We start from the raw sequence: 55,739 nt of genomic DNA on the forward strand, positions 1-55,739 counted from the left end.
GGCGTGGGCACCTCGGCTCATCTTTGTTCAGAGTTGCTGTTCAAGCGCGCCGGCGTTCCGTGCACGCATGTTCCTTTCCGGAGCGCCGCCCAGGTGATCCCAGCCATGCTGTCGGGCGATGTGGATTTCGCCATCGACAACCTGGCCTCCTATGCAGGGATCATCCAGCAGGGGCAGATGACGGCGCTTGGCATGACAACGGCCCAGCGCTGGCCCACCATGCCGCAGATCCCCACAATGGCAGAGGCAGGCGTTCCGGACTTCGTGGTGACGGCCTGGTCGGCCCTGATCGGCCCGGCCGGACTTCCGGAGCCCATCCAGGAACGGCTCGTCGCAGCGATGAAGGGCGTCGCCCAGGATGAGGCCGTTCGCCAGCGGTTCCTGACCGCTGGTGGACAGGCATTGGCCACCACGCCCGCCGAAGCACGCGCGCGCATGGACCGGGAACGGCCGATGTGGAAGGAGATGGTGGAGCTTTCCGGCGCCCGGATGGAGTAACCGGACGGTTCTTGCCGATCCAGGGCCCAATCGCGGGGCTCCCCGGAAGCTTCACAGGAAGCGGATTCTCTGACCCCTGTTGCTTTCGGCTTGATCCGGCCAGTGCCCGCTGCCGCCCACGCCCATCGGAGTGAGCGCGGCGGAGCAGACGGGAGGATCGTCATACGGGCAAGCTTGCAGCCTGCCCGCCTTCCCTTGGCTTCAGGATGATGGTGGGCTTGCCTGGGCCATGACAGCCGTGATGTCGGCGGCATCGTGCCTTTCGCGGAGCTGGCGGGTGGGATCGCCGCTGACACGGTTCACCAGGGCGCCACGTTGCACTGCCGGCCTGGACCCCACCTGCGCCGTCCAGCGCTGGAGGTTGCGGTATTCCTGCACCTGCAGGAACTCCCCGGCGCCATAAAGCTCTCCCTTGGCGAGCAGGCCATACCAGGGCCAGATGGCCATATCGGCCACCGTGAACTCCGGGCCCGCGATGTATTCGCTGACAGCCAGCCGCTGATCAAGAACATCAAGCTGCCGCTTGGCTTCCATGGCGAAGCGGTTGATCGGGTATTCAAGCTTCTCGGGCGCGTAGACATAGAAATGCCCGAAGCCGCCGCCCAGGAAAGGACCACTTCCCACCTGCCAGAACAGCCAGGACAGGCACTCCGCCCGGGCCGCGCCCTCCTGCGGGAGGAAGGCGCCGAACTTCTCCGCCAGGTAGACCAGGATGGCGCCCGATTCAAAGATCCGCACCGGCTCCAGGCCGCTGCGGTCCATGAGCGCCGGGATCTTGGAGTTGGGGTTCACCTCCACGAAGCCGCTGCCGAACTGGTCGCCCTTGCCGATCTCGATCAGCCAGGCATCGTACTCGGCACCGCCATGACCCGCCGCCAGCAGCTCCTCAAGCATGATGGTGACCTTCACGCCGTTCGGCGTGCCCAGGGAATAGAGCTGCAGCGGGTGCCGCCCGACCGGCAGGGCCTTCTCATGCCGCGCGCCGGCCGTGGGGCGGTTGATGCTGGCGAAAGCCCCGCCGTTCTTTTCGTCCCAGGTCCAGACCTTGGGCGGGGAATAGCCGGAGATGTCATCCATCCTGTTTCTCCAATCATCCTGTTGACCTGTGTCAGATAGGGAGCGGGTGGGATGGACAAACCCACCCCCCTTTCATCTTGAGAAACCACCGTGGCACCGGATCGCCAGAACCTGGGCCGCGTTGTCGAAGGCGGAATCCGGTAGCCGGGCGCTCCCCAGAGGACAAGGTCTTGGCGCGGGCGGTTTGACGGGCAACGGCAACCGGCGCTACCGACCTTTCAGGGGAGCGGGCACGCCAGTAGCGGGCTTGGGCAAGGAGGAATGGCTGTGGGCTTGCACATCGACTACTTCGTTTCGCTGAACTCGCCCTGGACTCACCTGGGCGCCGCACGGCTGGAAGCGATGGTGGCACGCCATGGCGCCACGCTAAGGATCTATCCGGTAGAGTTTGGCACCATCTTCTCCGCCTCGGGCGGGCTGCCGCTACCTAAGAGGTCGCCCCAGCGCCAGGCCTACCGTATGCAGGAGCTGGGCCGATGGCGGGACCATCTGGGCATTCCCATCCACCTCCAGCCTCGTTTCTTCCCAGCCGACGAGAAACTCGCCGCCCGGTGCGTCATTGCCGCCCGCGAGACCATCGGAGACGGTCCGGCCGTCGCCCTCGCACATCGCGTGCTGACAGCCCTTTGGGAACAGGAGCGCGATACCGGCGACCGGGAAGTCCTGGCAACGCTTATCGGCGAGGTGGGCCTCGACGCCACCTCCCTGCTCACATTGGCTGCGCAAGAACGGTGGGCGGAGCTGCGCGCCTCTGACACGCAAGCGGCGCTCGCACGGGGTGTGTTCGGCGCCCCAAGCTACGTGATCGGCGAGGAAATCTTCTGGGGGCAGGATCGCCTGGAATTCCTGGACCGCCGTTTGGCGAAAGGATGAATGGCACGCCGGGGGCGGAGAGATGCTGGGCGCCTGGTAACGTCCCAGCAACAAATATGAACAGATCATAAATCGTAAGCTGTGTTATCACGGGCTGTTTACTACTAACGCGTGCATAAGCAGCATTTGGTGCAAGCATTGATCAGGGCTGTTCTGTAGATCTCGGCACAGAGCGTTCCTTCTGTACCGAGAGAAACCAGGCCATGCCGATCGTCTACGGTTCTGCCAAAGCGGACAACATCAACCTTTCCACGCGCACCGCGGACTACACAATCTATGGCGACGGCCTGCATGACTATTCGGCGCAGCCAGCCAACAACACGATCCGTTCCGGCTCCGGCCATGACACGATCTATGCCGGCTATGGCAGCGACTTCGTGCAAAGCGGCGGCGGCAACGATACCATCTTCGGCTATGGCGCCGATGGCCTGACGGGCGGCGCCAGCTCCGCCTATGCTGAGCATGACGGCGACGATCTGCTGGATGGCGGGGCCGGCAATGACACCATCTTTGGCGGCGGCGGCAACGACCAGCTGCTGGGCGGCGCCGGCGACGATGTTCTGCACGGCGAGTTTGGCACCGATGGCATCAATGGCGGTGACGGCAACGACATCATCTCGGGTGGCTATGGCACCGATTACCTGCGCGGCGGTGCCGGCAGCGATATCTTCGCCTACGCCTACAGCTACAACGGCGCCGCCTCGGACGCGAATGGTGGCCGCGACGTTATTCGCGATTTCCAGTCCGGCACCGACAAGATCGACCTCAGCGGCTATTTCATCGCTCCGGCCGACCTGACCTTCACCCAGACCGCCAGGGGCCTGCTGCTGAGCTTCCCGGCCGTCTATGAAACCGGCGAGATCCTGCTCGAAGGCGTGAGCGGCGTGCGCGCGGGCGATATCGTCTTTGGCTGAACCTCGCCAGGCCTTCACCCGCCTGCCTTGGCGGCGGGAAGCAGCCTCGAACGGCCCCTTCGAGCGGGCCTGGTGGCTGCCACGCGCCCTTTCAGCAGCTTTGGGCAGGTCCTTGACCTGTCCGAGCGCGAACTTCCCGCGACGATCCTGAACATGCAAGCCATGCCTGGGTCAAAGCCGTGCCGCGCAGTCCGGCTGCCACAGTCCGGGCTCCTGATCCTGTTGCCTAATCGCGCCGTTGCGCGATGGAGGTGTAGAAGTTGCTGGCCTAAAGAAGCGGCTCTCGGCTGAAGCGCGCTCCAGGCTGTCGTTGAAGGCTCCAGCCTTGGTTTCGGACATCGCACTGGCCTTTGGCAGCAATACCCGGAATGAAGTGATCCCCGGCGCCCAGAAATCCATGCGCCCGATATCGGCAACCAGGTAGCCGCGCGACCAGACAAGATCGAACCCGATCCCGGCTAGTGAGCGGGGTATGGTCCGCATCATGCGGGAATTCGCCACAATCGTCCGGTGCATCAGGGCGTCCGAGGCTGCACCGCCATCCGTGGCCTCGGTGGCAAAGGTGAGGAGAGCATAGTCCCCGTCGAACACGATGAGATGCCCGCCGGAGCGTAGAATCCGGCGGCCTGATCGGCGACGTGGCTGATCAGGGTGAGCATCACCACCAGATCGCGGCGGTGCCTCATCGGCGGATGACATCGCTGTGGCGCTCCTAACCCGGGCACGCCGATATCCAGGCTCGTCCAGGGCTCGCCGGATCAGGCGCCGAAGCCACCATCGATGGTGTGCATCGCTCCGGTCACGAAGCCTGCTTCCGGCCCCGCCAGCCAGGCCACCATCGCTGCCACCTCCTCAGGCCGCCCATGGCGCTTGATAGCCATGACGGCGTGCTGGATATCCTTCATCGGCCCGTCCGCCGGGTTCAGCTCCGTGTCGATGGGACCTGGCTGCACAACGTTCACCGTGATTCCGCGCGGCCCGAAATCCCGCGCCAGCCCCCGCGCCATTCCCTGCAATGCGGCTTTGCTCATCGCGTAGGCCGCCAGGCCGGGGAAGGGGATCCGGTCCCCGTTGACAGAGCCGATCACGATGATCCGCCCACCTTCCGGCATCCGCCGCGCCGCTTCCACCGCCGCATGGTAGGGCGCGTTCACATTGATGCGGATCAGCCGGTCCACCGCGTCCGGGTCCTGCTCCAGCGGATCACCGAAGGCCCCAACTCCGGCATTCACCACCAGCACATCCAGTGGTCCGCTTTCCCGCACCCGCGCGATCATCGCATCCCGGTCCGCGCTGTCCGCCTGCACCGCCATGCTTCCCGTCTCGGTTGCCAGCCGCTCAGCCGCATCGCGGGAGCCCGCATAGGTGAAGCTTACCGCAGCGCCCTCTCCCGCGAAGCGCCGCACGATCGCCGCCCCGATCCCCCGGCTGCCACCGAGCACGAGAACGGACTTGCCCTGAAATCCAGCCATACGGTCCTCCTTGAGATTTAATGTAGTGGTTGCTACATCGAACTCCTGGAGAGCCCTGTCAAGGTATTTTGTAACATTGACTACAAATAGACCGCGCCCACGTGGCCGCCCTCGTCGCTTCGATCCGGAAGAGGCTGTGGCCATCGCTCAGCGCCTTTTTCACGCCCGCGGCTACGATGCGGTCAGCGTCGCCGATCTGACCGAGGCGCTCGGCATCAATCCGCCCAGCTTCTACGCCGCCTTCGGCAGCAAGGCCGGCCTCTACATCCGCGCTGTCGAGCATTACAACGAGACCGGGGCCGTTCCCTTGCCCGAGATCCTGCGCCCTGATCGTCCTGTGGCCGAATGCCTCGCCTTGCTGCTCGAGGAGGCTGCCCGTAACTACGCCGCCAACCCTGCCGCCACGGGCTGCCTTGTGCTCGAAGGCACCCGCTCCAACGATCCCGAAGCGCGCGAAGCCGCCCGCGCCGCGAACCTGGCCGCGGAGGAGGTGATCCGCCGCTACATCGCTGCCCGCCACCCTGAGGAAGCGGAACGTATGGCGGATTTCGTCAGCACCATCATGTCAGGCCTTTCCGCCAAAGCCCGCGACGGGCATGGCCTGGACCGCCTCCTTGCCACCGCCCGCCTCGCTGGTCTGGCCCTCGCACAGGCCCTTCCTGTCCGCAGTTCAGCCCGAGGCTGAGAACCGGGTCAGGCTATCCGCCAGGTTCACGCCTTCCTTTCATCCATTGGCTGCACCATCATCCTCCTCTGGATCAACGGATTTCCGGCCCAACACCTTTGTTGATCCGCGCGGCCAGACAGGCCGGCGCCGGACTGCCGTGACACGAAATCCGCGTGCCACAGGGCCAATTTCATGGGCCGGCGGCATGAAGTTGCTTGGTGGGATGATCCGAGTAGAAAGCCGTCCCCAGGGCCTGCGTATAGGTGGCGGCAGCGGACCAGCGCAGATGGATCGCGTCGAAGAAGGCGCCACTCTCCACCACCTGGGCCGCGTCGCCATCCCAGAAGCGCGCCGCCGGATCCTCCGCCAGCGCGGCCCGGATGCGGCTGTTGAACTCCGCCAGGAGTGGGGCGGCTGCATCATCCGCCTTCCAATCAGGATGCAACGGCGTGGTGGCCACCAGCAGGCGGCGCCCCTCCGCCCTCAACCGGTGCGCCAGCGCCTGCACCGCATCAAAGCATTCCTGATCCAGCGACTTCACCATCCCATAGAGCAGCGTCTCGCGGTTTCGGCTGGTATCCAGCGGCCCGCTGCCATAGCGGTCGAACACCAGGGGATCGACGAAATCTGCGCCACTGCGCTGCGCTGCGATGCTGCTGGCATTTCGCGCCAGGGAGAACGGGTCGAAATAGCGCATGTAGTAGGCCCAGGGAGAGGCCTTGGCCGAGACGTAGTCGGTCGCATCCTTGTGGTCGAAGATGGCGGTCCGGTTGGTGGTGCAGTTTTCGAAATCCTGCGGCGACGTGATCATCATCACGTCGCGGATGCTGGGCGTGCGGTCCAGGAACCAGTTGGCGGCGTAAACACTCTGATTCGCGGCCAACCCACAGAACGCGCCGTTCAGCGGCTTCACCTGCGGCACATCCTGCACCAGTTGTGCGCCATCGAAGTGCCGCCATGCGACGGAAGATCCGATCACCAGAAGATCCGGCTGTTCCGCGGCGTTGTTGCGATGAAAGGCCAGCTTCTCGTCAACGCAAAGGGAGTTCGAGAAGGCGGGCGGCGGCAGGTTGCCGGTGGCCCCCAACACCCCGAGCGTGGCATAGAACAGGGCCAACGCTGCGGCGGCGCTGCCCAGCAGCGTGGCAAGGTAGAGGGGGCGTACCGGCGGAAGCGGCGGAGCCTCCGTCTTGCCGCGTTTGGGTGCTTCAGCCATGGCCCACCGCCTCGCGCTTCGCCTCGATCAGCGCAACGAAATCTCCGACATTGTGCAGCGTTTCCAGATCCGCAGTGCGGAAGCGCACGCCAAACTGGCTTTCCGCGGCGACAACCAGACTCACATGCGCCTGGCTGTCCCAGCCCTCGATGTCATCGGCGGTGGTCTCCGGCGTGAGGACAATGCTGTCATCGTCGAAAACCTCCTGGAACACCTCGGTAAGGGCGATATAGATCTCGGACTGGCTCATGCGGCTTCCACCTCGATAAAATGTTTCGGGATTTGCACGTCACTGATGTCGCAGCGCCAGAAGGCCGCTCCGGGCTCCGCGCCAGCCGGGGGCTTCATGTGCCGGAAGCCCAGCTTCTCGTAATGTCCGGCGACCATGGTGTTTTTCGCGGTGGGCCGGTATTCGCCAATCAGCGCGGTCGCGCCGCGTAACCTGGCCTGTCCGGCCAGGATGCCGAGCGTCGCTTCCTCCACCTGCCGGCCCAGCACGCGGCAGGACATCAGCCAGGTATCGATCAGCATCTCGCCCGGCGGCAGCGCGGCATCCGGCCGCGCGATGATGACGCTGATCAGCCCGTTGTCGCCAAAGCGATCCCGCAGCCGGAGCGACAGCATCACCGCGGCGGGGTCGGCCGCGAGACGCTCCGCTTCTGCCGCGGTATAGCGGCGCGTGGTCAGGTTGAATTGGTTGGTCTTGTTGATCAGCTGCGTCGCGCGCGGCAGTTCGGCCGGGCCCACCGGCTTGGCCGTCATGGTCATTTCGAGGCTTCTGAGATAGCCGGGCAAGTCTGTCGCCTGCTCCAACGCTGCGGCGCGCTCGGCATTCAGCGCATAGGCGCGGCTCCGCACGGCATCGTCAGCGGTGAAGGAGGCCGTTTCGAAATAGGCCGCCGCCGCGATGACCTCGGGGTAGTTCGCCACATCCTCCGGCAGTTCCGGCACTGCCACATCGGGTAGCTCGCGGCGGATGATCTCGCGCTCGGCCGGGTTGTCATCCACGAAGACCAGGCTGTCGAGCCCGATGTTCAGCGTCCTGGCGATGTGGCGCAGATTGCCGGCCTTGTCGTTCCAGTTGGCGACGAAGCAGGCGATGTCGCTGCGCTTCAGCGCCATCTCGGGATGGTGGGCGAAAGCGTCCTCGGCGACCTCCGCCGTGTTCTTGCTGCACACCGCCAGGATGACGCCACGCCGCCCCAGCGCCGCCGCATAGCGCTGCATGGCAAGGAAGGCCTCGCCCGTCGCATTTCCCTGGCCAAGCCGGATGCCCTCCAGCCCGTCGTCACCGATGACGCCGCCCCACAGGGTATTGTCCAGATCCAGCACCAGGCATTTGCGCGACGTGCCCGCGACCGCGCCGCAGATGGCCGCCAGCGCCTCCCCGTAGGACGGAGCGAGGAGGGGGCTCACAAGCTGCTTCGCCTGGTGCCAGCGCACCGGATCGGCGAAGCCCGCCGCCAGCCCCGAGCGCGCCGCCTGCCAAGCGAGGTCGAGCAGCAGCACGCCCTCCTCCCGCGCGGCGCTGCGGATGGCGGCATTCAGACGCTCCGTCACCGCATAAGGGGCAGCGGGCACCAGGGCCTCGAAGCTTCCAAAGAGTAGCGGCTCGGCAGGCACCAATGTCTGCTGCACCACCTGTGCGCCATAGCGTGCCCTGGCGCGGCGCCAGAGCCTGCGCAACTCCTCGGTGCGCAGGGCCACTGCGGCGGCAACATCGGCCTCGCTGGCATCCGGCGAAAGCTCGATGCGCGCATCCTCCGCGTCCAGCGCCAGCAGGATGAGGTGCGGCGCGAAGCCTGCCAGCGCCGCGTCCTCGCCCAGCAGCACCTGCCGGTACATGCCATAGGGCGCCACATGCACATTCAATGCGAGGCGCCGCCCCAGGCCACCCACGCGGAGCGCGGGCACCAGATGATCCACCGTGTGCGAAGCCAGGATCGCCAGCCGCAGGGTGGTCAGCCCTGCGCCGGCGCCCTCCTGCCGGGCGAGTTGAGCCAGCTTGTCAATCCGCCCCGTGGCAGTGAAGTCGCGGCGGAAGCCAGCGAGGCGGATCGCCTCCGCCAGCCGCTCGCCGGCATCGGGTAGCTTGCGCGCCGCGCCGATGGCGGCGCCGAGTTCGGGATGCGCAGGCAACCAAGCGAGCTGTTCCATGGTCCTTGCCTCAGAACTGGAAATAAAGGAATTCGGTCGGCGCGGCGGACATCGCCTTGGCCATGGCGAAGAAGCCGAGCACACCGATGGCCACGGCAAATCCGACACCCGGCTTCCAGGTGGCGAAGGGCAGGGCGCGCTGCGCCCAGGCCATGCTTGGCCGCCAGCCCAGGGCGGTGCGGTAATGCCCCATGAATTGCTGCGTGTTCGGAAGAAGCCAGCAGAATGCCAGCAACAGCGCAATTTGCAGGCCCAGCACCGGGCGGAAGAATGGTCCTGGCTCCAAGGCGATACCCAGCAATCCGGCCATCGGCTCCACGCCCGGAATCCGGGCAAAGGAAGTCGGCAGCATCACGCCGTTCAGTCCCGCCATTCCCTGCAGCATGGTGAAGGCGGCTTCCAGGCTTGGCGCACGGAAGAACACAGCGCCGATCACCACGCAGAAGAAGGTGAGCGCGACGGCCGGCACCTTGTGGATGGCCTTTTCGCTATCGAGCTTCCATCCCCACTGGGCCTTCAATGCCCGCCAACCATGCGCGACGACGAGATAGAAGCCATGCAGCAGACCGAAGGCAACGAATTGCCAGCCGGCACCGTGCCACACGCCGGATATGAACATGGTCAGCAATGTCGGATAGGCGACAAGGGCGAGGAAGGTACCAGGGTCCATCCGGCCGCGCTTGGGCAAAGGCCTGCCTGCCGCCACCCGCCGGCGTGTCACACCCAGAACGATCGGATTGTATACATAAGCCGTCAGGAAGCGCGTCAACGTCATGTGCCAGCGCGACCAGTAATCGATGACGTTGTGCGCCTTGTAAGGGCTGTTGAAATTTGACGGCAGGCTGATGCCGAACAGCAGCCCCAGCCCGATCGCCATGTCGGTGTAGCCGGAAAAATCGAAGTAAAGCTGTAGCGCATAGGCCAGGGCACCGCCCCAGGCATCCAGGAAGGGCAGCGCGGCCCCTGCCTGCGCTGCGGCGAAAACCGGCGCTGCCTCGACGCCCATCGGGTCGGCGAAAACCACCTTCTTGAACAGGCCGAGCACGAAAAGCGTGACGCCGACGGAAATGTTGTCGGACCGGGGCCGGAAGTTTTCCGGATCGCCGAACTGGGACAGCATCTCGCGATGATGGGTGATCGGCCCCGCTATCAGATGCGGAAAGAAGGTGATGAACAGGCAGTAATTGAGAAAGTCATGCTCCACCACCGCGCCATCATGCGCATCCGAAAGATAGGCGATCTGCTGAAAGGTGAAGAAGGAGATGGCCAAGGGCAGGACGATGCTCGGCGCTTCCCAGCCCAGCCCGAAGGCATCCTCCGCTGCGCCGATCAGGAAGCCGGTGTACTTGTAGAAACCCAGCAGCAGCAGGTTGGCAGCGATGCCGAGGCCCAGAACCAGCCGTGACGGGCGCTTCAGCAGGTATCCGCCCAGCAGATAGTTGAAGGCGATGCTGCCCAACAGGAGCGGCAGGTACTGGGGATCCCACCAGCCATAGAAGACCAGGGACGCCAGGGTCAGCCACAGCCCGGCCAGCCTTTGCCGTCCGTTGCCGGCGAACAGAAAAAATCCGAGGAGCACTATGGGCAGGAAGCCGGTGATGAAGATGGCAGAATTGAACAGCATACTGGAGACGTCCTATCGTCCAGACATCTGCTGTGACTTTGGCAGGCCCTGAAGCTGTGTCGGCAGCCTCAGAAATGGTCCCGGGCAGCCGCGTCTCGCCTTTCCAGCAAAGACGCTTGCCTCAAGCCCCTGGCTTCAACGATCAGCACATCCCGATTGCAGAGAATGCCGATGATGAAGCGCGCCAGAAATTCCTTTCTGTACAACACAACGGAAATCTCGGGCGAACCGGGCAGGAGACCGGGACGACTTCAAATCAGGTCAACCACAGTCACGCATGGCATACTGCATTCACGTGTTGCAGTAGAGCTCCATGTCTCAGGCGTTGTCCGGCGGATCGGCGGCCGGAAGAGCCACCCGGGTTTTCACCGGGTCCGGGGTGCGTACCAAAATGTCTAAAAGATGTTTCAGGTTGAAGCAATCATGCAGAACTTCACATGGATGAGATTGATATTTTTAATTATCTGTAATCTCGCCGATGGCGCCCCTGTCTGAAGTTCAAGCAGTAAAACAGCTGGCGCGAAGTCTCCCCCTTTGTTCGTTGGGTTTCGGGACCGACAGGGCGCGGCAGCTGGCATCGTTGCCGTTCCACCTGTTGCCTGGCGCATCCGGCGCACAGGCCCACCATCATACCGACTGGCTGGACAGCCGCGCCCTGCTGGATCTATTTGCGGCCCGAACAATCCGAGATGGTGAAGCGGCCTGGCTTTGCGACAACCGCAACACGACCTGGGCCAGGAGGCAAACTTCTTGAGCAACTGCAAGGCAAGCCCGTGAAGATGCGGGCGCCCGTTTGGCTACGTGGCTTCTGGCCCACGCCGATGACCGTCAGCATAACGGAAAGGCTGCGCGGCTGTTTGGGAGCTGTGAGCGGCCTTCTGCTGACCGGCCTTGCCTCAGCCGCCATCAACGGAAACTGGTCCACACCGTCCATGCTCATTGCTCCGCTGGGCGCATCGGCCGTCCTGCTGTTCGCGGTGCCGGCCAGTCCGCTCGCGCAACCCTGGTCCATTGTTGGCGGCAACACCGTTTCTGCGCTGATCGGGGTGACTTGCGCACAGCTGATAGGCGATCCGCTTTTCGCCGCCCCTCTCGCAGTGTCCCTCGCGATCGGTGCAATGTTCGCCCTGCGGTGCCTGCACCCACCGGGAGGAGCCATTGCCTTGACCGCCGTTCTTGGCGGGCCGGCGGTGACCTCGGCCGGGTACGAGTTCGTTCTTCTTCCCGTGGGGCTTGGCTCATTGCTGCTGATGGCGACGGCGCTGGTCTTCAACAATGCGACCCGGCGGCCTTATCCGCATTCTCACCAGGCCCGTCCCTCTCATTCACACCTCACCACGGACGGAAAGCCCACGGAGCGCCTCGGCGTCAGTGCGGAGGATCTGGATGCTGCCCTGCGGCAGCATGATGAATTCCTAGACATCAGCCGCGACGATCTTGGAGAACTGGTGCAGGAAGCGGAGATGCGGGCTTACCGCCGCCGCTTCGGCCAGATCACCTGCGCAGACATCATGTCGCGCGATGTTGTCACCGCGCGACCCGACATGCCCCTGCGGGAAGCCTGGGCGCTGTTGCGCCGGCATGACATCAGGGCCCTTCCCGTGATTGACGCGGATCAGCGGGTGACCGGCATGATTTCCGAAGCTGACCTTCTGGCCGTAGTGGAAAACGGCAAGCTTGAGGGAAGGGAGGCCTGGTTTCTCCGCCTGGTCCGGCCCGGGAAGTTCTCCGCGGGACCGCCGCGGGTCGTGGGGCAGGTCATGCCACGTGGCATCCCCACCGTGACGGAAGGCATGCATGCCGTGGAGTTGGTGCCGTTGATGGCCGATAAGGGGCTGCGTCATGTTGTGGTTGTCGACCAACAACAACGGCTGGCGGGGATCATTTCCCAGGCGGATCTTATCGCCGCGCTTTACCGCGGCCGCCTTGAGGAACAAGGCGCGGGGGCAGGCAGGCAGGCAGCCTAGGCGGCGGGTTGTTCGGGGCGCCTATCGGTCGTTCAGCTTCACCATCCGGATCTGGGGCGAGGTGGCCTGGACCGCGATCCGCCAGTGATCGGTCTGGATCACCTTGAGGACATTCCGGGGCCGGTGGGCAACGATGTTGACGCCGCCCCGGTGCCGCACGCTGTCATAGATGATGCCTGCTCCACCGGAGGCGCGGATATGCTCCCCCAGGGCCTGGGACGCCACATAGCTGCCGGGATGGTAGATATCGGCCCGGTCATCCTGTCGGCGGCGGATGTCGAGATAGGAACCCGCGAGTTCCGCCGTGTAGGTGCGATAGTCGCGCGCCAGGACGGCCCTGCCGGTCGCCACGGCCTCGCGGCGCAGATGGTGGGCGACCTCGAAGGCAGCCGTGCGCAGGGCGGCCGCGGCGTACCAGGCACCCAGATCCGGCCCGTTGAAGCGCGCGCCCGCAGGCGGAGCATGCAGAAACGTTGCCATCACGACGCTGGAATTCGGTCGTCCGTAGACCCACTCCTTCTCGGGGAGCCGCCGTAGCCGCTCCTCCACCAGCCGATCATTGGTCCATCCGACAAGCTCCATGACAGCCGCGACATCGGCGGCGGTCGCCACGCTGTCAAAAAGGCCGATCGGCGGGAATTTGGAAGGGATGAGCCGGTAGGTCGGCGCCGGTGCCGCCGAGAACATGTCACTCAAGAGATGACGAGGTCCTCGTCCCGGTATGGCTGGAAATCCCCGTCCAGCGCCGCCATCGATTCCATGTAGATGCCGCCGCGCGCCGCATCGAGGAAGCGCCGGACCGCCATCAGCCCATCCTGGGTGCCGCTCGTCACCAGATCGAGTGGCCGGTGCCCTCCGAAGATGGTGGCATGATGGGGTGTCTTGAGCCAGGCGATCCCTTCCCGCTCGCTGCCATGCAGAAGAACGAGAGCCTGGTGGATGCCGAGCAGGGCTGAGATGCGGGTCAGGATGTCCACATCCAGGGTCAGCTCACCATGCTCCCGGGCGGTCTTGGCCCATTTGTGGAAGGTCGAGCGAGCAGGGCAGCCCAGGATCAGGAGCCGCTGGCCTTCATCGAGGCCCCACAGGTCGGCGATAGCTAGGAAGGTGCGCATCCCGGGCGCGCTCAGACGCTTCCGGTTCCCTGGCAGGAACCTGCCCCGGTCAAGGCGGGCAAGCCCCTCGGCGGCAGGCTGGCCCACGACACGCGAAGCTTCGGACATTGTGGCCCCCCCATTCGTCTTGAAATGGATTATGTCCCGAACGAGACTTTGTCAACCGATCAAAGGTGGCTGGGTTGCGTAAGGCAGTGCGAAGCCTTGTTGTGAACCCCGGCATGAAGGTGCCATCTGCCTCCGGTCTTCCCGAAACCGGCAACCGGCCTGTAGGGTTCCATCCAGCGAGGGTGGTTCCAGAAGCCCGGCCGTTTCTGTGAAGTTCGGCCTGGCTGCCCGAAGCCCGTAGATCGATAGGATCCTGTCGCCGATGAGCACACGTCTGCCGGCCTGCCTGTTGGGCCTGACGCTGTTGCAAGGATCGGGCGTGGCTCCGTTGTTGCCGGCGACACTGGTTTTGTCGGCCGCCACTGCCGCGTTCAGCACCCCGGCGGAGGCACGTCCCCGCTCCAGCGGCGGGTATTCGCGTCCGGGCGGTTCCTATCGGACGCCATCCGTTGGCGGGTCAGGCGGTTATTCGAGGCCGCGCACCCCTTCTTCCGGCGGCTATGCCTTGCCCCGCTCCGGCGGGGCAAACATGCCTCATGGTGGCGGAGCGTCGGCCGGGGATCGCAGCTACAATCGTTCCCAGGCTGCGGACGCCCTGCGCCGGATGCGGGAAAGCCAGGCAGCGACCGAGCGCGCGGCACGCCCGGCACCGGCCCCGGTTCCATCCAGGGGAGGCGGCTCCTATGGCGGGGGGTACAGCACGGCCCCGGGCACCAGCTACGGCGGATGGTACCGGGACCGGGGCTGGAGCGTTCCAGGCCCGGTTCTCACCGGCCCACGCAACTTTGGCGTCTGGGATGCGGCCTTCCTGTGGTTCCTGTTCAGCACGCTGAACCGCCCCGGCCATTCCGACTTCTTCCGCAACCATCAGGATGACCCCGGCTACCGGGAATGGCGGCAGGAAGCCGAGCGCCGCGCCCAGAACGATGCCGAGACCCGCGCCCGGCTCGAGGAACTGGACCGCCGGATCGCCGAAGGCGGCGATCAGCCTCGCGATCCCGATTACCTGCCCCCTGGCATCCCGGCCGAGATCGCCACGGGCAGCGAGGGAGCGGGCCTGCCCGATCGCCGCACTCCCAGCTTGGCCGAAGCGGGGCGGGCGGGTGGCGATGGCGGGCTGGCCACGGTTGGCGGCGTGGTGTTGATCGGCGGCGGCCTCCTGGCCGTGCTGGCCTGGCGCCGCCGTGGCGGGGGGCGGGGCGGGGCAGCAGGAGGCGCAGGCGGGATGGGAACAGGTGGCACACTCGCCAGCGCGGCCGGCATGCTGCGCCACAAGGCATCTGGTCAGGGCTACGCGCCTTCCCGCTTCCGGGTCGGCATGACCCTTACACTGGATCCGGCGCCATTCCTGCTGGCGGCCGGGTCCACCCATGTTTCCAATCCCCCTGGCGCCGGAGGCACGGTCAGCGTCGAGGAGGTCGGCCGGATCGGCGGCGATGTTCCGGGCGGGATGGTGCGCCTCTACCTCCCGGGAAGCAGGGCCATGCTGCAGCTTCACCTTGGCCATCATAATGAACCGGATGAGTGCCGTTATTTCGCGCCGCTGGACGAGGTGACCCCGGCCGATGAGGCGGAATGGGGCGCGTGGCTGGACCCGCGGGAGGGCATGATCGGCTGGCCTGAGTTCCAGACGCGGGACGGCAGGCTTTATGCCCGCGCCTGGTCGCCCGGCCAGTCCCGCATCCAGCCGCGCCAACTGACGGAGGAAGTCGAATCCACCTCGGGGCGCCGGACTGTCAGCAGCCAGGCCATGCTCTACGCCGCCCCCACAGGCCTGGCTGCCCCCGCGCCGCAAACGGAATACATCATTGTCTCCGCCATCGAGGATGGCGGGCAGGCCTGGGTCGAGATCCGCGCCGGTCTCGACATCAACCCGGCCTCCCTGTCACTGGCCTGAACCACCCGCAGCGCGAAGGACGAAGCGACAATCATGGATTTGATCCTCGGCACCTTGCAGGCGGGCCTGCCCGTTCTCGTCACGCAACTCGCATTGACACTGGGCCTGTTCGCCCTGGGCGTGGCGGCCTACATGGCCATCACGCCCTTTCACGAGATGCGGCTGATCCGCGCCGGCAACCCTGCCGCCGGCATCGTGCTGGCGGGCAGCATGGTGGCGCTGGCCATCCCGCTGGCGGCCACCCTCGCGACCAGCCGCTTCACGCTCGACATCCTGATCTGGGGCCTGGTCGCGCTGGTGCTGCAACTGCTTACCTTCGTGATTGCCACGCTGCTGATCCGGGGCCTGCGCGCCATGATCGAGGCCGGCAATGTTGCCGCCGCCTGGTTGCTGATGGGCGTGCAGATCGCCGTGGCGCTGCTCAATGCCGGCGCCATGGCCGGCTAGCGGAACAACGGAAAGGGAGATGACCATGCTCGCCTTCATTCGCAACCTTGTCGGCGTGAAGACCGATCAGGCTGTCAACAACGCTGTCGAGGCCATTGTCCGGTGGGATCCGAAATCCGCGACCGAGGCGGAGCTGCGGACCATGGAGCAGCACCTGGACCAGCTTGGCCTGCAGGTCGCCGAAGCGCGGCAAGCCTATGAGCGCGAGAAGCGCGAGGCCGACACCATCCAGGCCCTGTCGCAACAGCGCCTCGCCGCTGCCGAGCAGTTGCAGCGCCGGGCGGAGGCCGCGACAGATCCCGCCCAGAAGAGCGAGCTGGAACGCTCCCTTGGGACGCTTCTCACGATGCTTGAGGAGATGGCCCCCGAGGTGGAGCGGGAAAAGCAGGATGCCGTCGATGCGCAGGATTTCCTGAATACCTTGCAGCAGACCTATGAGCAGGCGGGCAGCAAGCTGAAATCCGCCCGCTCGGAGCTGGCGCGCGCGCAACGGGACATGACGCGCGCGGAAGCGCAGCGCGATGCCGCGGAACGCCGGGCCGAGGCCGCCCGGCAGGCCGCCGGGCTGACCGGAGCCACCAGCGGACTGAGCGTCGCGCTGAAAACGATGCAGGAGGCGGCCGCTCGGGACCTGGCGCAGGCCGAGGCCGCCAATGCCAAGGCCAAGCTGCTGACGCCAACCCAGCCGGAGAAAGACGACCCGAACATCGCCGCGGCCATGGATGCGGCGGCGGGCCGGCTGCCGGCGCCGGTCAATCTCGGCGACCGGCTGGCCGCGATCCGCCAGAAGCAGGGCGCGCAGCGGCTCATCTCCGGATAATGGCTGAAAAGCTGAGCGGCGGGGAACGTCCTGGCTGTTTGCCGGGATGAGCCCGCTTCAGGAGGGCCGCTTCTCCACCTGACCTTCAGGCATGGCCGGGTTGCCTCCGCGCTATCAGGGCTCCGAAAGGCCAACAATGCCTGGCAGCGCCGCGCCGGCTTCCGGGAGCCGCGCTGCCAATGATTGCCGCGGCGGCATCCGGAAGACTATCGGCCCGAGGAAGGATGCCGCTCCGCCGCCGGGGCCGGAATCCGCGCATGACCGGCATCCATCCTGAGCGCGCGGAACCTGCCTGCCGCCTTAGTTCACGACAACCCGGGCCTCCTTGACGACGCGCCCCCATTTGGCGTTCTCGGCATGCAGGAAAGTCGCGAACTCCTCTGGCGTGGAGCCCAGCGGCTCACTGCCTTCGGCGGCCAGCTTGGTGGCGACAGTGGGATGGCGCAGCACTTGGCGGATCGCCTTGTTCAGGGCCAGGATGGTCTCGGGCGGCGTGCCGGCGGGCACGACCACCCCGGTCCAGTTCACCGCCTCATAGCCAGGGAAACCCAGCTCGGCCACGGTCGGCACCTCCGGCATTGCCTTCATGCGCTGCGGCGATGTCACCGCCAATGCCCGCACCGCCCCGGACTCCAGAACACCCCTGGCCGCCAGCGGATTGGCGAAGAACAAATCGATGCGGCCGGCCAGCAGGTCGGTCAGCACGGGTGCCGCGCCGACATAGGGCACCACCACCATCTCGATCCCCGCCTGCACGGCGAACATCTCGCCGGACAGATGCCCAGTGGTGCCGGCGCCGGAATGGCCGACATTCAGCACCCCCGGCTGCTTCCGCGCATCGGCGACCAGCGCGTCCAGGTCCTTCCAGGGCGCATCCTTGCGGACCACAAGCAGGTTCGGCTGCTGCGCCACGGTGGAAACAGGGGAAAGATCCCGCAGCGGATCGAAGGGCATGGAAGGATAGAGGCTGGGATTGATAGCCAGGTTGGCTGTCTGTCCCATGCCGATGGTATAGCCATCCGGCTGCGACTTGGCGACAAGGTCCAGCCCGACATTGCCACCCGCGCCGGGGCGGTTCTCCGCCACAACCGTCCAGCCGGCGACTTCCGCCAGGCGATGCGCGACCTCCCGCGAGATGACATCGGTCCCACCCGCGGGTGGATAGGGGACGATCAGGCGGATCGGCCGCAGCGGCCAGGCCGCCGCCGATGCCCGTCCCACCAGGAACGGCGCCGCTAGCCCCAGCCCCGCGCCAAGCAGGCCACGGCGCCTGAGAGTGATGTTCATCGAATGCTTCTCCCTTTGCCCGCCGAGCCATGTCCGGCGGGTCGTTCGATCCTGTTGCAGCCGGCCGCCTTATTCCGCCGCGCGCGGCACAGGCCGGAACGGGCCGAGAATGTCTTCCGTCTGTGCCCCTGCCGCCGGCGGATCGCTGCGCCGCCCAAGCCGCTTGGCGCCGAACTGGATGGGGAGGGCGGGCGCCGCCGTTTCCGTTCCATCCGGCAGGCGAAGTGGCACCATGCCTCCGGCATGATTGAGGTGCGGGTCGTCATAAAGATCCCAGGGCCGGGTGATGCGCGCGAAGGGCAGGCCGGCGGCCTCGCACATCGCCTCAAGCTCCGCGATGGAATGCCTGCGCAGGAGGCGGGCAACCAGCGGGATCAGCTCGCCCCGCCCCTGGGACCGCAGCGTGTTCGTGGCCCAGCGGGAATCACGCAGTTCCGGCGCGTCCAGCCGGGCGGTGAAGATCTGCCATTGCCGGTCCGTCACCACGCCGATGAAAAGCTGCGCCCCATCGCTTGATTCGAAAACGTCATACACCCCCCAGGCCCGCTTGCCCGCAGGCATCGGAGGCGGCTCCTGGCCCGAGATCGCCTGTTGCAGCATGTGCGTGGACACAAGATAGGCCGAGGTCTCGAACAGGCCGGATTGCACATGCTGCCCCTGGCCCGTCATCTCCCGCTGCCGCAGCGCGGCCATGATGGCGACGGCGCCGAACAGGCCACCCATCATGTCATTGACCGGGGCGCCCGCCCGCAGCGGCCGCCCCTGCGGCCCTGTCATATAGGCAAGGCCGGTCATCATCTGTACCACCTCGTCCAGCGCGGTCCGGTTCTCGTAAGGCCCGGAAAGAAAGCCCTTCAAGGAACAATAGACGAGGCGTGGATTGCGCGCGGAAAGGGCGGCATAGCCCAGCCCCTGGGCCTCCAGCCCGCCGGGGCGGAAGTTCTCGATCAGCACATCGGCCGTGTCGATCAGCCGCAGCAGCGCCGCCAGCTCCTCCGGGTCCTTGATGTCCACCTGCACGCTTTTCTTGTTGCGCGAGAAGGCGGCGAAGAAGCCGGTGCCGGAGCTGGTCAGGACCCGCGTGCGGTCCCCCGTGCCGGGCGGCTCCACCTTGATGACCTCGGCGCCCAGATCGGCCAGCACCAGACCGCAGCTCGGCCCCATCACCATGTGGGAGAATTCGACAACGCGGATGCCGTCAAGGGGCAGGGGTTGTTGCACCGCGCTCATGCCGCCCGCGCCTTTGCCCGATAGGAGCCGAGCCCGCCGCCGCGCAGCATGGCGCTGGGCAGGCGGTGGCCGACGATCTCCTCGGCCAGGGCCGAGGCCGCGAGCAGCGCCTCCACATCGACGCCGGTGGGGACGCCCAGTTCCTCGCAGAGGAAGACCAGTTCCTCGGTCGCGATGTTGCCGGGGGCGCCGGGATGCGCCGCGAAGGGGCAGCCGCCCAGGCCGCCCACCGCCGCATCGAACTCGCGCACGCCGAGCCTGAGGCCTGCATAAGCGCAGGCGACCGCCATTCCGCGCGTGTCGTGCAGGTGCAAGCCGATGCGCTGCGCCGGGTATCGCTCCCGCACCGCGCCCACCAGCCGCTCCACATGGGCGGCATTGGCCCAGCCCATGGAATCGGCGATGGAGATCTTCTCGATGGCGCAGCCGGTTTCATCGGCCAGCGCCATGGCATCCGCCAGCGCCGAAAGCGCCTGCGGCACGGTGACATCGCCCGAGAAATTGCAGCCAAAGGAGGCCATCAGGCTGATTCGGGTGACCGGAACCCCTTCCGCCTGATGCACCGCCACATGCTTGCGCATGGCTTCCAGCTGTCCGGCATGGTCGCGATTGAGGTTGCGCTGCGAGAAAGCTTCCGAGGCGCTGACGGTGATGGAGCCTTTCACCGTCAGGCGGTCACGGAAGGCCAGGGTGCGCCTCAGCCCGGCCGGATTGAACCAAAGGGCGATGTATTCGACGCCAGGACGCGGGGTGAAGCCGGCCACCACATCCTCCGCATCGGCCCAGCCGGGTACCATCTTCGGATTGACGAAGGAGGCCACTTGGATGCGCCTGAGCCCGGTTTCCGAAAGCGCGTGGATCAGCGCGACCTTGCGTTCCGTCGGGATTGGGCCTGGCTCGATCTGGAAGCCTTCCCGGGGGCCTTCCTCGGTGATGTCGACGCTCTTGGGCAGGTCGCTCATGCTGAATGCTCTCCCGAGGTTGCGGCGGGATGGTCCCACGCCGCCTGCAGAATGGTTCCCGTGGTGGAATCCGTGATGACAACACCGCCTTCAGGGCGGAACGCGACATTGGTGGTGAAGCTGCCGCGGCAGGAACGCAGCGCGGCAACCAGTTGCCCCTGCGCGCCCAGCACCAGAACATGCCCGAGCCCCGCATGCGCGACGAGCAGGTTGCCCCTCGCGTCCACCGCCATGCCATCCGGCCCGGTCGCGCCATGGAAGCTGGCGAAGCGGTGCACCTTGGCGGTGCCGCCCTGCGGCAGCAGCGGCACGCGCCAGACGGCGTTGTCGCGCGTCATGGCGACAAACAGCACATCCTCCTCCGGCGAGAGGGCCAGGCCATTGGGGCTTGGCCCATTGGCGATGAGGCAATCGAGCCGCCCGTTACGTGTCAGGCGGAACACCCGACCGGTCGGATCATGCAGCCCGGTCTGGCCCTGGTCGGTGAAGTAGAGGTCGCCGTTGCGGGCGAAGGTGAGGTCGTTGACGCCCTTGAAGCGCTCGCTGTTGCAGCGGGCCAGCACCGGCTCGATGTAGCCGGATTCCGTATCCAGGGCCAGGATGCCGTTCTTGTAGTCGGTGATGAAGAGGCGGCCATCCGGCGCCAGGGCCAGCCCGTTCGGTTCGCCATCGTAATCCGCGACACAGTGCCATTCGTCACCTTCCACGCGGAACACACGGCCATGCGGGATGTCGGTGACAAAGAGCCGACCATGAGAATCGTGGCACGGGCCTTCGATGAAGCTGTCCACCACCTGGCCGCGCTTGTTGGCGCGCGACCATTCGGTGACGACCGGGCGGCGAAGTTCCGCCGGCATCTCGCTGAACACGCTGGTGAGGGTGATAACCGGCGGCGGAAAGAGGCCCATCATTGCGGGGCGATCCCGGCTTCGCGCAGGACGGATTCCCAGCGCGCGATCTCCCCGGCAACGTAGCTCTGCGCCGCGGCGGGATCGTTGCCGACGATGCGGTCAACGCCCAGCCTGGTGAGCTGCTGGCGCACCGCCTCATCTCCCAGGACGGCGGCAGCCTCCTTCTGCAAGGTCGCGATCACGCCCGGAGGCGTGCCACGCGGCGCCATCAGCACCTGCCAGACACTGAAGGTGGCATCGGGGAAGCCGGCCTCGGCCACGGTGGGCACGTCCGGCATCACCGGGCTGCGCGCCGGCGCGGAAACCGCCAGGGCCCGGCCCTGGCCACCCTGCGCCGTGGCGAAGCCGGTGATCCCGGCATCATACAACATGTCGATGCGCCCGGCGGCGAGGTCCAGAACGGCGGGCGCGCTGCCGCGATAGGCGACCTCTTCCATCTTCAGCCCGGCCGCCTTCAGGAACAACAGGCTGACCAGTTGCAGCGCGCCGCCATTGCCGGCGCTGGCGTAGCGCAGCCGCCCTGGTTCCCGCCGCGCCCGCGCCACAAGGTCAGCGACGCTGCGGTCGGGCGAGGAAGGCGGGACCAGGAGCACCATGGGGCTTTCCGCGACCACCGTCACCGGCACCAGATCCTTGACCGGATCATAGTCCAGCTTGGCGTAAAGCGCCCGGTTCACCGCATGGCTGGTGTTGGTGAACAGCAGCGTCGTGCCATCCGGTTCGGCATGCGCCACGGCGGAGGCGGCGATGTTGCCGCCCGCGCCGGTCCGGTTCTCCACAACGAAGCGTTGAGGCAGCCGCTTGCTCAATCCGTCCGCGAGCAACCGCGCCACCAGATCGGTTGGCCCCCCCGCCGAGGCGATAACCAGCATCTTCACCGGCTTGTTCGGCAATTCCGCCGCCCCGGCCAGGGCCGGAGCCGCCGCCATGCCAGCCGCGGCCAGCATCAACGCCAATCGGCGCGAAAGCGCCGTGCGCCACCACATCATCTTGTTTCCTCCTTCTGGCTGCCATCCTCTCATCGGGATGGCTGGCCGGTATCCTGGCTGGCCGTCCTACTTGGCCAGCGCGCCTTCCGTTCCGGCCGGCTGGCACACCGCGCCGCGATGCGCCCTGCCGGTGCCTTCCGCCGCGGCTCCGCGCGCGGCATAGTGGAATCCTTTTTCCACGCCCACATCCGGCAGGTGGCCGTAGAGCGGCTCGCCCGGCAGGCCTTCTGCCAGCACATGCCGTGCCTGGGCCAGCCGGTCCAGATCGATGCCGGTATCAAGGCCCATCGCTTCCAGCATCCAGACCAGATCCTCGGTGACGATGTTGCCCGTGGCCCCCGGCGAATAAGGGCAGCCACCGATGCCGCCCTGGGATGAGTCGAAGGTCCTGACGCCGGCTTCCAGCGCTGCGACCACATTCGCCAATCCCTGCCCGCGCGTATTGTGCAGATGCGCGCCGCCGGCGCGATCGCCGAGCTCTGCCCGGAGCCTAGTGAACATGCGCTTCACCTGCGCGGGATTGGCGTAGCCGACACCATCCGACAAGCCGATGCTGTCCGCTCCGGCGCGCGCCAGGCGCTCCGCCATGATGAACACCCAGCCCTCATCGACCACACCCTGGATGGTGCAGCCGAAGGCGGTGGAAATGCCGATCTCGATCTGCGGCCGCTTCGCCACGGGCAGGGTGTCGCGCCAGGCGCAAACCTTGGCGACCTCGGCAATCGCCTCGTCACAACTCATGCGGATGTTGGCCAGGCTGTGCGCGTGAGAGGCCGAGACGGGCATGGTGATCTTTGGCGTTCCGGCCTCCACCGCGCGCATGACGCCTTTCATGTTCGGCGCCAGCGCCAGCACCGTCAGGCCGTCGATGGAGAGTGCATCGCGCACCACGTCGGCCGCATCGGCCATCTGCGGCAGCAGCTTCGGATGAACAAAGGAGCCCACCTCGATCTCCCGCAGCCCGGCAGCGGCCAGCGTCCGGATCCATCGCTGCTTGGCGGGCGTCGGCATGGTCCGGCCGATGCTTTGCAGGCCATCCCGGGGCCCCACCTCGCTCACCAGAACATCCATCCGCTATCGTTCCTCGCAGTTCTATTGTGCAGAATTTTATTCTATTATATGGAACCAACTGCTACTGTGCTTGTCAACGGGAATTGACCCGGGAGGTCGCCTCTTGCCCCGCTACAAGACCCGTCCATTGTCCGAGGCCGCGGCCGATGGCGGCGTTGCCGCTGTTGACCGAGCATTGCTGCTGCTCCGCGCTTTTCGCCAGGGAGACAAAACACTGACCTTGACGGTCCTCGCCGAACGCGCAGGACTGGTCAAAAGCACCGCCCTGCGCCTGTTGGCCTCCCTGGTCCATGCGGGCCTGCTGCAACGCCGGGAGGATGGCTATGCGCTCGGCAGCGAAATCAGCCGCCTTCAGGCGGTACACGCCGCATCCTTCAATCTCGGCGAGGCGGTCATCCCGGTGTTGAGGCAGCTTGCCGAGGCAACCCGCGAAAGCGCCGCCTTCCATGTTCGGCAGGGTGACCAGCGACTTTGCCTTTACCGTGTCGATTCACCGCAGCCATTGCGCGACCACGGCCGGGAGGGCGACCTGTTCCCCCTCGAGAAAGGGTCAGGAGGCCGCGTGTTGCTGGCTTTCAGCGGTGCAGAAGGCGATATCTATGACCGGATCCGCCGCGAAAAGGTCGCCGTGCTGAGCGCCGACCGGGTGCCGGATCTCGCCGGCGTGTCCTCGCCGGTCTTCGATGCGGCAGGCCACCTGCTCGGCGCGCTGACGCTCATCATGCCGCTGTCCCGCAGCCATCCATCGCATCGTGAGGTGGTTCGGAAAGCGGCGCTGGACCTCACGCTCCACCTCGGAGGCTCGGGCCACCTGTTTGCGTGACGTTCGAGAAGCCGGTGAAGGGAGGGCGGAACAGGCTTCTTCGCACTCTGCGACCTTCGGCAAAGGAAGGCTTCAAGCGCTGGTCGAGAGCATTGGGATCGGCCGGTTCCAAGGTGATCGCAAAGCCTCACACCCCCTGATCCTGCCCTTGAGATCAGGTGATTTTCCGGATCGGGGGAGGGCTGGGATGGAGCACGGTATGAGTGTCCTCCACGTCGACCCGCGCCTCTGGATAAGCAGCCACCGCCTCGGCGAGGGAGGCGAGGAAGCGCGGCTTGAACTGGAAAAGCTTCTTGTAACTGCCGCCGAATTGCTGATGCAGGTCCCGTCAGCCGATCGGGGCCCGCTTGTCGAGATGGTGCAGCCTGTATGTCAGCCAGACATAGATATCGAGCGCCGCGGGCCATGGCGATGCGTGTCGCGAGGCTTCAATCCGACGCGGCTTCAAGCGTGGGCCGCCTTGCGCCATGCGGCAGCACCGCCTGCAGCGATGTGCGGATGACGGCAACAAGCGGCCCCGGTGCGCGCAGCGCCGCCTCCAGCGCCGGCAGCCCCGCCTCCGTGTCCACCCGCAGCAGCGGAGCTCCGAAGGCAGCGCACCAGGCGCCGAGATCAGGATTGGCGAGAGTGGTGCCGGAAACGCGGCTCGGATGCTGCCGCTCCTGGTGGATGCGGATGGAGGCGTAGCTGCCATTGTCGGACAGCAGCAGCTTGATCGGCAGGCGGCGCGCCATGCCGACGGCCAGTTCGTTGCCGGTCATCAGCGCGCCGCCATCGCCAACCGCGCAGATCACAGCGCGCTCCGGGTGGCGCAGCGCCGCGGCCACCGCCGCCGGCACGCCGAAGCCCATGGCGCCCGAGATCGGCGCCAGCAGGCGCTGCGGCGGTCGCCAGTGGAGCTTGCGGTAGAAGGGCGCGGCAAAGGTGCCGGCGTCGAGCGTGACGATGGCGTCCGCCGGCGCGCATTCGCCGATGAGCTGGGCGACACGCAGGAAGGGCAGCCCGTCGGGGAAGCACCCGGGCGTGGCGCGGCTGTCCGCCTCCTGGAGCTGGCGCAGGCGGCGGTTCCAGGCGTCGCGGCCGGGTGGGGCGGCGGGCGCTTCGGGCGCGAGGGAAGCCAGCACGGCGAGGGCGTCGGCGGCGATGGCCAGCTCCGCCGGGAACAGCCAGCCGAGGAAGCGTGGATCGGCGCAGACATGCACCAGCCGCTGCCCCGGCGCCGGCCAGCTATACCCTTGAGTGGTGATATCGGCCAGCCGCGTGCCGAGGGCGAGCACGAGATCGGCCTCGGCGAAGGCGTCCCGCTGCGCGTCCGGGTTGCGCAGGCCGAGATCGCCCGCGTAGAGCGGGTGGTCGTTGGGGAACAGGTCCTGCCGGCGGAAGGACACCGCCACGGGAAGCCGCCAGGCTTCGGCGAAGGCCAGCAGCGCCTCGCGCCCGCCCGGCACGTCCAGCCCGTGCCCGGCCAGCAGGATCGGCCGCCCGGCGCGGCGCAGCAGGCCGGCCAGTTCGGCGGCGGTTCCGACCGGCGGCGCGGCGGGGGCGAGGCGGGTGGGCGGCAGGGCCGGCGCGGCGCAGGGCGCGGCCAGCACGTCCTCGGGCAGGGACAGCACCACGGGCCCCGGCACGCCCTGGGTCGCCATGTTCCAGGCGCGGGCGGCCAGCTCCGGCACCTCGTCCGGATGCGTGGCCTCGCCCACCCATTTGGCGATGCCGCCGAACATCGCCCCGTAGTCGATCTCCTGGAAGGCGCGGCGGCGCAGGTCGCGCTTCTCCACCTGCCCGATCAGCAGGATCAGCGGCACGGCGTCCTGCTCGGCGGTGTGCAGCGCGATGGCGGCGTTGCAGGCGCCGGGGCCCCGCGAAACCAGCACAATGCCGGGCCGGCCGGTGAGCTTCGCGTCGGCCACCGCCATGAAGCCCGCGCCGCCCTCATGGCGGCAGGTCACGAGGTCGACCGAGGGGTGCGCGTGCAGCGCGTCGAGCAGCGCGATGTAGGACTCCCCCGGCACGCAGAAGGCGCGGTCGGCCCCGCGCGCGGCCAGGGTGTCGAGGAGGATCTCGGCGGCGGTCTTGGCGTTTCCCATGCCGGATGGATAGCGCGGCCGGGCCTGTGCCGGCTCGCAGTAGCAGCTATAGTTACAGGCTATGGATCACACCCGGCTTCGTTCCCTGCTGTCGATCGCCGAGCATGGCGGCTTCGGCCGGGCGGCGGCGGCGCTCGGCCTTTCCCAGCCCAGCCTGTCGCGGCAGATCGCGCTGCTGGAGCAGGAGGTGGGCCGGCCGCTGCTCTACCGCCATGGCCGCGGCGCCCGGCTGACCGAGGACGGCCAGCGCCTGGCCGAGGCTGCGCGCCCGCTGCTCGCGGGGCTGGCGAACCTCGCCTCGGTGCTGGACGACCCGGTGCCGCGCGGCCAGGTGGTGCTCGGCGTGCCCACCTTCATGTCCGTGCATCTGGCGGAATCGATTTTCGGGGAGTTGCGGCAACGCTACCCGCATCTGCATATCCGCCTCGTCGATGGATTCAGCGGCTTCATAAATCAATGGCTGACCGAAGGCCGGCTCGACATCGCCATCCTTTATGACAGCCGGCGCAGCCGGGCGATCATCGCGGAATTGCTGGCTGAGGATGACCTGCTGCTTTTCGCCCGCCGGCGCCGGGCGCGCGACCTGACCGGAAAAGGGCCAGGAGAAGGCCCGGTGCCGGTTTCGGCCCTGGCGCGGCTTGAACTGATCCTGCCGGACCGTCAGCATGGCCTTCGCCGTGCCTTGCATCAGGCTGGGGCGCGGCCCGATCCGGCATGCCTGCTGGAGGTGGACAGCTTGGCCGCCATCCGCACGCTTGTTGAGCGCGGCATGGGCTGGAGCGTGCTGCCCCGCGCCGCGCTGACGCGAGAGGCGGTGGACAGGCGCTACATCCTGCATGGCCTCGGCATGCCGCCGCTGCGCGCGCGGCTGATGATTGCGCTCAATCCTGCGCGGGGCATGACACCGGCTCTGCGCGCCATTGTTGCGCATCTGCATGCCATGGTTGCCCTGCTGCAGGAGCGCGGCATCATGACACCACCTCCGGGCAGCGCCGGGTCGCGCTGATCACCTGTCCCGTTCGGCCGCAGGGCGGATCGCTGTCATCGTCGCGCCGGCCTGGGCCAGACATTCCAGCCGAAGGTTTCCGCATTCTTCGAAGCGACATCGCAGTTCATGGGCCCGAAACACGGCCCTGGCCTGCTGGCCGGGAGACCCATAAAGCTGCTGCCGCGCCCCGCGCGCAACTTCTCAACTGGCTGCTGCATTGAGCCATCGACATCTTTACAGGATACGAGTCATGCGGATGGGCTCGGACGTGCACGAGGACTTTGTGGCTGCGAGATCCGATCCCGGTCCGCGAAGGTCGATTCATCCTCTACACGCCATTCTTCTGGCCTTTCCGTTTCCTTTGTTCCTGGGCGCCCTGCTCAGCGACCTCGCTTATTCTTCAAGCTTCCAGATCCAGTGGGCCAATTTCTCGGCGTGGCTCATCGCCGGGGGGCTGCTTGCTGGGGCGCTTACGCTGCTCTGGTCGCTGATCAACTTGTTTCGCAACAAGATGGCACCCAGGAAGCGGCCAATCGTTTATTTCTCCGTGCTGCTCGCGATGTGGGTGGTGGGCCTCGTCAATGCCTTTGTCCACGCGAAGGATGCATGGGCCACAATGCCGGAAGGCCTTTACCTGTCGGCGGCATCGGCGTTCCTGGCACTTGTCGCGGCCTGGATCGGCTATTCGGGCTTTCGTACCGGAAAGGTTGGATGATGCGCCCGTTCCTGCTGGCCGGTGCCCTGGCGATCACCCTGGCTGCCTGCGACGGAGAGGTTGACCCGGCGCAATATGGGCCCAGCCCCGACCTGGCCGAGCCGCAGCGCGGTCTTTTGCCGGACATGACGATCCCCAAGCCGGCCAATTGGGGCAATGATCGCCCGACGGTGCCGCAAGGATACAAGATCGAAGCCATCGCCACGAACCTCAAAATCCCGCGCCAGACCCTGATGTTGCCCAATGGCGACATTCTGGTTGCCGAGGGATCGGGCGGCAACGCGCCGGCCCTCCGCCCCAAGGACATCATCGCGAGCTATATCAAGGGCCTGGGAAAAAGCTCGGTTGAGGGCGGAAACCGCCTCACGCTTCTGCGGGACGGCGATGGCGACGGAACCTATGAAGTGCAGGGCGTCTTCGCCGATCATCTCAACGCGCCCTATGGCCTCGCCTTCGTCAATGGCGCGATTTACGTCGCCAACCAGGATTCGCTGGTGCGCTTCGATTACCGCGACGGACAAACCGAGGCAGCCGGGCCTCCGGCAAAGGTCACGGACCTGCCGTCGGCAATCAACCACCATTGGACAAAGGCGCTGACCGCCAGCCCTGACGGTCGGTTCCTGTATGTCGGCATAGGCTCCAACAGCAACATCACCGAACGAGGCATGGAGGCCGAGGTTGACCGGGCCATGGTATGGCGGGTCGATGCGGAAACGGGAGCGCACAAGCCCTATGCCACCGGTCTCCGCAATCCCACGGCGCTCGCGATCCAGCCGGGAACGGAGCAGCTCTGGGCCGTTGTGAACGAGCGGGATGAAATTGGGCCCAATCTTGTTCCGGACTATCTGACCACCGTGCGTGAGGGCGGCTTCTACGGCTGGCCCTACAGCTATTGGGGGCAGATCGTCGATCCCCGCGCGCAACCGCAGGATCCGCAAAAGGTCGCCTCAGCCATTCGCCCCGACTACAGCCTGGGATCGCATGTCGCGGCGCTTGGACTGGCCTTCTCGGTTCCGGCAATGGGTGGGAACTTCGCCGAAGGCGTGTTTGTTGGCCAGCATGGCAGCTGGAACCGCAACGTGCCGGTCGGCTACAAGGTGGTTTTCGTTCCGTTTCGCGACGGGCGTCCGGCGGGAGACCCGGTCGATTTCGTGTCCGGCTTCCTGGACGGAAGTGGCAACACGCGCGGACGCCCGGTCGGGGTGACAATAGATCCGCGCGGCGCCTTGATCGTTGCCGACGACCTGTCGAACACGGTCTGGAGAGTGACGGCGAGGTAGAACCTCGGCGGGATGATCGAGACGGGCGGAAGCCGTTCACGGCGGCCAGCTTCTGATCAGTGCCCGTCATGGCCCTGCCGCGCCGTTGTTTGGCTGGACCAAAGCCGCTTCAGCGGTTCTACCGCAGCGCTGGCCGTGCCGCGGTCGAGTGGCGCACCACGAGCCGCGCCGGAAGGGTGACGGTCTCAAAAGGCCGGTCCGGTTCCGCGATGCGCTCCAGGATCAGCCGGGCCGCGGCCATCCCGATCTCCCGCTTGGGCAAGGTCGGGCTGGTCAGGTCGATGCCGGGCAAGGCGGAAAGAAAGGTGTCATCCAGTGCCAGAAGCGACAGGTCGCGCGGCACCAGCAACCCCGCATCGCGCAGCCCTTCACGGATGCCAAGTGCCAACAGGTCGTTGCTAGCGATCACCGCGCTGGGTTGCGCGGCAAGAAGCGCGGGCGTCGCCATGCGGCCCGACTCCAGCTCCGTGCGCTCCAGCCTGACGATCAGCGCTTCATCCACTTCGCCAAATCTGTCCCGCATGAATCTGCAATAGGTTTCGAACCGCGCATCGGCGCTGGTCGAGGGGCGGCCACCCATCAGCGTGATGGCGATCCGGCGATGACCGAGCGCGGCCAGGTGCGTCAATCCCTCCAGCAGAGGTGTGCACAGGTCGATCGTCACGTGATCCGAGGGCTGCTCCAGATGCCGCCGCGCGAGCAGAACAATCGGCATCCCAGCTTCCGTCAGCTGCGGGACAGCATCATCCCGCGAGGAGAAGGGCTGCAGGATCACGCCGTCCACACGCTGCCGCAGCAGGTTGCGGATCTGGCTGGCCTGCCGGTCGGGCCGGGCATCGTGACTGAGCACCAGCAGGTGGTATCCGGCGTCCTCCAGCATGTCGGAGGCGCCGCGCGCGATCTCGCCGAACATCGGATTGGCGATGTCGGGGATGATCAACCCGATCGACCAGCTCCGCCGGGTCCGGAGCGCCCGCGCGGCGGGAGACGCGCTGTAGCCGAGCCGGTCGGCGGCTTCGAGAACACGCTGCCGCGTTTCCTCGCCGATGCGTCCCGTTCCGGCCAGCGCGTTCGAGACCGATGCGACGGACAGGCCGCAATGCCGCGCGAGATCGGTGATGGTTGCGTGTGGACTGGGCGGCCTGGGCAGTGCGAACCTCCTCGAAAGGCAAAGCCCACGCTTTGCGGCTTGACACCGGGCGGACCCGATGCATTGGTTGATTAAACCTTTAATCAGCGGCCGCCAACAGGTCCGCGGGAGGAAAACCGATGAACGACATCATCCGGCGCCGCCGGTCCGAAGGGCGCGCCGTGCTCAATGGCTGGCTGAGCATTCCATCCGGCGTCACCGCCGAGGTCATGGCCCATGCGGGATGGGACACCCTCACGATCGACCTCCAGCACGGGCTGATCGACCTGCAATGCGCGATCCAGATGCTGCAGGCCATCGGCACCGACAAGACCCTGCCGCTGGCCCGTCCTGCCTGGAACGAGCCGGGACAGATCATGAAGCTGCTGGATGCCGGCGCCATGGGCATCATCTGCCCGATGGTCAACACGGCCGAGGAAGCACGCCGCCTGGTCGCCGCCTGCCGCTACGCGCCGCTGGGCGAACGCAGCTTCGGCCCGGTGCGGGCCAGCCTGGTGCACGGGCCTGGCTACTGGGCGTCGGCGAATGAGACGATCCTGGTTCTGGCGATGATCGAGACGCGCCGGGCGCTCGACAACCTGGACGAGATCCTGGCAGTGGAGGGCCTGGACGGGATTTACGTCGGGCCGGCGGATCTGGGTCTTTCCTTGTTCGGCGATCCGGATTCGGAATCAGAGGATGAGCGCGCCATCGCCGCCATCGCCGGGGTCCGGCAGAAGGCCCAGGCCGCCGGAAAGATCGCCGCCCTGCACAACCTGACGCCGGACCACGCACGCCGCATGGCGGGCCAGGGCTGGGATTTCGTGACCTGCGGCAGCGACATGCGCACCCTGATCCAGGGCGCGGCCGAGAATATCCGCCGCTTCCGCGCGCAGGATTGAGGGAGGCTCCGATGCAGCGCCGTCACTGCCTCTCGCTCCTCGCCGCTCTTCCCGCAGGCCTGGCGGCCACAGTGCCGGGCCAAGCGCAGGCCGCCGCAGAATGGAAGCCTGACCGACCCGTCCGCCTGATTGTTGGCTTCGCCCCGGGCGGCAGCACCGATACCGCCGCGCGGGTGGTGGCGCAGGGGATCACCGCCGGGCTGGGCCAGCCGGTGGTGGTCGAGAACCGCACCGGCGCCGCCGGTAATCTCGCGACCGAGCATGTCGCGCGCAGCGCGCCGGACGGGCATACACTGGTCGTTGCCTCGCTTGGCTCGCATGCGACCAATGCTGCCTTGTACAATGACCTGCCCTTCGATGTGGTGCGCGACTTCGCGCCCGTCACGCTGATCTCGCTGAGCGCCTGCCTGCTCGCCGTGCATCCCTCGGTGCCAGCCAGGAGCGTGGCGGAACTGGTGGCGCTGGCCAAGGCAAAGCCCGGCGCGTTGAATTGCGGCATCGCCGGCGCTGGCAGCTCCCAGCATTTCGCGGCCGTGCTGTTTGAACAGAAGGCGGATGTCCGCTTCACCCATGTTTCCTATCGCGGCGGCGCACCGGCCATGACCGATCTGATCAGCGGGCAGATCGACGTCATGTTCTCGCCGACGGCGGAGGTGTTGCAGCAATTGCAGGCGGGGCAGGTGCGGGGCCTCGGTGTTACGCGGCAGGACCGCTCGCCCCGCCTGCCCGACATGCCGGCCATCGCCGAAAGCCTGCCGGGCTACCAGTTCAACAGCTGGCTCGGCTTGTTTGCCCCGGCGGGCACCCCCGCGCCTGCCATCCGGCGTATTTCGGAGGAGGTCGCGGCGGCGATGCGCCGGCCTGAGGTGCGGACGCAGATGGAGCAGTTCGGCTACCAGCCGGTCGGCAGCACGCCGGAGGAGTTCGCGACCTTCTATGCCGGCGAACTGCCGCGGGTGAAGGAACTGGTACGAATCTCCGGTGCCACGGTAAACTGAAGCCTACACCGGGAAAGAAAGCCTGCCAGCCGCTGCCGCGGCCCGGCGCCGCCATGGTCCAGCGAAGGAGATGGACCGCCCGCCCAGGAGTGACGGGCGGGCCGGACCCTGAGAACGTCCTTTCCACGGCATGAGACATTCCGGTGCCCATGCCGTGGCTGGCGCATTCCGGCGGCTGAGGTCCCGGTCAGTCCACGATGGTCTGAACGGCATCCTCGCCGCTGGCATAGTTGAAGACAATCTCGCTGACGGCAATGGAAAGGAGGCGCTGATCCGCGCCGCCATTCTCCTCATCGGCGGGACGGCCCGCGATGAAGCTGTCGATACGCAAGGTCTGGAAGCCTTCGCGCGGCAGTTCATCCGGCGGCAAGGTCGCCGTGACGCAGGCGACATTCGGGGCGCTGCCCGGAACGATGACGGCCTCCACTTCCCGGGAATCCAGGAAAAGCCGCAGCATCGGCTTGTCGGCCTTGAAAAGATGCCGCAACTGGATCGTGAATCCGTGGAGGGGACGGTTGGGCGCCGGATTCAACACCATGCCGCTCTGGCCCATCCAGCGGAAATCGCCATGGGCATCCGTTTCCGCGTCATACCAGCCAAAATTCAGGCGGTTGGAGCGGACGCTCAGGCGCAGCCCACGCGGTGCGTTGCCGCCGCCCGCCTCCGGCACCGCCGCATCGGCCTCCTGCGTCGCAGAGGCGATCAATGCCCGGAAATCCGCGATCTTTCTGCTCATCTCCGGATCAGGCTCAAGGACGGGTTCGCCGGCGCCCAGGATGGCGTCGCTCGCGACCTGATCGAACAACAGACACGAGGCGTAGTCGATGAAGGCATCGACGCGCTGCTGCTGGGCCGCCACCTGCTGGCGGAAATCCGCGCCAAGGTTGGCGATCTGCAGGCTGGCCATTTGCTGGACCTGCGCCAGCTTACCTTCCAGCTCCAGCATCTGCCGCGTCAATGCGCCGCTTTCGGCACGAACATACTGGAAGCTGGCGACCGGAGCCTCCTGGCCCACGACGTACAGGTCGGCATGGAAGCCGCTGCTGCCGAAATCCGTCAGGTACAGTTGCACCGCGAAGCTGAACGAGCATCCGCCCTCATCCAGCAGCCTCGGGCGGTCCACGGCGACCTGCCGTGTGAACAGGCCGTTGATGCGCACAAACATCACCGGGCTGCGCAGGCCATTGATCCGGTTGATGGCGAAGCCGCGCAACATGCCCTGATTGAAGTCGAACTGCTCGACCTTCACCTCGCCAGGGCCGACAAGCTGCTCGGCAGCGTCGGGCGTTTTCAGCACCAGGCCATCCCCCTCGCGCACGCTGCCCCTGGTGCTGCCAAGGCGGATCGTCGCGGGCAGGTCGACCATGGGAAGGTAGCTGACGGGAATGGAAACCAGTTCGCCGGCACGGAAACCGCCCTGCAGCGTGAGCTGACCAATCTGGATACCAAGGATGTAGGCAGAGACCACGTCATCCACCTGGCAATCCCTGACGCAACGTAGGGTCAGCTGCTGGAAGAGGCTGCCCTCGAGTTGGAAGGGAGGTTCAGTCTCGCTGCTGTTGGTCATGGATCCAATCACTACAAGCATGGGAAGAAAAGGTGCGGGAGGCGGTCAGGCCACCTTCGCTGCGGCATTGGGGAAGGCCCTGGGCAGGCCCGCGCTCTGCACAAGCCGGTCATACTCATCGCCGACCTTGGCCAGGTAATCGAGGTAGAGCCCGAGCGAGGCTTCCAGCAGTTCCTGGCGCAGCGCGAGGGAGCGCCGGTAGTCGCGCATGAAGCTTGTCATCTCCGCCACGCCTTCCAGGCCATGGGCGGGGTGCCGCGTCGGCAGGCCCACAAAGGCGTCGCGTGTGCCGATGGTGGCGCGGCCATAGGCCAGTGCCTCCACGGTCTTGATCTTCAGCCCCGTGCCTCCCAGCATCGGGTTCAGCACGCAGCGTACCTGCCGATAGAATTGATCAACCGTCGGCAGGACGCCAAGCCGCACCGGATTGGATCGGAGCACGGGATTGCGGCGCAGGATCGTGCCTGCGATGGCCCATTCCAGGTCCGCTTCCTCAAGCTGCGCATCCATCGCCGCGATGGAGCGGACATTCCAGGGATTGGTGCTGCCAAGATAGCCGAACATCAGCGGCGGGTCCGCCGGAAGTTCCTCCGTCAGGAAGCGTGGCTCCATGGCATGGCCGACGGTCAGCACCTCGCCCGGGAAGCGCCTGCGGATCGCCGCCGCTTCCTCGTCCTGGATGCCGATGACGATGTCGGCCCGGCCGAAGCCGCGGTCCTCCTCCGCCTGCGACGTGAAGAACCAGCGCGGCTCCAGCCCGGTCTGGCGCGAGATCAGGTGCCGGTCGCCGAACAGGTCATGCGTGTCGAGGATGCGCAGCGCGCCGTCGATGCCGGTCAGCACGCGCGACATCCAGACATAGTTCACGATGACGGCGTCGTGTCGCCCTTCGCGCCAGACCTTCTGCACGGCGTCCACCAACTCGGCCGGGCACCAATCATCCACCCCCCAGCATTCGGCGAAGCTCGGCCGGGCCAGCGCCAGGGATGGCATGAAATGGAAGCGGTTCCAGAAGCCCGTCATCGCCACCCGCTGATCGCCCGACAGGCCTTCCATGCCGTAATAGAAGAAATCAACCAGCGCCCCGCGCTGCTTGAGCTGGTGGCCGAAAGCCTGGATCCGGGCGGAATTGCCCTGGTCGGCGGGATGGGACGGGATCGGCGAGACGATAAGGATGCGGGGCGCCGCCATCAGGAGAAAACCTCGATCTTGTGGACGCAGAAGCCAAGGCGCCGCTCGCCCTGGTCTTCCTTCACCGTCTGCGGGACGGAAAGGCCGAGAACCAGGTCGGTGCCGAGGGCCGGTGGCAGGTCCACGATGACGCCGGCGCTGGTCGAGGACCACCGCTCCAGCCGCAGCGGCGCCCGGGCGCCGTTCAGGGAGGCCGCCATGTTGTCGAGGAGCGCCGCCTTCGGCACGCCGATGATGGCGACCTTCAGCCAGCGGCTGAGCGGCGGCAGGCTGCCGAGCGCCATGCGCAGGTGCCGTTCCGGTCCGCTCCAGAGCCAGGTATAGGTCCCGTCCGCCTCGCTCCTGTAGCCGCCGTCATGCATCAGGTCCGCCGCGGGGATCGCCGCCAGCAATGGCTGCTGCGGCCGCTTTTCCGCGGGCGCGGCCTCGATCCGGATCGAGGGAACCTTTCCTTCTTCCATCGCCACGCCAAGGCCGAGCTCGCGCCCGGCGCTGCCCAGGGCCGACATGGCGCCGGCGAGAGCCGCGAGGGGCAGCAGGAGCCGGTAGAGCTCCGTCTCCTGGCCAGCCGTGATGTGCAATTCGGCGGCCGCGTATCCCGCCGCCTGCAGCGCAGCCTCCGTTTCGTTCATTTCCTCCCGGGCGAGCAGCAGGAACCATGGCATGGCCCTGTCGGACAGAAGATGCCGCAGCAGGGCCGGCTCCGGCTGTGCCTCTGTGTAGACGATGCGCGTCATGTCCGGCCGGTGCCAGGCATTGTCGGTCGGCACCTCATGAACCGTGGAAAGGCCGAACAGCGGCATATGCCCGCCGGCGGCGCGGAAACGTTGCAGAAATCCGGCTTCGGCGCGGGGCAGCGTCCCTGTATCGGCGATGCCGATGAGATTGCCGGGCAGCGCCGCGGCCAGGGCGGAACAGGGAAAGGAAAGGTCCAGCAGCGCGAAGGCGCCGAAAGCCTGCTTCAGCCAGGATGCCGCGACACGGTTGGCCTGCAGCGCGAAGCTGCCCTGACGGGGCCGTTCGAGCACAGCGCTCATGCGGCCTCTCCCGCGATGTCGAGATGGAGCAGGATGCCGCAGGCGCCAGCGGCTTCGGGCGGAAGAAGGGCCTCGCCCCTTCCGTCCGGCGCCGAGCCGGAAAGGATCCGCGTGTCAACGAGCCGAACATGCTCCGGAAGGAGATTGCCTAGAAGCGGTGCTTGCTCGCGGCTGGCGCGGGCGAGGTCGTGCATGTCCTTGAACTTCAGCAACACCTGGCACCGGCCCTGCTGCTTTCGCAGCAGCCTCGCGACTTCACCCCGGTCGGTCACTCCGCTGCCGTTCAGCGTCAGGCAGGGCGGCCGGGCTGCGCGGCGAGGCTGGGGTTGCAGGCCAGGGCGTTCCAGCGGGATCTCTGCGGCGGCTTCGATGGCGTCGCGGTATTGCCGTCCCACGGTTTCCAGGGAAAGGGTGGTCTCGGCGAAGCGGCGGGCGTTCTCGCCGATCGCGCGCAACAGCGCCGGATCGCGGTAAAGCGCCACCAGCGCCGCCACCAGCGACGGCACGGGCGACATCAATGGCAGGTGCACCACCGCCTCGCGCGGCAATTCGCGGTAGGAGGCGGTGTCGGTGACAAGGCAGCAACGGCCGGCGGAGAAAGCGCGGGCCAGCGATCCCGAGCTTTCGCCCACCGAGGGGAAGCGGAGATTGACCAGAACGTCGCAGGCGGAGACATGCGCGTTGAGCGTCGCCTCATCGACATAGCCGGTGATCTCGGCTCTTTGCCGGAGCAGGGGAAATCGCTCAAGCTCCGCGGAAAGATTGTATTCTTCCGCCCGCTCCTCCCCGGCATGAATCCACCGCAGCTCGATGCCTTGCGCCAGGACCTGTTTCAGTCCCTGCATCAGCCAGTCGAAGCGCTTGGCATTGGTTGCGAAGCCCGAAGTGGTGACAATGAAGCTGTCTTGCGGAAGGCCAAGCCATTCCCTCGCCTGCTGCTGGCCCGCCATCTCGACCGGGGGGGGGGCAAAGTGGGGAATGACGGAAACGTGGCGGGTTGCGGCCTCGCCATAGATGGCAGCCAATTTGGCCTTGGCGAAAAGCGAATGCACTACAACGCCCGATGAGCGGGCCAGCAACTCGCGTTGCATGTCGAACAGCGCGTAGTTGGCCTTCGTCTTTATCCCCAGGCGCTTCCAATGCTGCCCGAAGCGGGGTGCCAGCAGCGGGGCGGAGTGCGCCATTTCCGCCAGCATGGCGTCCATTCCCGGCTGCTCCAGTTCATAAAGATAGAACAGGCCGATATCGTGGATCGTGGTCAGGCCCGGGAACTGCCGCAATGCGCGCAGGACGAAGACGTGGCCGCCATTGTTGCCTATCTGGTGCAGGGCATGTGTCGTCCGCGATGTGGCGAAAGGCTTGGCGCTGATCGTGGACAATGACGCCATCCGGTGCAGATGCCGCCATATCGTCGCGAAAAGCAGAAATATCGTAATACTTCTTGACCTCGTTCAGCAGAATGTAGAGTAGTCAGCGATGCCGTTTCTTAGGGCGGCAGAGAACTAAAGAAACCCGAAATGCAGAAGTGGCGCATTCATCGAGGAATGTCTCTAAATTTTGCGGCCTCTATTCAAGGCACAGCCTTTGGGGCGTTCCTCTGAAATGAGCGGCGGTACCCTGCTCTCACGAATATTTTAAGTTTCTACCCTTTACGCTAGTGGAGATTGGGTGTCAGTGCGGATCAACGCGCTCTTGCGCGTTGATCTTCGCCAATTTCACCAGCGGCGGAGTTGTGGCCAGGGCTGCTATGGCCGGGATGTTGGAGGGACTGGCTGACTGAAAGGGCCGGCTTGTTGCCGTCGTCCGGCAAAACTCCTCAAGGCCGACAATCGCCGCAGCCAGAGGCTGGAGGAGAGGCGAGCAGCCCAAGCTGCGGTGGTGTTTCGCCCCGACACAATGGTCGGGTATTGAAGGCCTTATATAGGCAGGCGGACCGCTGAGGCGCGTATGATGGCCCTGGAGATTTCTCCCTTCGCACTGGCTCACGTCCAGCGCTATAGTCTGTTGTTTCTAGGAATCTTCACCCGATCAGGCGAAGCCACCTGATCGGGTGAAGATGTTTGAGATGGCTAAATATCGCCATGCCAGGGTGCAATGATCAGGCCGATCCTTATGAATCGAGATCCTGTATCCATTGCTCGATGAGCAGGTCGTCATGGGCCGCCGCGAGGTCATTGCGGAGCGTGCCGAGAACCCGGGAAGCCACCCATGCCTCGCGTTGATGGCCTTCCTCGACCAGGCTTCGGATCACGGCTGTCTGGCGGGCGATAAAGCCTTCACCGATTCGGACGCGTTGCTTGGCCTGTTCAAGGGACGATCCAGGAACCCTGCTGAATGCCATCGCTTGTGACCCCAAACTCCTGACCCATGAGCACGTAGCCAGCCTACCAGTTCAAATCAGAACTTCTTGATGATTCTTTCGAATACGAAACTATATTGGCGGCTACCTGTCATGGAAAAGCTTCCTGAAAGCATGAGCTTAAGCTTGTGCTGCTGACCACATGGTCCCTCAGCGCGGATGTGGTCCATTTTTGCCGCCATCAACCTTCCGCTTGTTGATGGCGGGGGCGGATCGCGGCTTCGATGCGGTTCAGCGCATCAAGCCCTGGCGCTCCATCCAGGCCTGGATGCGGCTGGCGACCTCATCGCTGTTGCGGTCCATCATCAGCATATGGCTGTTGCCGCGCACGCCCTCCGCCGGAAGATCCATGATGTCGGCCGTTCCGCCTGCTTCCCGGATGGAGCCCACCCAGCGCTCCACATTGCCCCGGATCCTTTGCCAGAAAGGCGATTCGGCGAAGTAGTCGCCCCACACAACCAGATGCGGCACGTTCCGCAGGGGCGATGCGTCCGTCGCCGCGGCAGGTGTTCCCGAAGGTTCGATCGCGATGATCGCGCGCACCTTGTCGGGCGCAGCCAGGGCGGCGTTGAAAGCGAAGTTGCCGCCCTGGCTGTGCACGATGATGACGCAGGGGCAGACCTTCCGGACGTATTCGTTGTAAGCCGCCTGGATCTGGCGGTCGGTGGTCGGCCAGCGCGGCACCGATTGCCGCGTGAAATCATTCCAGGCGGCAACCGGAAAAAGCGTTTCCGGAAATGCCCGGCGGCGGGCCGGATCGGCGTTCCAGCCTTCCTGCGGACCCACACGAAACAGGCCCCAGCCCTCTCCCATGGTGCGGAACACCGGCTCCCCGGCGAAGATCTCGGGGAAGCGGGCCCAGCCGGCCCGGCCGCGCTCAACCGCGTCGCTGACATAAACGTCGTGGCCCTGGCGCAGGAAGTACATCTGCCAGCCAGGCCTGCCATCGGGCGTTGTTTCCCAGGTCACACCGGTCAGGCCGCCGCCATGCCACAGCAGCAGGGGATAGCGGGCGCGCGGCTCCGCCAGCTTCACATATTGCGCGTACATCCCCTCCACCATGAACTCCCCATTGGGATCCATCCGGATGGGAGGCGCACCCGGGGAGGGGACCATTTCGCGCATCGGCATGCCATCCAGGGCCCGGACCTGCCCGCCAACATGCATGCTGCCGATCTCGCGCACCTGTAAGGGCGGGGCGGAGGCAGGTGCCTGGGCCTGCGCCGCGGTGATGCCAAGGGCGAAGGCGAGGATGGTCAGATGGTGCTTCAACGTTGTCCCTCCGGATTGCTTGCGAGGAGGGTAGCAGCGCCGCCGGAAGGGCGGGAGATCCTGCCGATGTTCCCGGCGAGGGAGGAGGCCGCGCGCCGGCGCCACGGCAGGGGGGTCGAAGATCCTTTGGCCGCGCATGCAAAACTTCCTGGCCTTGGGCGCCCTTGTCAGGGCAGCGGCGGGCCCGCAGCTTGGGGGTGGTCAGACTCCATGGCCGCCCGATGCCTTGATACGCTGCGCGGTGACCCAGCGATTGTCCGGCTCGAGCAGGCTGGCGATCATCGGACCGATATCATCGGCGACGCTCACGCGGCCACGCGCCGTCATCTCGGCAAAGAACCTGCTGACCTCGGGTATGTCGCGCACCGCACCGCCGAAGACGTTGGTTTCGATCGCGCCAGGGGCCACCGTGTTCACCGTGATGCCATGCCCCCAGTTCTCTGGCCATGTAGGCCGAAAGCACTTCCACAGCGCCCTTCACCGCCGAACAGGATGCCCAGCCCGGAGCCGACGCCCGTGTCAGTCCGGAGGCCAGGTTGACGATGCGGCCACCATCATCAGCCGCCATGGCGAGGTGCATGCCGATGGCCACGGCATCGCCCGCTGCGGCGTTCCCGGGCTGACCACCATCTACGCGACAGCACCCAGCGAGCTGCTGCATGATATCTCATGCCCTCTGGCCTGCCTGATGGTGCAGGGCGGCAAGCGCGTCGCCACGGGCCGGCGGGATCTCGCTTTTGGCGCCGGTGACTCGCTGCTGATCACCGCCGATGTGCCCACCATAAGCCAGGTCACCTGGGCCGGCACGGCCGAGCTTTACCTCTTACTGATGGTTGAGCTCGGTCCCGGTATCATCGCCGAATCCGGCATGCAGATAGAGAAGCCAACCATGGCGGAAAGCGCTGCGGTGCAGGTGGACCCAACCGGGATCGAAGTCACCGAGGCGGCGACCAGCCTGATGCAATTGCTCAGCCGGCCGGCGGCGCTGTAGGCTTCCTTGACGCGCGAGCTGCATTTCTGGTTCCTCGCGGGACGCCATGGAGCGGCGATCCGCCAGCTAGGCTGGCCGGGAGGGCATGTCCAGCAGGTATCCCGCGCCGTGGCGATGCTGCGCGCCCGTTTCGCCGAACCCCTGCGGGTCGAAAGCCTGGCGGCAACCGCAGGGATGAGCCTGTCCTGCTTCCACCAGCATTTCCGAAGCGTCACCTCATTCTCGCCGCTGCATTTCCAGAAACAGCTGTGCCTCATCGAGGCCCGCAGGCTCATGATGGCGGAGGGCCACTCGCCCAGCGGCGCGGCCTTCGCGGTGGGCTATGAGAGCGCTCCGCAATTTGCCCGGGAATATAGCCGGATGTTCGGCCTGCCTCCGGCACGCGATGCCAGGGCGGCCCGGCGCTGCGTGGAGGCGCCGGCAGGATCCACGCAACGCGGGTAAGATGGCGGGTGCGCCATGCGCCCCTTCATGATCAAGGGATACTCCCGGCAGACCCGAAGCGCCTCCCGGCACGTCTCCTTTATCGCCTATCCTTCTGAGCCGCTTGCAAGCCAGGGCATTGCTCACGGAGCCGGTGGACCGCAGCGGCACGCGCCAGAAGAAATCACCATCAACCAGCCAGAACATTCAGGAACGCCGGAGCAGCCTGGACCTCCACTCCAAGCTGCCGCTCCGGAGCCGATCCACCGGCAGGAAGGGGATCAGGTCTTGTCAAGATTCCAGAACAAGCAAAAGCCCCTTGGAATTCCAGTCACGTTCCGCCGGTAGGCGGTAGGGTCCAGGGACTGACCCAGAGGGATATAAGGAACGTCCAGCATGGCCTGGCGCTGCATGTCAGCACACAGCGCCTTCTGGGTCGCTTCGTCCGGCGCATCGAACCAGGCGTCCCGCAGCGCCTCGATCCTCGGGCTCCGGGGCCAGCCGGCAAAGGCTTGGTCGCCATGGCCGCGCAACACGAGGTGGCCGGCCGGGCTCATCTGATCAAGCCCGCCAAAGGAGGTGAAGAACGCGCTCCAGCCACCCTGCGTCGGGGGCTCACGCTTCACCCGGCGCTGGTTCATGGCGGCGTTGTCCATGAGCATCGGCTGCACATTGAAGCCGATGCGCTTCAGGAGATCCACCCCAACTTCCGCAACGCCGCTTGCCGCGGATGCGGCGTTCTGGATAACCACGACAGGCTCGTTGGCGTAGCCGGCGGCCAGCAGGTCACGGCGCGACCGGTCGATGTCCCGGGCTCCGGTGATGCTGTCCATTCCGGCGTCGCTCGCCATCGGGCCAGGCGCGAAGAAGCCGATGCCGTCGCGCCACAGGCTGGTATCATCGCCCATCATGGTCCGCATGAAGTCGGACTGGACCACCGAATTCAGCACGATGCGCCGGATCGCGGCATTGTCGAAGGGCGGATGCAGGTGGTTCAGCCGCATGATGCTGATCTGTCCGGTGGGATCGCTGACCTCGATCACAACATCCCGGTTCCGCCGCATCAGGTCGAGAAGATCGCCGGAAGGGCGCTCGAACCAATCGACCTCACCCGAAAGCAGGGCGCTGGCCGCGGTGCCTGCATCCGGCATCGTGGTCCACTCCACCCTGTCGACCTTGACGATCTTGGGACCGGCGGTGAAGCTGGGCGTGCCGCCGGGCCGCGGGCGATAATCCGCGAAGCGCTTGTAGATGTTCCTTGCGCCGGGGACGCGCTCCTCCGCGGCGAACATGAAGGGGCCGCTGCCGATCACCTCCCGCACCGGCGTGTTGGGGGAGGTCTGGGCCAGGCGCTCCGGCATGATGCAGGGCATGTGGGATGCCGCCTTGCCAAGGGCTTCGGGCAGCATCGGGAAGGGCTTGCGCAGGCGGAAGCGGATCACGCGGTCCGATGGTGCGCTCAGCTCGGCGGTCACGTCCATCAAGGTCGAGCCGAGCGGGTCCCGGGCACCCCAGCGACGGATCGAGGCAACGCAGTCCCGGGCCAGGACCGGCTCGCCGTCATGGAAGCGCAGGCCTTCGCGCAGGGTCAGGTTCCAGAGCTTGCCACCCTCCTCCACGACATGCCCTTCCACCATCTGCGGATGTGGCCGGAGATGCTCGTCCAGTCCGTAAAGCGTGTCATAGACAAGGTAGCCGTGATTGCGCGTGACGTAGGTGGAGGTCCAGACGGGATCGGTGATGTCCAGATCGTTGCGCGGAACGAAGCGCAGAACCTTGGCCGCCTGTGCCCGGATGCTGGGGGCGACGAGCGTGGCAGCAGCGGCGGCGAAAAGAGGCCGGCGCCCGATCATGCCCGGCGCTCCGCCAGATAGCGGGACAGGTCCGGCACGGGGCGGCCAAACTCTTCCAATCCGTTCAGCACCTGCTCCAGGGCGAGGGCGATCCGAAGCAGCCGGATGTCATCCCGGTAGCGGCCGATCAGATTGATCCCGAAGGGCAGGCCGTCGTGGCCGAGGCCGGCCGTGATGGTTGCCACCGGATGCGCAGTCCAGGTGATCGGCGTGTTGATGCTCGGCTTCGGCATCCTGTCGAAATCATATTCATCCGGCGCGAACCGGGCATTGTCGGCCTTCAGTGCCGCTTCACGGCGATTCACTTCCTCCAAGGACGGCAAAGGTTCGGATGCTCCGGGCGTGATCAGCACATCGAAGCCTTGCATGAAGCCGGCCAGCGCGCGGAAGGCCTGGGTCTGGACACGCTGCGCCTCCGCGATCATGCGAGCCGAGGCTGCGAAGCCGCGCCGAAGATCCACATTCTTCGCGGCGGTCAGCCGCTCGGGTGCGCTTGCATGAACCTCGCCATAGGCTACCAGATAAGCCAAGGTGCGCAGCATGTAGAAGGCATGATTGATGGGCCCCAGATCGGGCGTGACCCATTCGATCCGGCTGACTTCCGGCGTGATGGCGGCGATCACCTCCTCGAACCGGCCGCGGATGCCGCCATCGACCTGGATGCAGCCCAGGTCAGGCGAGACGGCCACCCGCAGTTTCCTGGCTTCCAGCGGAACGGGCGTCAGGAGGGGGGAGATGTCCGGGTTCCAGTCGAAAGGATCGAAGGGGCTGGAGCAGATCATCCCGGCCAGCAGCAGCATGACATCCTCGGTCGATCGCGCCATTGGGCCGACCACGGAGGAAACATCGAAGGCAAGTGGCAGGCTCGGATATGCGACCAGACCCGGGCTGGGCCGAAGGCCAGCCGTTCCATTGCCCGCCGATGGGCCGCGGATGCTGCCGCCCATATCAGACCCTGTTGCAAGCGGCACCATGGAGGCGGAAAGCGCAACCGCCGATCCGCCGGAGGAGCCGAGGCAGGACAGGGAGGGATCATAGGCGTTGCGCGTCAGCCCATAGAGCGTGTTCTGTGAGGTGCCGCCCTGCAACAGTTCCGGCACGTTCGTCTTGCCGATGATGATGCCGCCGGCGGCCCGGATCGCCGCAACGGTGGGGGCATCCTCCGTTGCGATCCGGTCAGCGAAAAGCCGGCTGCCGAGGGTCGTGTGCAGCCCCTCGACATTCGTTGATTCCTTGACGGCCACGGGCAGGCCGAAAAGTGGAGGCAGGTCGCCCCCCCGCATCTGCACAGCCTCGGCTGCGACGGCCTCGCGCTCCGCCCGGTCCCAGCACATCTCCACGAACGCGTTGAGGTGGGGATTGAGTTGTTCTATGCGGGACCTGAACGCGCTCAGCACCTCGCGCGGGGAAGCCGCACGGCTTGCCAATTGACGCCGGAGATCGCTGGCACTGAGGCTGAAGAAATCCTGCATGCGAATCTCCGGATCGATTGTCAAACAAGCACCACCGAAACGGTATGGCCCTGTGGAACAGCCGTCAACGCCGATTCACGGCGCCAACGCGATCTGCCCAGTGTCGCGCCAACATGCTTTCAACGCTGTGTTCAACACAAACAATGCGAATCAGCAGTGTTCTCGGATCGCGATCCGGACACGAAGCCATCCTTGCCTCCGCAAGCGGACAAACAAGGCCAGACTTACGAAAGCAGGGCGGAAATCAGCGAATCATCTTTCCCCAACTCCGCCCCGCATCCGTCGAATGGAGGCACTTTGAAAATGCAGGTGCCCCGGTGGGCGAGCCCAGGCTCCGCTGGAAGCTTATCCAAGCTATTCCATGCGGATATTGGCTTCGCGCAGCAGCTTGACGGTTGCTTCCGTTTCGCGGTTCAGCAGGGCCGCCGCGTCTCCGGCCGTTCCGCCCCCCAGCATGAATCCAGCTTCCCTGAGGCGCTGACGGGTTTCCGGATGCGCCAATGCCTTGTTCAAGGCTGAGACCCAGCGTTCGACGATGGGCGCCGGCAGGCCAGCAGGCGCCACGATCATGTACCAGAGCGTCCTTTCGAATCCAGGAAAGCCGGATTCGGCCACAGTAGGAACATCAGGCAACCATTCCACGCGCTCCGGTGTCGTCACCGCCAGGGCACGCATGGCACCCGACTTGATGTGAGGAAGATTGCTTGGAAGGGTATCGACATTGAGGTCGACCTGGCCGGCGATCAGGTCAGTCATCGCCTGGCCGCTTCCCCTGTACGGAACATGGGTCATCTTGACGCCGGCCGCGCGCGACAGAAGTTCCGCAGCCAGATGCTGCGCGGCACCGATGCCGGAGGAGGCGTAGTTCAATTTGCCGGGGTTGGCGCGTGCGTAGGTGATCAGTTCGCCCAGGGTGCGGAAAGGCGACTTGGCCGGCACGACCACCACTTGCGGCACACTGGCCACTTGCAGGATGGGTGTCATATCCCGCAACGAATCATAGGGCGGGTTCGCGGTTGCCTTCGGAACAACAACCAAAGTGCTCGGCGACGCGATCATCATGGTGTAGCCATCGGCGGCGGCCCGGATAACGCCCTGGGCAGCAATCGTGCCACTGGCGCCCGGCTTGTTCTCCACCACCACCGGCTGGCCGAAATCATCCCTCAGCCGGGAGGCAAGAAGCCGTGCGACGATGTCGCTGCCGCCGCCAGGAACAAATCCTTCCACCAGCGTGACACTGCGCGCCGGATAAGCGCTCTGCGCCGAACCCAGTTGAGGAAACGCCAGCAAAGGCAGCATCGCCGCGCAGGCGCGCCTGGTAAGCCTCATATTCATACCGACTCCTAGTCACGTCATGATGGATCGCCAGCTTGGCGAATATCGACAGGCCTGCTTCAGGATCAAGCGCATAGAAGGCCCTTCGCACGGATGGAGATCAGCCTTCTTCCATCTGCGGCAGGCGGTAGCGGTCCTGAGGGTCGTCCCAGCCCTTGAAGTTGGGCGCCCGCTTCTCGGCGAAGGCTGCGCGGCTTTCCAGCAGATCGCTCTTGGCGCCGTGCTCATGCAGTGCATCCGCAAGGCGCTGCTGAACCGGTTCGACCCGCGGACGCATGCACCGCATCATGTGAATGGTGTTCACGCGCGAGGCCGGCGGTAGTGTCAGCAAGTGGCGCGCCATTTCCAGCGCGCTGTCCAGGACGCCCTCCGGTTCCACGAGGCGGTTGACGAAGCCGAGCTGGAAGAAGCGTTCCGCGGTGAAGCGGAAGCCGAGCGCCATTTCCATGGCAACCGGAAAGGCCAGATTGGCGATCTGCCCATGATTGTAGCCGCCGAGAAGCCAGCGCTTGGCCTCGGACACTTCGAAAACGGCGGTGGTTGCGGCGACGCGCAGGTCGGTCCGTTCGACAAGCATGAAGCCGCCGCCCATGGCAAAGCCGTTCACAGCGGCAATGACCGGCTTCTCCAGCGTTCCCGCATTGAAGGGGTCCTCGATCGCGGCGCGCCGCCCGCCGGGATTCTTTTCCGCGAGGGATTCCTTCATGTCCTCGCCGGCACAAAAGGCCCGGCCGGTGCCGGTGAGGATGGCAACCTCCAGCGAATCGTCGTGGCGGAACTCTGTCCAGGTGCGCGCCAGTTCCGTGCGCAGTTCGTGATTGAGCGCGTTCAGCCGCTCAGGGCGGTTCATCCGCACCACCAGCACCTGCCCATGACGCTCGGTTTCCACAACGGACATATCGCAGCTTCCTCCCTATGGCGGCACAGTCAGCGCCTTCAGTTATTGGTATAGGCGATGGATGCCAGAAGCCTGGCACGGCCTGCTCTGGCATGCCGCTCGCCCAGTTGCCGCGCATGCTCCACATCGCCGGACAGGATCGCATCCATCAAGGCCCGATGCTCGGCATTCGCATCGACCATGTTCGGCGTGTCGTCGAACGAACGCCTCCGGAGCAGGAGCAGCTTTCGCGTATGATCCAGATAGACCGCCTCCGCCGGGGCGTTGCCCGCCAATGCGAGCTGCCGCTTGTGGAAGCGGACATTGAGGTCGAAGAACTGGTCTTTCCGTTCAGCGCGCGCGGCCGCCTCCATCTCGCCGACATAGGCCTGCAATTCCAGGGCCTGGGCCGCGGTGATGGTGGCGGCAAGGCGGCCGGCGGCATAGCCGATCAGCAGCGCGTTGAGATCGTAGATGGCCAGCGCCTCATCCAGTTGCAATTCACGGACAAAGGCGCCTCGGTTGAGGATAACGGTGACAAGTCCCATGCGTTCCAAGGTCCGCGCGGCCTCACGGACCGGCCCCCGGCTGACCCCGAGCCGCCGTGCCAGTGCAAGCTCGTTGATATGTTCGCCCGGAGCGAGCTCTCCCCGGGTGATCATGGCTTCCAACTCGGCTTCAACACAATTGGCAAGAGCGCTCCCCGTCGCCTCCGGAACTTTTGTCAGCAATCTCTTCTGCATCAAGCCCTCATGAACGCCGGCATGACATCGTGCCTTGCTGCGGCTGCCTTTTCCACCACAAAAGTGTTGGCAATCCTCGAAACCGCTGCCAGGCTTCTTCAGAAGCGGAGGGAGCAACGGAAATCATGATCCCGGCCCTGAAATCCCATGCGTCCGCCATGGCCCAAGGCTCCGCCGAATAGGCGCGGCCGGTTTCTTCGCGGTCTTGAAGAACCAGCCCGGTTTTGGCAGGCCCCGCGGGTGCCAGCCTCCCTCTTTGGCTCTGGCAGCAGAATTCCTGCCCGCGACGTGATGCGCCTCCGCCATAGCCCCACCCCATCATAGGACGGAACAGCACATGGCCACCGGACCCCTTTCCCGCTTCAAGGTCATCGATCTCACCCGTGTCCGTTCCGGCCCCACCTGCGTTCGGCAACTCGCCGACTGGGGCGCCGACGTGATCCAGATCGAGGCTCCGGAAGGGATGGAAGGCGCTGATGGCGGGTTCGGCGGCGCGCGCCATGGTCCGGATTTCCAGAACCTGCACCGCAACAAGCGCAGCCTGACGCTGGACCTGAAATCACCGGACGGAATTGCCGTTCTGAAGCAGCTGGTGGCGCAGGCCGATGTGGTGGTGGAGAATTTCCGTCCCGACGTAAAGCGGCGCCTTGGCATCGATTACGAGGCGCTCAGCGCCATCAACCCGCGGCTGGTTTATGGCTCCATTTCAGGGTTCGGGCAGAGTGGCCCCTATGCGGGCCGCCCCGGCTTCGACCAGATCGCCCAGGGCATGGGGGGGCTCATGTCCATCACCGGCTTGCCAGGGCAGGGGCCGGTGCGCGTCGGCATTCCCATCGCCGATCTCACCGCCGGCATCTTCTGCGCCATGGGCATCCTGATCGCGCTGCTCGAACGGGAGGAAAGCGGCCAGGGGCAGTGGGTGCAATCCTCACTTCTCGAAGCACAGATCGCCATGCTCGATTTCCAGGCGGCTCGGTGGCTCGTTTCCCGGGAAGTGCCAGGCCAGGCTGGCAACGACCACCCAACCGGCATTCCGACCGGCGTTTTCCGCACCAAGGACGGGCTGATGAACCTCGCCGCGACAGGCAAGATCATTTTCACCCGCTTCTGCGAAGCGGTCGGCGCCCGCCACATCCTGGACAATCCGGATTATGCCACGGCGCCACTGCGCTCGCAGAACCGGGTGGCGCTGAACCGCGAGATCGGCGAGGTGCTGGCCAGCCGCACCACCGCCGAATGGGTCGCGTTGCTGAACGAGGCCGGCGTGCCATCCGGTCCCATCAACAGCATCGACGAGGTTTTCGCCGATGAGCAGGTGCGCCATCTCGGCATCGCCACACCCGTGCATCATCCGGCCCTGGGTGAAATCGAGCTGGTGGGGCAGGCGGTGCGGCTGTCCCGCACGCCGAGCCGCCTCCGCACCGCAGCGCGCGAGAAGGGTGAGGACAGCGCGGAAATCCTGCGGGAACTCGGCTTTGATGCGGCGCGCATCGAGGCATTGCGTCAGGCGCGCGTTATCTGAGGAGCGCCCCACCCGGGCCCTGCCTTAGCGGCGCTGCCACGCCGGCAGCGCTTATGATGCGCCAGGTCGCCTCCCAAGCCGCTTTGTCAGTCAGGCTTGATGTTGGCGGCCGTGATGACGGGTCGCCATTTCGCGATCTCCTCCCGCGTCATCACGGCAAGCTGGTTCGGGGAACCGCCGACCGGCTCCACGCCCTGGGCACGCAGATTCGCGAGGGACGGCGGATCGGCGAGCAGGGCATTGGTGGCCTGGTTCAGCCGGGCCACGATGTCCGCAGGCATCCCGGCGGGACCATAGAGCGACCAGCGCCCTTCCACCACGAAGTCCTGCACGCCCGCCTCCTGCATGGTCGGCGCATCGGGCAGAATGGCGACCCGCCGCGCCGAGGTCACGGCCAGGGCCTTCAGTGTGCCGGCATCCAGATGCGGCTTGAGGCCGAGCGGATGGTAGAACATCGCATCCACGCGCCCGGCCAGCAGATCGGTGATTGCCTGGCCAGCGTTGCGGTAGGGCACGTGTTGCGTTTCCAGCCCTGCCCGCAGGTTCAGAAGCGCCTGGGAAAGGTGCCCGGTGGTGCCGTTCCCCGCTGAGGCGAAGGACAGCGGCCTTGCCTTCGCCAGTGCCACAAGCTCCGCGACCGAGGCGACCTTCAGGGAAGCCGGAATGCCCAGCACCGATGGCGTCGTGACGAAGGGTGCGATGGGGGTGAAATCTTTCACCGCATCGAAGCCCGGATCGGCAAAGAGGCTGGCATTGATGCCATGCGTGCCATTGGTGCCGAGTAGCAGGGTGTAGCCATCGCCCCGCGCCTGCGCGACCGCCTGCGCCCCGACATTGCCGCCGGCGCCGACGCGGTTTTCCACCACAACGGGTTGGCCCGCCGCCTTCGCGAGGGCGCTTGCCAGGATGCGGCCAAGCGCGTCCGTGGTGGTGCCGGCGCCAAAGGGGATCACCAGGCGGATCGGGCGGTCCGGCCAGCCGGCAGGCGATTGGGCAGGGGCGGAGCGGGCCAGCAATGGCATGGCGGCCAGGCTACCCAGCAGAACGCGGCGCGTGGCGAAGGTCATGCGGAGGCTCCGGCGCGAGGGTTGACGTAATCGGCGATGGGTCCCGTGGCCGCGCCCCGGCGCAGGGGAACGCAGCAGGGAGGAAAATCCTGCGTGAAGCGGGCACCCTGCTCGGCAAGGCGGCCCAGGAAGCGGTCCAGGTGGCGCATGGCGCCATTCGGCAGGTCATGCAGGACCAGCGTCACCGGCCCGGGGCCGCGGCACAGTTCCAGGGCCCGCTCCACCCAGCCATCGGGATCGCGGAAGTCGCCCGGCACGGCATTCCACAGGACGCAGGTGAAGCCGCCCCGCGTGAGGAGGTCGAGTGCGGCGGGGCTCAGCAGATGAGGGCCCAGCGCCCCGCCGCCACCCTGCGGGCGGAACAGCCGGTCGGGATGCGAGAGATCCCCGATCAGTTCCTGGGTGCGGGCGATCTCCGCTTCGGCCGTCATGGCTCCGCCCGGCGCTTCGCCGAGCGGCCCGGAATGGCTCCAGGTGTGGTTGCCGATCCAGTGGCCTTCGGCATGCGCCCGCACGGCCAGGTCACGATGCGCCGCCAGCTTATGCCCGAGCACGAAGAAGGTGGCGGACAGAGCGCGCCGCCGCAGCACCTCCAGCACCTCGGGTGTCACCTCCGGCTCAGGCCCGTTGTCGAAGGAAAGGGTGATGCGGGGCGTTCCGGTCATGGCCGCCCCGCTTCCTTTCTCGGGAAAGGGAAGAGGTTGTCACGTGCGGCAGCCGGGCCGTGTCCTGCCGCCGCCCCGTGCATCGCCTTCAGGCCTCGTCCCGCACCGGGTTGGAAAGAACGCCGATGCCCTCGATCTCGATCTCCATCACGTCGCCATCCTTCATGAAGACCGGCGGCTTGCGGGCATAGCCGACGCCGCTTGGCGTGCCGGTGGCGATCACGTCGCCCGGCTCCAGCGTCATCACCTCGGACAGGATCGCGAGAATGCGCGGAACGGAGAAGATCATGTCCGAGGTATGGCTGTCCTGCATCGTCTCGTCATTCAGGCGCGAGGTGATGCGGAGCGCGTTCGGCCCCTGCGGCAGCTCGTCCGGCGTGACGATCTCGGGGCCGAGGCCGCCGGTGCGATCAAAGTTCTTGCCGATCGTCCATTGCCCCGATTTGCGCTGGTAGTCGCGCACGGAGCCTTCGTTCATGCAGGTGTAGCCGGCGACGCAGGTGAGGGCCTCCGCTTCCGTCAGGTGCCGCGCCCGCTGGCCGATGACGATGGCCAGTTCCGCTTCGTAGTCGAACTTGTCGGAAGCCTTCGGGCGGAGCAGCGCTTCGCCATGCGCGGCAAGCGACGTGGCGCCGCGGAAAAACACGGCCGGGTAGTCGGGGATCGGGTTGTTCCCTTCCTTGGCATGCAGCGCATAGTTCAGGCCGATGCAGATGATCTTGCCGGGGCGCGGCACCGCCGGCAGCAGCGTCACGCTGCGCAGCGGCCGGCGAGGGGCCGCTTCGAGCTTCGCCGCCAGGCCGGGCGCGGCGGCGGGGAGACCGAGCGCCGCCAGGGCCTGAACAGGGTCTTGCGGCAGGCCTGGCACCACATCGGCCAAAGCAACCACATCTTCGCCCAGGCGGGCGCCGAGGGCGGCATGCCCCTCATGCTGAAACGCGATCAGGCGCACTCGCCATTTCCTCCGAGATTTTCAAAAAGGTTTTATCGAAAATCCGGGGCCGTCAAGCAGGAATTCCGGAAAACCTTGCATGCTTGGAAGGGTAGAGGGATGGTGCATGTGCCATGCCCCAGGCCCATTCCCTTAGCGACGCACCCCATCCAACCCTCGCCACTGCTGTTCACCGCCGCTTGCGCGAGGACATTCTGTCCGGGCGCCTGCCTCCTGGGCAGAAGCTGAAGCTGCGCGATCTGGCGCAGAATTACGGCGCCGGTGCCTCCCCCATGCGGGAAGCGCTTTCCAGGCTCGCCGCCGAAGGGCTGGCGGAACAGCTTGAGCATCGCGGTTTCCGCGTCGCGACGGCGGCGCCCGGCCAGCTTCATGGCCTGATCCGCAGCCGCGTGCTGGCCGAATGCGCGGCGCTTCGGGAGTCGATCCGGCGGGGCGATGCCGCCTGGGAGGAAGCGCTGCTCCTGGCCGAGCATCGGCTGAGCCGGGCCGCCCGCTCGCTCGACCCGCACCGCTTTGTCAGCAATCCGGAATGGGAGGCCTGCCATCTGCGCTTCCACCAAGCCTTGCTTTCCGCCTGCGATGCGCCGCCCCTGCTTTCCTTCTGCGACCGGCTGCGGGAGGAAGCGCAGCGCTACCGGGCGCTTTCCAACATCCTCGCCTATCCGGGCCGCGACGTGGCGGCCGAGCATGTCGCGCTTGCCCGCGCCACACTGGACCGCGACGCCGAACAGGCTGTTGCCCTTCTGGCGCAGCATTATGAGCGCACCGGCGCTTTCATCGGGGCCGATCTGGATGGCGGAGCCGGATGATCGTCCCGGAACGGAAGGGGGCAAGGGCTTCCGCAAGCGCTGGCTGATCAGTCGAGAAGTTGCCTGGCCGTCTCCAGATCGGTGATGAGGCTGGTGCAAAGCCCCGACAGCAGCGCAGCGCGCAGGATCGCCCCCTTCTCCGGGCCACCCGCGGCCACCATCCTGTTGGGGATGCGGCGGATCGCCGCCGGGTCGAGCTGCACGCGCCGCGTATTCACCTCGTCATCGACCACTTGGCCGTCGGCGGAAAGATAGATCCCGAAAACATTGCCCACCACGCCGGCCCGCTCCAGCCGCTTCTGGTCCCGCTGCTCCAGAACGCCCGCGGCGAGGTCGATCGATGCCTCGCGGAGATCCCCCGCGCCGACCAGCGCGTGTTCGGCGGCAGCGGCGCGCGCCAGCACCTCCCGCACCATCTGCATGGAACGGAAACTCCCGGCTGCCTGAACGGATTCCGCGACGATGGGGGCGATCAGGTAATAGCAGGCCGCATTCAGCTTCCGCGCGAAGCGCGCCGCGATGTCATAGGGATTGATGCTGCCGGCGCGGGACAGGCCTCCCATCAGTCCGACAATCACGTTTCCGGCCGGGCCACGTGGCTCCAGCCCCCGCACCGAGGCATCGAGCGTCCGGCCCCAGCCGAGCGCCAGCGTCTGCCCAGGCTGCAACTGCGCCGAAACAAAGGCTCCCGCGGCGGCGCCGACCACTGAAGCCACCGCCTCGCCTTCGGCAGGCGTCGGCACGATATAGGCGGCCGAAAGCCCGTAGCGTGCCATGAGCGCCGCTTCCGCCTCGAAGCAGAAGCGCAGCTCCGTATCGATCGAGACACGGATCAGCCCCTCCTCCCGGCAGGCCGCGACGTAGCGGTTCACCTTGGCCCGCGTCATGCCGAGCCGCTGGGCGATGGAATCCTGGGTCGCGCCCTCCACCAGATGGAGCCAGCCAACCCACAGCTTCAATTCCCTGTCGGATCGCATCGCATCGCCTTGAATATGAGATTTTGCATCTTCACTAGGACAATATTTCATGGCTTTGTCATGCAAGCCAAGACTTCGCCATGCTAATCACCGTGGCCAGGAACAGCATGATCACCATATTCCACGTCACCGACCTGCATCTGCGTCAGGCTCTGCCCGGCCATAACGGCCATGTCCACCGGCTGTCGCGCCACATGCCCTCGCTGCTCGCCCAACTGGCCGAGCGCATCGGGGCCATGGCGCCGGATCTGGTGGCGGTCACGGGCGATCTGCTCGACGTTCCCCACGCGCTGCTTGACCGCGAGCCGGGCTACGACCTGCGGGCGCTCACCCAGGGCGCGCTGGCAGATTACGGGCTGGTGCGCCGCTGGCTCGAATCCCTGGGGCGGCCCTGGATGGTGCTGCCTGGCAACCACGACCATGGCCCCACCTTCGACGTGGTCTTCGGCTCGGAGCCCACCACCCGGCGCTTCGGCCCGCTTACGGTCCATGCCTTCCATGACTGGGAGCAGGCCGGCAACCAGGCCCTGCGCATCGGCCCGCCACGTCGGCATTTCGAGCAGGTGATCGCCGCGGCGACGGAGGCAACCGATGAGGTCCACCTCCAGCATTTCCTGATCCGGCCGCATGTCGATTACCACTATCCGCTGCTCTACGGGGATGCCGACGACATCGCCCGGCGCGTGGCTGAGGCGCCCGGCCGCCGCCTGCTGCTTTCCGGCCATTGGCATGAAGGCACGCCGATGGTGCAGATCGGCAACGCGCTGATGGGCGGCTGCCCCGCCTTCTGCGAGCCGCCGCACCGCTACCGCGTCTTCCGTATCGAGCCGGGGCAGCCGGTGTCCATGCAGGAGGAGGCGCTCGGCGCTTCCTTCGCACCCGGCACCCGCCTGACCATCCTGGACCGCCCTGGCCTGCTGACATTGCCGCCGGCAACCGATGGCGCAGGCCGCCTGACGCCACGCCCCGATACGGGCCGGATCCTGGCCGGGCTCGCCACCCGGGGGCATCTCGCCATTGCCTCCCCCTGGCATGCTCCGGAGACCGACGCGGCCAGCTGGCGTGGCGTGCAATACGCCCATGACGCGTTTTTCCAGGATCTGCCGGCGGGCACCCGTCAGGCCGATGCGCTGTGCATCTACCTGCCTCCGGGCGACCAACCCGGACGCCGCCTTCCCGCCGAGGCCATCACGCGGGAACCGGAACTCGTACCCCGCCTCGCGGCGCTGTTCGGCGCCGCGCCGACGGAGGTCACCCTGCTGACCACCGATCCCGCCCGCCGCGCGGCCGCAGTTGCCGCGGGCGCGGCCAGCCCGGATCTCGGTGGCCCGATGCCGGATGGCGAGGCCATCCTGGCGGCTGCCGGCCTGTGACCCGCCCAGAAGAACAGGGAAGGACGCCAGAATGACCTCGCGCACCACATTGTCCCGGCGCCTGCTGCTCGGCGCCGCCGCCGCGTCTGCATTGGCCAGGCCAGCCCTTGCCCAGGCATGGCCGGGCCGCCCGATCACGCTGGTGGTCGGCTACCCGCCCGGCGGGCAGACGGATTTCGCCGCCCGCATCGTGCAGGCCGGCATCAGCAAGGCGCTTGGCCAGCCCGTCGTGATCGAGAACCGCGGCGGCGCTGGCGGCAATCTCGGGCTTGAGGCCGTGCTGCGAGCGCGCCCGGACGGCTACACCTTCCTGGCCTCGAATTCGAGCCCGATGGTGATCAACCCGCACACCTTCCCGCCGACGGGCCTCAACCCGCTCGACCTGATCAATGTCTGCATGATCCTGGACGCGCCGCTGGCCTATTGCGTGCACCCCTCGGTTCCCGTGGCGAATGCCACCGAACTGGTGGCGTGGATCAAGGCTCAGCCCAGCATGATCGATTACGGCATCCCGGCCTCCGGCAGCCTGCCCCATCTGGCGATGGAACTCTTCCGCTCGCGCATGGGCCTGCCGGAGTTGCAGCCCATTCCGTATCGCGGCAGCGGTCCTGCCCTGCAGGACTTCCTGGCCGGCCGCTTCCCGGTGATGACCGACTCCCTTTCCGTCATGGCCCCGGCGCTGAATGGCCGCCAGATCCGCGGCGTGATGGCGACGAGCATGCAACGCGTCGCCGCCTTCCCCGACATCCCGACCGGCGGCGAGCAGGGGATCGATGATTTCGTTGTCGGTGCCTGGACCGGCATCTCGGCCCCGCAGGGCACGCCATTGGAGATCGTCGCGCGCATGAATGCCGCCGTGAACGAGGCCCTGGCTGATCCGGTTGTCCGCGAGCGCATCGAGGCGCAGGGCGCTGTTGTCAGCGGCGGCACGGCCGAGGCCTTCGATCGCCGCGTCCGCGCCGACCATGCGCGGTGGGGCGAGGTCGCGCGGAAGAACAACATCACCACCGGCTAGCACGACCTGGGCATT

53 protein-coding genes and 1 other annotated feature are annotated in these 55,739 nt (G+C 66.3%); of the genes, 21 read left to right on the forward strand and 32 right to left on the reverse strand.

Annotated elements, in window-relative coordinates:
- A partial coding sequence (locus F0Q34_RS15995) for a Bug family tripartite tricarboxylate transporter substrate binding protein (protein WP_149813252.1) occupies window positions 1-498 on the forward strand: 498 nt, incomplete at its 5' end.
- Window positions 499-699: 201 nt separating this feature from the next.
- Here F0Q34_RS15995 and yghU read toward each other — a convergent pair.
- Entirely contained in the window at window positions 700-1,575 is an 876-nt protein-coding gene (gene yghU, locus F0Q34_RS16000) for a glutathione-dependent disulfide-bond oxidoreductase (protein WP_149813253.1), read from the reverse strand.
- Between the two features lie 273 nt (window positions 1,576-1,848).
- Here yghU and F0Q34_RS16005 point away from each other — a divergent pair, with 273 nt between their 5' ends.
- A complete protein-coding gene (locus F0Q34_RS16005; protein WP_161600900.1) occupies window positions 1,849-2,448 on the forward strand; it encodes a 2-hydroxychromene-2-carboxylate isomerase in 600 nt (199 codons plus the stop codon).
- Window positions 2,449-2,651: 203 nt separating this feature from the next.
- Window positions 2,652-3,362 carry a M10 family metallopeptidase C-terminal domain-containing protein gene (locus tag F0Q34_RS22520; protein WP_149813255.1) on the forward strand — a complete coding sequence of 237 codons (711 nt, stop codon included), beginning with the start codon at window positions 2,652-2,654 and terminating at the stop codon, window positions 3,360-3,362.
- 171 nt (window positions 3,363-3,533) lie between these two features.
- Here the strand turns inward: F0Q34_RS22520 and F0Q34_RS16015 are convergent, their stop codons facing one another.
- Both F0Q34_RS16015 and bdcA read right to left on the reverse strand, forming a co-directional pair.
- The gene (locus F0Q34_RS16015) at window positions 3,534-3,953 is read right to left on the reverse strand and encodes a hypothetical protein (RefSeq protein WP_149813256.1); all 420 of its coding nucleotides are present in this window, start codon (window positions 3,951-3,953) and stop codon (window positions 3,534-3,536) included.
- A 167-nt stretch (window positions 3,954-4,120) separates the two neighbouring features.
- Window positions 4,121-4,834 (reverse strand): SDR family oxidoreductase, encoded by a 714-nt coding sequence (bdcA, locus tag F0Q34_RS16020; protein WP_149813257.1) that lies wholly within the window; start codon window positions 4,832-4,834, stop codon window positions 4,121-4,123.
- 136 nt (window positions 4,835-4,970) lie between these two features.
- On the opposite strand from bdcA, the gene F0Q34_RS16025 reads away from it, so the two are divergent.
- Window positions 4,971-5,519, forward strand: coding sequence for a TetR/AcrR family transcriptional regulator (locus F0Q34_RS16025; protein WP_241665528.1), 549 nt, complete (start codon window positions 4,971-4,973; stop codon window positions 5,517-5,519).
- Window positions 5,520-5,691: 172 nt separating this feature from the next.
- On the opposite strand, the gene F0Q34_RS16030 is transcribed toward F0Q34_RS16025, so the two are convergent.
- The 4 genes from F0Q34_RS16030 to F0Q34_RS16045 are packed head-to-tail and all read right to left on the reverse strand — an operon-like array spanning window position 5,692 to window position 10,498.
- Window positions 5,692-6,717: a hypothetical protein gene (locus tag F0Q34_RS16030; RefSeq protein ID WP_149813259.1), complete on the reverse strand. Its 1,026-nt coding sequence runs from the start codon at window positions 6,715-6,717 to the stop codon at window positions 5,692-5,694.
- Complete coding sequence (locus F0Q34_RS16035) at window positions 6,710-6,967, reverse strand: acyl carrier protein (RefSeq protein WP_149813260.1); 258 nt, start codon at window positions 6,965-6,967, stop codon at window positions 6,710-6,712. Before F0Q34_RS16035 ends, F0Q34_RS16030 begins: the two co-directional genes overlap by 8 nt.
- Window positions 6,964-8,874, reverse strand: coding sequence for an HAD-IIIC family phosphatase (locus tag F0Q34_RS16040; protein WP_149813261.1), 1,911 nt, complete (start codon window positions 8,872-8,874; stop codon window positions 6,964-6,966). Before F0Q34_RS16040 ends, F0Q34_RS16035 begins: the two co-directional genes overlap by 4 nt.
- A 10-nt stretch (window positions 8,875-8,884) precedes the next feature.
- On the reverse strand, window positions 8,885-10,498 hold the full coding sequence (locus F0Q34_RS16045; RefSeq protein ID WP_149813262.1) for an MBOAT family O-acyltransferase: 1,614 nt from the start codon (window positions 10,496-10,498) through the stop codon (window positions 8,885-8,887).
- A gap of 323 nt (window positions 10,499-10,821) precedes the next feature.
- Window positions 10,822-10,877, reverse strand: a sequence feature (sul1 is cis-regulatory element that is thought to sense ions involved in sulfur or methionine metabolism; They are found in Alphaproteobacteria).
- 442 nt (window positions 10,878-11,319) lie between these two features.
- Here F0Q34_RS16045 and F0Q34_RS16050 point away from each other — a divergent pair.
- On the forward strand, window positions 11,320-12,465 hold the full coding sequence (locus F0Q34_RS16050; protein ID WP_206668052.1) for an HPP family protein: 1,146 nt from the start codon (window positions 11,320-11,322) through the stop codon (window positions 12,463-12,465).
- Window positions 12,466-12,486: 21 nt separating this feature from the next.
- Here the strand turns inward: F0Q34_RS16050 and F0Q34_RS16055 are convergent, their stop codons facing one another.
- The gene (locus F0Q34_RS16055; protein WP_241665535.1) at window positions 12,487-13,152 is read right to left on the reverse strand and encodes an RES family NAD+ phosphorylase; all 666 of its coding nucleotides are present in this window, start codon (window positions 13,150-13,152) and stop codon (window positions 12,487-12,489) included.
- Window positions 13,153-13,157: 5 nt separating this feature from the next.
- Entirely contained in the window at window positions 13,158-13,688 is a 531-nt protein-coding gene (locus F0Q34_RS16060) for an antitoxin Xre/MbcA/ParS toxin-binding domain-containing protein (RefSeq protein WP_149813264.1), read from the reverse strand.
- Window positions 13,689-14,217: 529 nt separating this feature from the next.
- On the opposite strand from F0Q34_RS16060, the gene F0Q34_RS16065 reads away from it, so the two are divergent.
- The 3 genes from F0Q34_RS16065 to F0Q34_RS16075 are packed head-to-tail and all read left to right on the forward strand — an operon-like array spanning window position 14,218 to window position 16,852.
- Window positions 14,218-15,585 (forward strand): DUF2491 family protein, encoded by a 1,368-nt coding sequence (locus tag F0Q34_RS16065; RefSeq protein WP_161600901.1) that lies wholly within the window; start codon window positions 14,218-14,220, stop codon window positions 15,583-15,585.
- A 33-nt stretch (window positions 15,586-15,618) separates the two neighbouring features.
- Entirely contained in the window at window positions 15,619-16,032 is a 414-nt protein-coding gene (locus tag F0Q34_RS16070) for a DUF350 domain-containing protein (RefSeq protein ID WP_149813266.1), read from the forward strand.
- 19 nt (window positions 16,033-16,051) lie between these two features.
- Complete coding sequence (locus F0Q34_RS16075; protein WP_241665529.1) at window positions 16,052-16,852, forward strand: hypothetical protein; 801 nt, start codon at window positions 16,052-16,054, stop codon at window positions 16,850-16,852.
- 300 nt (window positions 16,853-17,152) lie between these two features.
- On the opposite strand, the gene F0Q34_RS16080 is transcribed toward F0Q34_RS16075, so the two are convergent.
- From F0Q34_RS16080 to F0Q34_RS16105, 6 genes are all read right to left on the reverse strand, one after another.
- On the reverse strand, window positions 17,153-18,139 hold the full coding sequence (locus F0Q34_RS16080; RefSeq protein ID WP_149813267.1) for a Bug family tripartite tricarboxylate transporter substrate binding protein: 987 nt from the start codon (window positions 18,137-18,139) through the stop codon (window positions 17,153-17,155).
- Window positions 18,140-18,208: 69 nt separating this feature from the next.
- A complete protein-coding gene (locus tag F0Q34_RS16085) occupies window positions 18,209-19,369 on the reverse strand; it encodes a CaiB/BaiF CoA transferase family protein (RefSeq protein WP_149813268.1) in 1,161 nt (386 codons plus the stop codon).
- Window positions 19,366-20,331, reverse strand: coding sequence for a hydroxymethylglutaryl-CoA lyase (locus F0Q34_RS16090; RefSeq protein ID WP_149813269.1), 966 nt, complete (start codon window positions 20,329-20,331; stop codon window positions 19,366-19,368). The genes F0Q34_RS16085 and F0Q34_RS16090 overlap by 4 nt, the downstream gene beginning before the upstream one ends.
- Window positions 20,328-21,242, reverse strand: a complete 915-nt coding sequence (locus F0Q34_RS16095; RefSeq protein ID WP_149813270.1) for an SMP-30/gluconolactonase/LRE family protein — start codon at window positions 21,240-21,242, stop codon at window positions 20,328-20,330. The genes F0Q34_RS16090 and F0Q34_RS16095 overlap by 4 nt, the downstream gene beginning before the upstream one ends.
- Window positions 21,239-22,231 (reverse strand): Bug family tripartite tricarboxylate transporter substrate binding protein, encoded by a 993-nt coding sequence (locus F0Q34_RS16100; protein WP_161600902.1) that lies wholly within the window; start codon window positions 22,229-22,231, stop codon window positions 21,239-21,241. Before F0Q34_RS16100 ends, F0Q34_RS16095 begins: the two co-directional genes overlap by 4 nt.
- 66 nt (window positions 22,232-22,297) lie before the next feature.
- Window positions 22,298-23,302: a hydroxymethylglutaryl-CoA lyase gene (locus F0Q34_RS16105; RefSeq protein ID WP_149813272.1), complete on the reverse strand. Its 1,005-nt coding sequence runs from the start codon at window positions 23,300-23,302 to the stop codon at window positions 22,298-22,300.
- A 103-nt stretch (window positions 23,303-23,405) separates the two neighbouring features.
- Here F0Q34_RS16105 and F0Q34_RS16110 point away from each other — a divergent pair, with 103 nt between their 5' ends.
- Window positions 23,406-24,125 carry an IclR family transcriptional regulator gene (locus F0Q34_RS16110; RefSeq protein WP_149813273.1) on the forward strand — a complete coding sequence of 240 codons (720 nt, stop codon included), beginning with the start codon at window positions 23,406-23,408 and terminating at the stop codon, window positions 24,123-24,125.
- 428 nt (window positions 24,126-24,553) lie between these two features.
- On the opposite strand, the gene F0Q34_RS16120 is transcribed toward F0Q34_RS16110, so the two are convergent.
- Complete coding sequence (locus tag F0Q34_RS16120) at window positions 24,554-26,212, reverse strand: thiamine pyrophosphate-binding protein (RefSeq protein ID WP_149813275.1); 1,659 nt, start codon at window positions 26,210-26,212, stop codon at window positions 24,554-24,556.
- Between the two features lie 61 nt (window positions 26,213-26,273).
- On the opposite strand from F0Q34_RS16120, the gene F0Q34_RS16125 reads away from it, so the two are divergent.
- The 3 genes from F0Q34_RS16125 (at window position 26,274) to F0Q34_RS16135 (ending at window position 29,195) form a co-directional block, all read left to right on the forward strand.
- Window positions 26,274-27,218, forward strand: coding sequence for a LysR family transcriptional regulator (locus tag F0Q34_RS16125; protein WP_149813276.1), 945 nt, complete (start codon window positions 26,274-26,276; stop codon window positions 27,216-27,218).
- A 232-nt stretch (window positions 27,219-27,450) separates the two neighbouring features.
- Window positions 27,451-27,915 (forward strand): DUF2231 domain-containing protein, encoded by a 465-nt coding sequence (locus F0Q34_RS16130; protein ID WP_241665530.1) that lies wholly within the window; start codon window positions 27,451-27,453, stop codon window positions 27,913-27,915.
- Complete coding sequence (locus F0Q34_RS16135; RefSeq protein WP_206668053.1) at window positions 27,912-29,195, forward strand: PQQ-dependent sugar dehydrogenase; 1,284 nt, start codon at window positions 27,912-27,914, stop codon at window positions 29,193-29,195. The genes F0Q34_RS16130 and F0Q34_RS16135 overlap by 4 nt, the downstream gene beginning before the upstream one ends.
- Before the next feature lie 118 nt (window positions 29,196-29,313).
- Here the strand turns inward: F0Q34_RS16135 and F0Q34_RS16140 are convergent, their stop codons facing one another.
- Window positions 29,314-30,432 carry a LacI family DNA-binding transcriptional regulator gene (locus F0Q34_RS16140; RefSeq protein ID WP_306419395.1) on the reverse strand — a complete coding sequence of 373 codons (1,119 nt, stop codon included), beginning with the start codon at window positions 30,430-30,432 and terminating at the stop codon, window positions 29,314-29,316.
- 32 nt (window positions 30,433-30,464) lie between these two features.
- Here F0Q34_RS16140 and F0Q34_RS16150 point away from each other — a divergent pair, with 32 nt between their 5' ends.
- Both F0Q34_RS16150 and F0Q34_RS16155 read left to right on the forward strand, forming a co-directional pair.
- Window positions 30,465-31,226, forward strand: coding sequence for an HpcH/HpaI aldolase family protein (locus tag F0Q34_RS16150; protein ID WP_149813278.1), 762 nt, complete (start codon window positions 30,465-30,467; stop codon window positions 31,224-31,226).
- A gap of 11 nt (window positions 31,227-31,237) precedes the next feature.
- A complete protein-coding gene (locus tag F0Q34_RS16155; RefSeq protein ID WP_149813279.1) occupies window positions 31,238-32,224 on the forward strand; it encodes a Bug family tripartite tricarboxylate transporter substrate binding protein in 987 nt (328 codons plus the stop codon).
- A 187-nt stretch (window positions 32,225-32,411) separates the two neighbouring features.
- On the opposite strand, the gene F0Q34_RS16160 is transcribed toward F0Q34_RS16155, so the two are convergent.
- The 4 genes from F0Q34_RS16160 to F0Q34_RS16175 are packed head-to-tail and all read right to left on the reverse strand — an operon-like array spanning window position 32,412 to window position 37,398.
- Window positions 32,412-33,791, reverse strand: coding sequence for a hypothetical protein (locus F0Q34_RS16160; RefSeq protein WP_149813280.1), 1,380 nt, complete (start codon window positions 33,789-33,791; stop codon window positions 32,412-32,414).
- A gap of 45 nt (window positions 33,792-33,836) precedes the next feature.
- Entirely contained in the window at window positions 33,837-34,982 is a 1,146-nt protein-coding gene (locus tag F0Q34_RS16165; protein ID WP_149813281.1) for a glycosyltransferase family protein, read from the reverse strand.
- On the reverse strand, window positions 34,982-36,019 hold the full coding sequence (locus F0Q34_RS16170) for a hypothetical protein (protein WP_149813282.1): 1,038 nt from the start codon (window positions 36,017-36,019) through the stop codon (window positions 34,982-34,984). Before F0Q34_RS16170 ends, F0Q34_RS16165 begins: the two co-directional genes overlap by 1 nt.
- Window positions 36,016-37,398 (reverse strand): glycosyltransferase family 4 protein, encoded by a 1,383-nt coding sequence (locus F0Q34_RS16175; protein WP_161600904.1) that lies wholly within the window; start codon window positions 37,396-37,398, stop codon window positions 36,016-36,018. The genes F0Q34_RS16170 and F0Q34_RS16175 overlap by 4 nt, the downstream gene beginning before the upstream one ends.
- Window positions 37,399-38,153: 755 nt before the next feature.
- On the opposite strand from F0Q34_RS16175, the gene F0Q34_RS16180 reads away from it, so the two are divergent.
- Window positions 38,154-38,369, forward strand: coding sequence for a hypothetical protein (locus tag F0Q34_RS16180; RefSeq protein WP_149813284.1), 216 nt, complete (start codon window positions 38,154-38,156; stop codon window positions 38,367-38,369).
- Between the two features lie 240 nt (window positions 38,370-38,609).
- Here F0Q34_RS16180 and F0Q34_RS16185 read toward each other — a convergent pair whose 3' ends face one another.
- Together F0Q34_RS16185 and F0Q34_RS22660 are read right to left on the reverse strand one after the other, a co-directional pair.
- Window positions 38,610-39,650 (reverse strand): alpha/beta hydrolase family protein, encoded by a 1,041-nt coding sequence (locus F0Q34_RS16185; RefSeq protein ID WP_241665531.1) that lies wholly within the window; start codon window positions 39,648-39,650, stop codon window positions 38,610-38,612.
- A gap of 201 nt (window positions 39,651-39,851) precedes the next feature.
- A complete protein-coding gene (locus F0Q34_RS22660) occupies window positions 39,852-40,067 on the reverse strand; it encodes an SDR family oxidoreductase (RefSeq protein ID WP_370751242.1) in 216 nt (71 codons plus the stop codon).
- 157 nt (window positions 40,068-40,224) lie between these two features.
- Here F0Q34_RS22660 and F0Q34_RS22175 point away from each other — a divergent pair, with 157 nt between their 5' ends.
- Window positions 40,225-40,641 (forward strand): AraC family transcriptional regulator, encoded by a 417-nt coding sequence (locus F0Q34_RS22175; protein WP_206668054.1) that lies wholly within the window; start codon window positions 40,225-40,227, stop codon window positions 40,639-40,641.
- 6 nt (window positions 40,642-40,647) lie between these two features.
- Window positions 40,648-41,085 carry a helix-turn-helix domain-containing protein gene (locus tag F0Q34_RS22180; protein WP_206668055.1) on the forward strand — a complete coding sequence of 146 codons (438 nt, stop codon included), beginning with the start codon at window positions 40,648-40,650 and terminating at the stop codon, window positions 41,083-41,085.
- 260 nt (window positions 41,086-41,345) lie between these two features.
- On the opposite strand, the gene F0Q34_RS16200 is transcribed toward F0Q34_RS22180, so the two are convergent.
- The 5 genes from F0Q34_RS16200 to F0Q34_RS16220 all read right to left on the reverse strand — a co-directional run bounded on the left by F0Q34_RS16200 (window position 41,346) and on the right by F0Q34_RS16220 (window position 47,344).
- Window positions 41,346-42,914 carry an ABC transporter substrate-binding protein gene (locus F0Q34_RS16200; protein WP_370751243.1) on the reverse strand — a complete coding sequence of 523 codons (1,569 nt, stop codon included), beginning with the start codon at window positions 42,912-42,914 and terminating at the stop codon, window positions 41,346-41,348.
- A complete protein-coding gene (locus F0Q34_RS16205) occupies window positions 42,914-44,389 on the reverse strand; it encodes an amidase (protein WP_149813286.1) in 1,476 nt (491 codons plus the stop codon). Before F0Q34_RS16205 ends, F0Q34_RS16200 begins: the two co-directional genes overlap by 1 nt.
- A 354-nt stretch (window positions 44,390-44,743) precedes the next feature.
- Window positions 44,744-45,688, reverse strand: a complete 945-nt coding sequence (locus F0Q34_RS16210; protein WP_161600905.1) for a Bug family tripartite tricarboxylate transporter substrate binding protein — start codon at window positions 45,686-45,688, stop codon at window positions 44,744-44,746.
- A gap of 136 nt (window positions 45,689-45,824) precedes the next feature.
- Window positions 45,825-46,622: an enoyl-CoA hydratase/isomerase family protein gene (locus F0Q34_RS16215; RefSeq protein WP_149813288.1), complete on the reverse strand. Its 798-nt coding sequence runs from the start codon at window positions 46,620-46,622 to the stop codon at window positions 45,825-45,827.
- Window positions 46,623-46,660: 38 nt separating this feature from the next.
- Window positions 46,661-47,344 carry an FCD domain-containing protein gene (locus F0Q34_RS16220; protein ID WP_149813289.1) on the reverse strand — a complete coding sequence of 228 codons (684 nt, stop codon included), beginning with the start codon at window positions 47,342-47,344 and terminating at the stop codon, window positions 46,661-46,663.
- A gap of 337 nt (window positions 47,345-47,681) precedes the next feature.
- On the opposite strand from F0Q34_RS16220, the gene F0Q34_RS16225 reads away from it, so the two are divergent.
- A complete protein-coding gene (locus F0Q34_RS16225) occupies window positions 47,682-48,866 on the forward strand; it encodes a CaiB/BaiF CoA transferase family protein (protein WP_149813290.1) in 1,185 nt (394 codons plus the stop codon).
- 86 nt (window positions 48,867-48,952) lie between these two features.
- On the opposite strand, the gene F0Q34_RS16230 is transcribed toward F0Q34_RS16225, so the two are convergent.
- The 3 genes from F0Q34_RS16230 to F0Q34_RS16240 all read right to left on the reverse strand — a co-directional run bounded on the left by F0Q34_RS16230 (window position 48,953) and on the right by F0Q34_RS16240 (window position 51,550).
- A complete protein-coding gene (locus tag F0Q34_RS16230; protein ID WP_149813291.1) occupies window positions 48,953-49,933 on the reverse strand; it encodes a Bug family tripartite tricarboxylate transporter substrate binding protein in 981 nt (326 codons plus the stop codon).
- Window positions 49,930-50,598, reverse strand: a complete 669-nt coding sequence (locus tag F0Q34_RS16235) for a polysaccharide deacetylase family protein (protein WP_149813292.1) — start codon at window positions 50,596-50,598, stop codon at window positions 49,930-49,932. The genes F0Q34_RS16230 and F0Q34_RS16235 overlap by 4 nt, the downstream gene beginning before the upstream one ends.
- Before the next feature lie 88 nt (window positions 50,599-50,686).
- On the reverse strand, window positions 50,687-51,550 hold the full coding sequence (locus F0Q34_RS16240) for a fumarylacetoacetate hydrolase family protein (protein ID WP_149813293.1): 864 nt from the start codon (window positions 51,548-51,550) through the stop codon (window positions 50,687-50,689).
- Window positions 51,551-51,663: 113 nt separating this feature from the next.
- On the opposite strand from F0Q34_RS16240, the gene F0Q34_RS16245 reads away from it, so the two are divergent.
- Entirely contained in the window at window positions 51,664-52,359 is a 696-nt protein-coding gene (locus tag F0Q34_RS16245; protein ID WP_149813294.1) for a GntR family transcriptional regulator, read from the forward strand.
- Window positions 52,360-52,406: 47 nt separating this feature from the next.
- Here the strand turns inward: F0Q34_RS16245 and F0Q34_RS16250 are convergent, their stop codons facing one another.
- Window positions 52,407-53,336: a sugar-binding transcriptional regulator gene (locus F0Q34_RS16250; protein WP_161600906.1), complete on the reverse strand. Its 930-nt coding sequence runs from the start codon at window positions 53,334-53,336 to the stop codon at window positions 52,407-52,409.
- 107 nt (window positions 53,337-53,443) lie between these two features.
- On the opposite strand from F0Q34_RS16250, the gene F0Q34_RS16255 reads away from it, so the two are divergent.
- Both F0Q34_RS16255 and F0Q34_RS16260 read left to right on the forward strand, forming a co-directional pair.
- The gene (locus tag F0Q34_RS16255) at window positions 53,444-54,709 is read left to right on the forward strand and encodes a metallophosphoesterase family protein (protein WP_161600907.1); all 1,266 of its coding nucleotides are present in this window, start codon (window positions 53,444-53,446) and stop codon (window positions 54,707-54,709) included.
- A 31-nt stretch (window positions 54,710-54,740) separates the two neighbouring features.
- Entirely contained in the window at window positions 54,741-55,724 is a 984-nt protein-coding gene (locus tag F0Q34_RS16260; RefSeq protein WP_149813297.1) for a Bug family tripartite tricarboxylate transporter substrate binding protein, read from the forward strand.
- The last annotated feature ends 15 nt before the right edge of the window (window positions 55,725-55,739 follow it).

Source organism: Teichococcus oryzae (assembly GCF_008386565.1).
In the GTDB taxonomy this organism is placed as follows: Bacteria; Pseudomonadota; Alphaproteobacteria; order Acetobacterales; family Acetobacteraceae; genus Pseudoroseomonas; species Pseudoroseomonas oryzae.

Bases quoted from the DNA above. Each gene is read 5' to 3' on its own strand.
- yghU (WP_149813253.1), bottom strand. From the start codon at position 1,575: ATGGATGACATCTCCGGCTATTCCCCGCCCAAGGTCTGGACCTGGGAC.
- F0Q34_RS22520 (WP_149813255.1), top strand. From the start codon at position 2,652: ATGCCGATCGTCTACGGTTCTGCCAAAGCGGACAACATCAACCTTTCC.
- bdcA (WP_149813257.1), bottom strand. From the start codon at position 4,834: ATGGCTGGATTTCAGGGCAAGTCCGTTCTCGTGCTCGGTGGCAGCCGG.
- F0Q34_RS16030 (WP_149813259.1), bottom strand. From the start codon at position 6,717: ATGGCTGAAGCACCCAAACGCGGCAAGACGGAGGCTCCGCCGCTTCCG.
- F0Q34_RS16035 (WP_149813260.1), bottom strand. From the start codon at position 6,967: ATGAGCCAGTCCGAGATCTATATCGCCCTTACCGAGGTGTTCCAGGAG.
- F0Q34_RS16040 (WP_149813261.1), bottom strand. From the start codon at position 8,874: ATGGAACAGCTCGCTTGGTTGCCTGCGCATCCCGAACTCGGCGCCGCC.
- F0Q34_RS16045 (WP_149813262.1), bottom strand. From the start codon at position 10,498: ATGCTGTTCAATTCTGCCATCTTCATCACCGGCTTCCTGCCCATAGTG.
- F0Q34_RS16050 (WP_206668052.1), top strand. From the start codon at position 11,320: ATGACCGTCAGCATAACGGAAAGGCTGCGCGGCTGTTTGGGAGCTGTG.
- F0Q34_RS16055 (WP_241665535.1), bottom strand. From the start codon at position 13,152: ATGTTCTCGGCGGCACCGGCGCCGACCTACCGGCTCATCCCTTCCAAA.
- F0Q34_RS16060 (WP_149813264.1), bottom strand. From the start codon at position 13,688: ATGTCCGAAGCTTCGCGTGTCGTGGGCCAGCCTGCCGCCGAGGGGCTT.
- F0Q34_RS16065 (WP_161600901.1), top strand. From the start codon at position 14,218: ATGCCTCATGGTGGCGGAGCGTCGGCCGGGGATCGCAGCTACAATCGT.
- F0Q34_RS16070 (WP_149813266.1), top strand. From the start codon at position 15,619: ATGGATTTGATCCTCGGCACCTTGCAGGCGGGCCTGCCCGTTCTCGTC.
- F0Q34_RS16075 (WP_241665529.1), top strand. From the start codon at position 16,052: ATGACCATGCTCGCCTTCATTCGCAACCTTGTCGGCGTGAAGACCGAT.
- F0Q34_RS16080 (WP_149813267.1), bottom strand. From the start codon at position 18,139: ATGAACATCACTCTCAGGCGCCGTGGCCTGCTTGGCGCGGGGCTGGGG.
- F0Q34_RS16085 (WP_149813268.1), bottom strand. From the start codon at position 19,369: ATGAGCGCGGTGCAACAACCCCTGCCCCTTGACGGCATCCGCGTTGTC.
- F0Q34_RS16090 (WP_149813269.1), bottom strand. From the start codon at position 20,331: ATGAGCGACCTGCCCAAGAGCGTCGACATCACCGAGGAAGGCCCCCGG.
- F0Q34_RS16095 (WP_149813270.1), bottom strand. From the start codon at position 21,242: ATGATGGGCCTCTTTCCGCCGCCGGTTATCACCCTCACCAGCGTGTTC.
- F0Q34_RS16100 (WP_161600902.1), bottom strand. From the start codon at position 22,231: ATGATGTGGTGGCGCACGGCGCTTTCGCGCCGATTGGCGTTGATGCTG.
- F0Q34_RS16105 (WP_149813272.1), bottom strand. From the start codon at position 23,302: ATGGATGTTCTGGTGAGCGAGGTGGGGCCCCGGGATGGCCTGCAAAGC.
- F0Q34_RS16120 (WP_149813275.1), bottom strand. From the start codon at position 26,212: ATGGGAAACGCCAAGACCGCCGCCGAGATCCTCCTCGACACCCTGGCC.
- F0Q34_RS16125 (WP_149813276.1), top strand. From the start codon at position 26,274: ATGGATCACACCCGGCTTCGTTCCCTGCTGTCGATCGCCGAGCATGGC.
- F0Q34_RS16130 (WP_241665530.1), top strand. From the start codon at position 27,451: ATGCGGATGGGCTCGGACGTGCACGAGGACTTTGTGGCTGCGAGATCC.
- F0Q34_RS16135 (WP_206668053.1), top strand. From the start codon at position 27,912: ATGATGCGCCCGTTCCTGCTGGCCGGTGCCCTGGCGATCACCCTGGCT.
- F0Q34_RS16150 (WP_149813278.1), top strand. From the start codon at position 30,465: ATGAACGACATCATCCGGCGCCGCCGGTCCGAAGGGCGCGCCGTGCTC.
- F0Q34_RS16155 (WP_149813279.1), top strand. From the start codon at position 31,238: ATGCAGCGCCGTCACTGCCTCTCGCTCCTCGCCGCTCTTCCCGCAGGC.
- F0Q34_RS16160 (WP_149813280.1), bottom strand. From the start codon at position 33,791: ATGACCAACAGCAGCGAGACTGAACCTCCCTTCCAACTCGAGGGCAGC.
- F0Q34_RS16165 (WP_149813281.1), bottom strand. From the start codon at position 34,982: ATGGCGGCGCCCCGCATCCTTATCGTCTCGCCGATCCCGTCCCATCCC.
- F0Q34_RS16170 (WP_149813282.1), bottom strand. From the start codon at position 36,019: ATGAGCGCTGTGCTCGAACGGCCCCGTCAGGGCAGCTTCGCGCTGCAG.
- F0Q34_RS16205 (WP_149813286.1), bottom strand. From the start codon at position 44,389: ATGCAGGATTTCTTCAGCCTCAGTGCCAGCGATCTCCGGCGTCAATTG.
- F0Q34_RS16210 (WP_161600905.1), bottom strand. From the start codon at position 45,688: ATGCTGCCTTTGCTGGCGTTTCCTCAACTGGGTTCGGCGCAGAGCGCT.
- F0Q34_RS16215 (WP_149813288.1), bottom strand. From the start codon at position 46,622: ATGTCCGTTGTGGAAACCGAGCGTCATGGGCAGGTGCTGGTGGTGCGG.
- F0Q34_RS16220 (WP_149813289.1), bottom strand. From the start codon at position 47,344: ATGCAGAAGAGATTGCTGACAAAAGTTCCGGAGGCGACGGGGAGCGCT.
- F0Q34_RS16225 (WP_149813290.1), top strand. From the start codon at position 47,682: ATGGCCACCGGACCCCTTTCCCGCTTCAAGGTCATCGATCTCACCCGT.
- F0Q34_RS16230 (WP_149813291.1), bottom strand. From the start codon at position 49,933: ATGACCTTCGCCACGCGCCGCGTTCTGCTGGGTAGCCTGGCCGCCATG.
- F0Q34_RS16235 (WP_149813292.1), bottom strand. From the start codon at position 50,598: ATGACCGGAACGCCCCGCATCACCCTTTCCTTCGACAACGGGCCTGAG.
- F0Q34_RS16245 (WP_149813294.1), top strand. From the start codon at position 51,664: ATGCCCCAGGCCCATTCCCTTAGCGACGCACCCCATCCAACCCTCGCC.
- F0Q34_RS16250 (WP_161600906.1), bottom strand. From the start codon at position 53,336: ATGCGATCCGACAGGGAATTGAAGCTGTGGGTTGGCTGGCTCCATCTG.
- F0Q34_RS16255 (WP_161600907.1), top strand. From the start codon at position 53,444: ATGATCACCATATTCCACGTCACCGACCTGCATCTGCGTCAGGCTCTG.
- F0Q34_RS16260 (WP_149813297.1), top strand. From the start codon at position 54,741: ATGACCTCGCGCACCACATTGTCCCGGCGCCTGCTGCTCGGCGCCGCC.